This is a genomic window from Scytonema hankhaensis NUACC26, assembly GCF_045865695.1.
Lineage (GTDB): Bacteria > Cyanobacteriota > Cyanobacteriia > Cyanobacteriales > Nostocaceae > Scytonema.
Map to the genome: position 1 here is coordinate 57672 of NZ_BAACAP010000229.1, position 48124 is coordinate 105795.

Here is a 48124-nt window from a genome sequence, read left to right on the forward strand (position 1 = left end):
AGAGCAAGATTATTTTTGACTTTAATATTTTACCAGTATCTATTAGTACTCAATTGCTTGTAACCTTTGGAAATGCGCTTTTTGGTTTAATAGTCGCCTTAAGAGGAGGTGAGATTGTTAGTTTAATTGTGGCTTTTTATGCTGCTTATGTAGGTGCAGTTATTGTTCCTTTTGCTGCTTATTTAATTTCCCGAGGAAAACGCTATACCTTTTCTAGAGCGAGTGTTAAGTTATCTTTAATTGCAAGTAGTTGTTCATCGATATCTCTATTGATCGTAACTCGTTTTAATTTCCATCTAGAACTCTTGGGAAGTACGGAATTAAATATTATGGGAGCAGGGATTTTCTCTGGAATCTTATTTTTATCTGCGGGTGAAGTCATAGAAAAGTACTTCCCCGCATCAGGAACAGTGAACAGTAACCAGTGACCAGTGATATGAAATGAGATGGAGCTAAAATTGGTCTCATAGCCAGCTTCCCCTAATTCAACCTCTGAAATGGGAATATTTTGTTACTATATATTAGTACGTAAGTTTAATCTTTTACTGCTAATCCCAAATGCTGAGAATGCAGTAGTGGACATTCGTAAACTACGTGAGTATTGCTTGAATTCAGAACATGACGAAGGTAAGCACACTCGATTGTTTGCAGCAGCATTAGGGATGACTGCTGAAAATGCATAGGAGTTACGCAGCGTACTGGTAGAAGTCGTCAAAAATCATGAGGCTCAATTGGGACGACGTGATGAATATGGGCAACGTTATACGCTCGATTTCTTGCTAGAATGGCAAGGGAAAAGTGCAACCATTCGCAGTGGTTGGATTGTTGAACATGGTTCTGACATCCCAAAATTAACAACCTGCTATCCTCTATAACTATTGAAGGTGAGATCGGATGACTACGACGAGAGTCAAATTATTTGATATTGTTGCATTAACAATTGACCTTCCCGATGACAACCTGTTACGCGGACAGGTAGGGACGGTGGTGGAAGTCTTGGCTGGTGGTGCTGCGTTTGAAGTTGAGTTTAGCGATCGCAATGGGCGTACTTATGAGTCGATTGGTTTACGTCCAGACCAATTTATGATATTGCATTTTGAGCCAGCTTCCCCTGATTCAACCTCTGAAATGGCAGTAATGTAAACTGCTACACAAGTGAGTTAGCTATTTTTTATTAAGTCCTTTACATGAGTCTCTATGTAGATCCCCATGATTCAGTACTAAGTCCAAAAATGGTACATGGAGAGTCAAACCTAAATTATTTTTCTTTTTAGTGTACGCAAAGCTTTGCCTTTTAGACATTTTTACTATGCTTATACTCTTCTAGCATTTTGTTCATCTTATGAGCAGCTTCATAAGAATCATAAGGTGAATCCATCGTGTCATTTACATAAGATTGGAACTTATATAAAGAGCTTTCAGTTTCTTCCTCTCTAGAAAGTTCCAGTATCAGAAATTGCATGACCTTTAACTTGTCAGCACGAGATAGCTTTTGCAGATTTGGTAGCAGTTCAGTAACAGGCATAAATATAAATTTATACAATCCTAATTATAGATATGACCAAAATCAGTTGCTCAAAGAATTCGGGTATCTAAGTCAACTTGATTCCTCAGTACCTTGTTCTACAGCTTCCCAAAATGCATCAGCAGATAATCCTTTTCCAGATTGTATACTTTGCCGCGATTGATTCAAAATTGTTTGAAACCGAGGCGATCGCGATAGCAAAAGGTTTTCTAAATCCTCATCATCAGTTGGAGCAATTAAAACTGCTACTGCTTTGCCATTGCGAGTAATCACAATCGGTCCTTCACTTTGAGCCTGTTCTACATACGCACTGAGTTGTGCTTTCACATCTGCAATTGGTGCAATTTTCATAGCTCTACTTCCTCTCCGCCAATGAGTAATATTTCTCTATCTTTGACACCAATGGCTAAAATCAGAACCGTTTGCTCTTCTGCTGTATTCACCTCATAAAACACGCGAAAGCGATTTTGAGAGCCAAACCGAAGCTCCCAGGTTGCACTAAATGGGGCTGGTTGTTCCAGTGGCTTGCGGTTTCGAGTGATTTCAAGAGGCGTGTAAGATAATTGTTCGGCGATCGTTTCTCGAATCAAACTGTGATACTTTTTATCGATCGCTCTAAGGTGAGCGATGATTTCAGGAGCAAAGATTAGAGTGAAATTAGGCTTTTGTGTTATTGACTATTATTATAGTCATCATTATAGTCATATGTAAATGACTCGATCTCAATTTTTTGTGCTTTCCTAGATAGTGGGGGTATCTAAGGTTTAATCAGAACTTCCATCATCTAATACCCTTCTGGAACAACTTGTGCTCAACACCTTGCGGTATCTAAGGTTTAATCACGGGGGAATTTTATTTTTACTGAATACTCCAACGCAATAGTGCTCAACACCTTGCGGTATCTGAGGTTTAATCAGACAGCTTCTGATAACTTGATAACTTCATAGGTTCTTGCTCAACACCTTGCGGTATCTGAGGTTTAATCAGTTTTACCCTGTACCATGTCAGCTTTAAAACTGTACGTGCTCAACACCTTGCGGTATCTGAGGTTTAATCAGCTAAGACGGAGCAAAATCCGTTTAATAAACCTGAGTGCTCAACACCTTACGGTATCAGAGGTTTAATCAGGAGTTATCAAGATTCTAAAACAATTGAAAGTTTATTGTGCTCAACACCTTACGGTATCAGAGGTTTAATCAGTATTTCATATTCACTAGCAAATTGGTCGTAAATAATTCGTGCTCAACACCTTACGGTATCAGAGGTTTAATCAGACGGTCAGTTAACGCGATCGCGATCGCACAGTCAAGTGCTCAACACCTTACGGTATCAGAGGTTTAATCAGTTCTTTTTGAATTTCTGAAGTAATCAGTGCTAATTGTGCTCAACACCTTACGGTATCAGAGGTTTAATCAGACATACGCATCTACAAAACTTGCATTTGAAGGAATAAAGTGCTCAACACCTTACGGTATCAGAGGTTTAATCAGACTGGTCTGGCTTTGGATGTAAATGCGTCCTCTAGGGGTGCTCAACACCTTACGGTATCAGAGGTTTAATCAGGCATGATAGATGCCAATCTTAGCAGCTGCTGGTGGTTGTGCTCAACACCTTACGGTATCAGAGGTTTAATCAGGTTACAAAAATAGACGATGTTATTTCTGTCAATAGAGGTGCTCAACACCTTACGGTATCAGAGGTTTAATCAGGGAGCGATCTTGGACACTTTGAAGCGGGGGGAGTAGTGCTCAACACCTTACGGTATCAGAGGTTTAATCAGTATTTTGATATGGTGGCAGACTTTGCATAATGCTTAGTGCTCAACACCTTACGGTATCAGAGGTTTAATCAGCCAGGTAACGGTAGTAAAGCTTTACAGGTTACTGCTGTGCTCAACACCTTACGGTATCAGAGGTTTAATCAGAAAAAGGAGGGTTAGATGGATTCTTTCACAATTCTGTGCTCAACACCTTACGGTATCAGAGGTTTAATCAGAACTTATAGTAATACCCCATACGTCTGCAAAACCTCGTGCTCAACACCTTACGGTATCAGAGGTTTAATCAGCCTGCACCGCGCAAGAGTTGCACAATTCTTCGTACTGTGCTCAACACCTTACGGTATCAGAGGTTTAATCAGGTACAAAGGGGGAGTGAAAGCGCCTTCCTTCTTAGGTGCTCAACACCTTACGGTATCAGAGGTTTAATCAGACCAGTAACTACCAAATTATTTACAGTAAGAGTATGTGCTCAACACCTTACGGTATCAGAGGTTTAATCAGCGTTGATAGATTTAGCAAGACAATGATTCTTTACGTGCTCAACACCTTACGGTATCAGAGGTTTAATCAGTGCGAAGGCTGAAAGGCTTAACAAGCAAGCGCTCCAATTCAAGTTTACAAGCACCTTGCAAAAAAACCAAGAAAAAACTGAAGTTTCGCAATTCTTCCTCAAATCCAACCTGACTTCACCAGTCAAAACCCTTGATAGAAGCCAGTTTGAAAATTTTGCAAGCACCTATAGAGCCTCAAAAATCTCTCAAACATTGTACTAGTGAGGATTCTAGTGAAAACGTCTACTTTCATTACCCCAACAAACACAGATGCTTGTATTTTTCAGACAATCAAAAAAGGCTTACCTGTATTTTCCCATATGCCCGGTCGATTATACTTGGGTATATCCTGCACGCAGCGATCGCTCAAACGCACAAACAAAATACTGTCTTCCTTTGCCAAAATCGTCTCCAACTCCCAACGTAGTTTTTCACGATCGCGTTGATTCATGACGCAGCGAAAAATTGAATATTGTATCCGTTCCCCATACCCCTCCAACAATTTGTAAGCTTTACGCCAACGTTTTGGACAGCGAATGTCGTAGCAAATGATGTAACAATTTCTGATTTCTCCCATGTCATCACCTCAACGGACAATTAACTGACCGAACAAACCACCCTCACCCATCCATTCCTTTTCCAAAAGTCGCACTTCTAACTCCAGTAAACGCCGATAAGTAAGGGAATAACCCGTTGCTGGATGCTTCCAAGTTTCCTGCTTGCGATTTTCGTAGAGTTCTACAAACTTACGTTTACCAGTTTCGCTCAACCAAACCTGTTGCCCGCGAATATTAAAATCAGTTTTTATATCCCATTGATTGCGATTGACGGAAGAAGTGATAATCATATCCACTAAAGGAACTCGGAAAATTTCCATCAAATCTAAAGCTAAGGGTGCAGCTTGCGATCGCGGTTGGTGGTAAAACCCTAGTGCAGGTTCTAACCCTACTATCAAAATGGCATTCATTATATCTTTAAGTAACAAAGCGTACCCAAACCCTAAAAGACAATTAAATCTATCTTTGGGAGGACGACGGTTTCTGATGTCGAAACCCATTTCTGCTGGTGCATCTGGTGAAATCAAATCGGGTAAAGCATCAAAATAGAGTGCTGCTAAATTTCCTTCATACCCCAAAAGCGATTCCAAAGATTTTGCGAGAGGAACGAGTTTTAGTACGGTTTTCATTTGGGCGATCGCTTTTGTCAATTTCTCGCTAGCTTTGTTTTTGCCCTTCCCACGCATGAGAAATTTTCGCTGTCCTTGAGCGCGACAAATTACGAGTTTACGCGCTAACTCCAGGCAAATATCGGGGGAACTAAGGGCAGTGTACTGACGAACGCGACGTTGAATGCTGCCATTACGAGTATCAAAACTACCCAGGTAACGACCACCACCAGAAATAAAATGTACGCCAATTCCCTGTTCGCCACAAAAATGTAGTGCTTGGGTGGAAATCTGCGAATAGCTGTGCAGTACCAATTGAGCTACCTGTCGAGCAGGAACGGTTTCTAATGGTTGGTTGCGACGGGCTATTTTAATTTGCTCCCCAGTTCTACCTACACTAGTACCTGGTTCGAGAACGTGAATGATTTGCCTATCATCATCTTCAGGAAACAAGCGTATTGGTTGCCATTCGCGATCGTGTGCTAGACGTGCTTCTTCAGGTAGACATACGGGAGCAAGAGAACAACGAGCACACAAGCGTTCGTTGTCGGTTATTGGTGGTCGATGGGTAGACTGTCTGAGGTTGCGTGCTTTTTCAATAGCTTCCCGAACTGCTACCCGTCCTAAATCATCTAGTGGGATGTGAACTAATACATCATCAGCATGGTAGCGAATACGACCTTCTTTAATATGAATACCAAGAGATGATTCAAGTAAACAACAGTAGGCAAGGATTTGTAATTTATCACTTTCCCACGCTTGGGGTTGTTTGTTTTCATCCCGATGGCATCTTCCCCGCTTGTGTTCGTAGGGAATTGTTTCTCCGTCGCGAGTCCGCAATGCATCAACCCGTCCCCGTATACCTAATTCTTCGCTAGTGAGGAATAATTCCTCCCAGTCTTCATCTTCTTGCTTTTCAAGTTCGGCGTGTAACCTACGTCCAGCAAATACGGCGGCATCCTGGGTGTAGAGTTCTTCGACTTCTTCAAGGTAAAATAGGCGGGGACAATAGGCTAAAGCGTGGAGAGCAGAAACGCGGATGGTTTCCAGTTTGGTAGAGAGTTCGATATGTTCGAGAATTTGCATATATGTCTGTAAGGTAATTGTGTTTCAGCGCCTTACGACATCTGAGGTTAATGATGATTAGGTTGGCTGAATTACCGTCCAAGCAGACTCAGGAGGAAGATAATTTTCGGATGGCTCAAGTATTAAATACCTTTTCCATCGCGTCCCCTTGGAACCAACATGATCTACCCAATAAGGCAAAGTGAATAATCCATCCTCATCTTGTACTAACCATTGCAAAGACTGACTGCGATCGCTTTCTGACCACACTGTTACAGAGTTGACTAAATCCCGACTTTCTCCTAAGCATAAACCACCAAAACGTTCGATTGAGGCTGGGTTTGCAAATGCTTGTTCTAACCTTTCGGATAATGTTGTTTGGGATTTATCAGTTTGAGAATTAATCCAAGCGATCAATCTAATATCGGTTAGTAATTCTTGGTAATCTGGTCTAGAGTTTGTTGGATCGTGAATGTCTTTTTTCTTGAATCGGCGAAAAGTCCGGATGATAGTTGATTTTTGGGGTTGAGAAAGAACAGCGTTACCGGAGGTCAGCATAGCGATCGCTAATTTCACACCACAATGTTTATATCTGTTAGTTTCTCCCACGATTGACAATAGCATCCCATAAACTGTCGATGGTGGGGGGAATGGGTAGGTTTCAGCATACTCCCTAGCGCGAGATTGACGAAAGCAAGCGATGGGAACTTCAATTTCTAATGCCAAATTTTGATTGGTTGCTGTTATCATCGGATTAACTCTAATTGGGGTAATTTTAAATCTCTAGCAATAACTTGCTTCATACTTTGCACTGCTAACTTAACTCCAGGGAAAATATGTACGCCTAAGTCTACTAACTCTTTTATTTCCTCCGATTCAGTAACAGCACCTCCTATCCATAATTCTTCTGGTTCGATATCTTGATTTCTCACTTTCCTGATTAATTCTCGAATAGATATTTCTCCCCCATCCTCTTCAAAAGAATACAAAATCCGAGGGGAAAAATCATGAGTCCATCGTAAAATCAAACTTTCAGGAGAAAAATCATAGAGAAATCGCGAATGATTACCCGCAACTTCTCCTAAAGAACTTAAACCATCCAAAATTGCAATTATGCGAGATTTATCTTTTAATCTTTCTGGAGTTAAGGCAAATCCATATTGATAGCAAGTTGCGTGAACTTCTGTTCCGTAAAGTGAAGTTCTACCTTTTTTACCACTCAAAGAATTAAAGGTTATATCGCCACTAAATGGTGTTATAGAAACAGCACGAGTCACTTCTAAAACACCTCGTTTTGCCGTTGTTGTACCTTTAGCCGCCGCTTTTTTACCTTTAGCTTTTGGTTCGTCGGATGCTTCAACTTTTGCACCTTCAGCACGCATAAAACCTAAAACATCATCATCAATAAAAGCTGTATCATCAAAATTTTCATTTTGCCAAATATTGTCGTTAGCATCATCATTCCAACGACGATTAACTTGATAATCGTCACCACAGGTTTGCCAATAATAACGTAAAGCCCAACGAATCGCTTCGGCGGAAACTGTTGTATGTACATTATTTTTCCACAGAATTTTTTGGAGAGTAGTAATATTTCCTTCATTTTCTCCACGATTATTTGCAGCAGTTCCGTATCCAGTTAAGATATTTCCAAATAAATGAAATGTCACTTGTCAATCTCCTTAAATAAATAAAAATGTCCTTGAAACTAGTTAAAGTTTCAATTCTTGGGATGAAAAAACTAGTGAATTAAAGAATATCGGGAGCATTTTCTTCATCAAAAGCATTGTCATCAACAGGATCGCCTTCATCAGAATCACCTCGATCCCGATCGACAATTCCTGTCCCTTTATAACTAGCTAATGCCAGTAAGGCTAAATCTCTTGATTTCTTCCAATTTTTCTCTAACATCACAAATTCTATTAATTCTTCCCAATGCTTCTGCAAAGTAGGTATTTTTCCGGCTCTTGACCAAAAATCTGTAATAAATTCTCGAAAGATTTCAGAATTTTTGCATCGACTTAAGCCAGTTCTAATACGTACAACTTCACGCTCAAAATTAGGTAATTCTCCTCTTTTTTTTGCTTCTCTTGAGATTTTTCCAAAAGTATAACTAATTGCTTCATGGCAAGCTTTTACAAAGAGTTTTTCCCGCTCATCTGACTGCACTTTATGAATCACTTGAAACAATCCTCCTCTTTCATAAACTAATTTTTGAAAAAGCTCATTACTATTTACTTTTTCTGAGATTCCAGAATACCAAGGTAGATTTTTGGCTAAATTTTCAGCAATTAATTCCTTGGCAAAGCTTGTAGCAACAAATCCACCTTCTTTACCTGCGATCGCTCTATCTGGTAGCCAAGCATCACAAACTTGATAGTTATGGCAATTCTCATCAGTTGCTTCCACTACATACATATCTGTACGAGTTTTTTGTTGAGTAGCCCATGCAACAGTTCCTAATGTCAAAACTTGACAACGCTGTATACCAAAAGTTTGAGTAATATTAACAGTTGTGTCCTTTGTTAAAAATCTCAAACCAGCATCACCTAAACCAGAAGCATGAAAATCTTTATAAATAGCATTTCGTAATTGCTGATTTTGACGATACCGAGCATATTTTTCTAAATCGGTAATTTCTGGAATGACTAAAGCGTATTGAGCGCGTTTATTTCTCAATTTAGAACGAAGGATATAGTAATAACAAGCAACAGGTGCAAATAATAAAATAAAAGCATTTTCTGGGTTTTCCTCAAAACTTGTATCAGAACTAAAAGCAATATGTCTGACAGATGCACCAGGATTTAACCATCCAGCAACACTAATTGGGTGAGTTAAGAATTGTCCATTTTTATCGCATAAATTACCAGCAAATTCTTGATATGCATAACTTGTCAAACTTTTGTATTTGACTGGAATTTCTGGCTCATTCTCTCCTAAAGATAAAGGTTTTGTCACAACTCCATCGGATTTGTGAGTACTAGTATGCTGTAAAAGAGTCCCTAAAATTCCTTGATGGACTATTACCTGTGCATCTTCGCGCATGGATTGAGTATCTAACCCACGTAATGCGATAATGCCATCATTTAATTGAAAAGACTGTTTAAGAAACCATTCTAAAATATCTCGATCGCTTCCATTCCAATTTAAATTGACTTTGCGTTTGCTAAGTTGCCAATTGAATTCAGATGGTACTTTAACTTTTTCTTTTTCTAATTGCTTTAAAGTCATCCATAATCCAGCTAAACCAGCACGATGTAACAAGGTAAAACAAGGATTACCTAAATCAAATTCTAAATTCACTGTTCTGCTCCTACCTCTTCACTGTAGGGAATTCTGCCTACTGGTGTTACAGGATAAAATCCTCTCCGTTTCCAGGTATAATAATCTGATTCAATACGGATGGGTACTGTCCATTTCTGTGCTTCTTGTTTAAATAACTTTATCCGCGACAGTTTCTGATGTTTTTTTAATAATTCCTGCTCTTTTTGTGTAGCAATTTTCCAAATTTCTGGTTCATCTTCACCCAAAATCACAGTAATCGTGTATCCTGCTTCTCGCAAAGAATTTGGATACGTACACCAATTATCTTCTAGCCAATTTGATTTAACTTCTTGAATTTCTTCGGAATTAAGACTTGCTGAAAATTCTGCTAAATCTCGTTGAGAAATACCTGTCTTTCCTGAAAATTCCTGAATCAACTGCTTTCCTGTAGAGATTTCTACTTTATCGTATGGTCTTGAATCATCATCCCAAGGATAAATAATTGCTAGTTTTGCTCCTTCTTCTACTTTACTCATCCTGCGGTTGAGACGTCCTAATCGTTGAATTAAAGCTGCTGCGGGAGCGATCGCAGAAATTAATAAATCAGCACTCAAATCTAAAGACATTTCACAGACTTGGGTAGTAATAGCCAAAACAGGTTCATCTTGTTTGAATGCTTCAATGACAGCTTGATGTTTTTTCACCCTGTCTTTATAACGGAATCGACTGTGATAAATTAATGGAGCGATAAGCCGGGTACGGCTTGCGCCAAAGGCGAGCGCAAATTCTGGTAGTTGTTCGGCAAGTTTTACTTGTGCAGTGCGATAAATTGCAATACAGGTTTTTACTGAGTTAGTTACCCATAAAACTTTTTGTTTGTTTCGTAAGGCTTCAATAACAGGTTCCCAAACTTCCGTTAATTCCTCAAAGTTACTAATTTCAGGAATATAAGCAATATCATAACGTGGTAATCCTTCTAATTCTTTTGGTCCTTCAATTGGTTCTCCTAAATCTTCTCCCTGTTCTGCCAATACTTGGCGAATTGCTGACAACTGTTGAGGACTAAAACTTGCACTCATTAATAAAATCGGCGCACCTCTAAAAGCTTTAATAAACTTTAATAAAGCTCCAAATAGACGCAAATCATAAGCATGAACTTCATCAAATACAAAAGCAGATTGTGCCAATGCAGACCATGAATAAAGCGGTTTGCGATTATTTTGAATTAAACCTAAGACTGAATCGACTGTACAAACAATTAATTTTTTGCGCCATGCTTGAAAAGCCATTAGTTTAGAATCGATGCTTTCACAATCATCTTCATCTCCAGAAAATAGTAATTCCCTGTCTAAATCAGCACGAGAATGCATTAAAGCTGCTTCAATTTCCGTCCCGTCTGCATAGTCGATATAACCTTGAGATGCTGTACCTGTTGTTGGATAGGAGAAAAATAATTTACGCCCGACAGCCCATTTTTCCCCCCAAGCATATGCTGCAACTGTTTTACCTGTTCCGCAACCAGCCTTCACCAACGTCACCCGATGCTTAGATTCAGCAATCAACTCTTGAAATGGTCGTAATTTTTTACCATTCAAACGTTGTTTGACTAGTTTATTTAACTCCTGCTTTGAGAGTTGTAGTGATAAGACTTCTTCAATCCATCCTTGAAAATCTTCCTCTAGATCGGGAAGTGCAGAACCAGCTAAATCTGCTACGATTACTGTTGCTTTGACTGCTGCAATAAATTTTTGTTGCTCCCAATCCGGTTCAAAATCAATAAATTCATTACGTAAATTTGTTAAAGCTGTTAATAATTGCTTTCTAGTCCAAGCTTTAGTTGGAAATTCTGGTAGTTGTTTGGGCAATCCCAAAGATTGACTTCCCATTTTTAGAACTGTGAGAAAATCAGAATGAGAGGTGTAGATTTTTAATTCATTTCCCGTACCAGAAGGAATTTCCGCAATACAACCTGATGGCGTCCCATCTTTGCTCGAGCCAATTTTTAAATGATGTCCCATTGCAGCCCAAACTGCGATCGTTAAATTTGTATTAGGGCATTTTTCTAGCCATTCTCGAAAGCAGGGAACTTGTAGTGCTAAAATGCCGCTAATCACTTCATGACGCAACATTTGTCTATCTGAACGTTCTTTTAAAGAGTCTCCAATCTTCTTTCTATAATTTTGAATGTTTGGGTCTAGCGATTTTGGGTCGATGGTTTTGAAGTAAACCATTTCTTGGAAGTGTTGGTTAGCTTTACCCCAATCGTGTAAATATGCACCCAATTTGACTGTAGCTGCCAAGGAATCTAAACCAATATGCTGTATTCCCAATTGTTGGAGAATAGTTGTACCTAATTTATCTACCAAAATATCAGCAGCTTGCATGACAAAACTGATATGTCCAGTGTATGTTGCAGCACCTTTTTTTTTCGTATTATTTTCGTCTTTTTGATAAGATTTAGCTAGCAATTTTCTAAACATTTCTACCTCCCCTACAAGGTAAGAAATATCCACAACCCATGTGTCTTTTACCGCCAATTCCCCATTGTTGTAACTTGATAGAATCGTCGTCACTTAAACCGGAAACTTCCGTTGTAAAACCCACTATCGTATAACGTTTAACTTTAATAGTTTTGCGACAGAATTCACCCTGTCTATCTTTAGGGATAGAAATTTGAGCAGAAATTCCCAAATCATCAAGTTGACGTTGTGCTGCTACTAGAAACGATTGAGGTTCGCTATGTCCCTTAATAACAACAATTCTAGACTTGAGTGTGCTAGCAGGTTTCAATGTAAATATTTTGGGAATACCGATTTGAATTTCATGTATTCCCAAACGAATAGATTTTCCAGCCAACTTATAAGCCAAGGGAATTAACGGGATTGGTACGCGAACACGCAAACAAGAATATTCGTTCAGAATTATTTTCCCTTGTTTGTCGGGAAAGCCAGGAATAGTCAAAATACTGACAGTTTTTTGCTTGCGTATTTCTGAATCGAGATTAACCCAACCACAAAAGAGTGCATAGCCATGATCCGCAGGTAAATATTTTCCTCGCACTGGAAAACATAACTCAACGAATGGCTCAAGTCCTAAATCTACATTCTGAGACGCCGAAAAACCCACAGATGCAATCATTTTAGGATTCCCCCATATTCAATTATTCAGACAGCGATCGAAATTCCAAGTAATGTTTAAAACCTAAAAAGGCATCTGAGGGAAGAAGGAAGACATAAGTTTGAAATTCACTCTTGGGGTTGTCGCAGTTAATAACGCTACCCTCTGAGCTAAAACCTAAATTTATATTTAAATTTCGACAAGAGTTGATTTTACCTGTAAAACCCGAAACATCGATAAATTATTATCTGCATAAAAGTTTTGTATTGTCAAGAACTATATTAAACTTGTTTATCGCCTAACGGCATCATAGGTTAGAAGCAAGAAGGGTAATGTTAAGCCCATCCGCCCTGTATCGCTTAGAGGTTCTACACCTGGCAAACACGAAAGTGCTCAACGCCTGATGATTGCTCAGTATTCAACGGCATCAAAGTCTTTAATACCCAAAACTATAATAACTTAGAAACTTGGAGGTCTATTTAATTTTCTTCATTACTGAAAACTGCAAGCATCTCTTTTTGTGAAACCTGATTTGCAAATAAAACTAGTCGTAAGTCTTATTTGGTAAGTGTTTGAACTGAGAAAAATTACGATAAGGTGCTTGCAAAATGGCTGGATTATTTATATCATAAGAATTATAGCGATTACTTGACTCGTTCAAAAATGCTGTTTCAGCCGTTTTTTCGGTACGTGATTGTGTCTTTGTTAGAGGTGCCTGTAAAATTTAAGAGAGAAGCACTCGGAGTCAATATTCCCAAGCTCGCTGTGTTTTTCCTCTGATAGCCGATAGGCGTTGAGCACGAGAAATAGAGGATATCCAAATAGGGGAGCGTTCTTGTGTTTTTCCTCTGATAGCCGATAGGCGTTGAGCACAAAAACGAGCTAGGACACAAGAGACAGAATGATTTGTGTTTTTCCTCTGATAGCCGATAGGCGTTGAGCACTTTTACTCGCTGATGCACACTAGTTAAGTTTCGAGTGTTTTTCCTCTGATAGCCGATAGGCGTTGAGCACATTTTGCTTGCAAAGTCCATATTCACCTTCAAATAAGTGTTTTTCCTCTGATAGCCGATAGGCGTTGAGCACTGCGGCGTTTGCCCCAGTGTTTACAGCGTCTAAAAGTGTTTTTCCTCTGATAGCCGATAGGCGTTGAGCACCTTTAACCCGCGCTTCATCCGACCAAAAACTCATCCGTGTTTTTCCTCTGATAGCCGATAGGCGTTGAGCACGTCTACTGATTTACCAGCTTGAGACTAGTTACTTGCCCGTGTTTTTCCTCTGATAGCCGATAGGCGTTGAGCACAAGTAATTTTCAAATTAGAGACGATGAATATTGAAGTAGGTGTTTTTCCTCTGATAGCCGATAGGCGTTGAGCACAAGATGGAAAAGGAAATATTAATATTAGAGCGTTTGATGTGTTTTTCCTCTGATAGCCGATAGGCGTTGAGCACGCATGGTTAAAGAACTCGATGCAGCTATTAAACCCGGTGTTTTTCCTCTGATAGCCGATAGGCGTTGAGCACCAACCAAATCAGTAATGATATTTTCTGGCTCACCAGGTGTTTTTCCTCTGATAGCCGATAGGCGTTGAGCACGCTACTTCTCCATTAGGGCATCCATAGCAATCAACGTGTTTTTCCTCTGATAGCCGATAGGCGTTGAGCACTAAAGCACCGGAAGAGAACTCTAGGATATCTTGTAAATGTGTTTTTCCTCTGATAGCCGATAGGCGTTGAGCACTATGGTATCTTTTTGGATGGCGTTGGGAACTTTTATGGTGTTTTTCCTCTGATAGCCGATAGGCGTTGAGCACAAAGATGCACTGAATGGCTTGTAGAAATTCCTGTGACGTGTTTTTCCTCTGATAGCCGATAGGCGTTGAGCACGACGATGTTTATGCCCATATAAACGGCATCCATGAGTGTTTTTCCTCTGATAGCCGATAGGCGTTGAGCACGAGTCTTTGCATTATCCCGATACGGACTGAGGATTGTGTTTTTCCTCTGATAGCCGATAGGCGTTGAGCACCTTAGGGTTAAGGTTTTCACAGCCCTGCCCCCCTTAGTGTTTTTCCTCTGATAGCCGATAGGCGTTGAGCACGACTTACTGGCATAGTTTCACCTTCGATTGATAAGTGTTTTTCCTCTGATAGCCGATAGGCGTTGAGCACACCACAGAAGGTAAATTTGAGGCTAAAGATTGTAAAGTGTTTTTCCTCTGATAGCCGATAGGCGTTGAGCACTTTCTTGAACGGATTTTAGAGATTCAAAGAGAAGTTAATAGTGTTTTTCCTCTGATAGCCGATAGGCGTTGAGCACCAGCCAAAACTGCGTTGGGTGAGCAAACGTGGGGAGGTGTTTTTCCTCTGATAGCCGATAGGCGTTGAGCACTCAGTACTCGACAGCACACCTAACCCAAAAAAATCGTGTTTTTCCTCTGATAGCCGATAGGCGTTGAGCACAAATCGCGGCACACCTTTACGGCTCCCGCTGTTTGAGTGTTTTTCCTCTGATAGCCGATAGGCGTTGAGCACATTTTCCTTATCCAGAAATTTTAGATTTGAGAAAGGTGTTTTTCCTCTGATAGCCGATAGGCGTTGAGCACTCAATGTTTGGCGGTCGATCACTTGCAAATTTAGCGTGTTTTTCCTCTGATAGCCGATAGGCGTTGAGCACAATTCGCGGACTACGTAGAGGGAGACAGTAAACTATGTGTTTTTCCTCTGATAGCCGATAGGCGTTGAGCACTTTCTTGGGCTATTTCTAATGAGGAAACTGGGATGTGTGTTTTTCCTTTGATAACCGACAGGCGTTGAGCACTAGTCGGGCTGAGTGTTCTCTCTTATACAAGTAAGTGTTTTACCTTTGATAGCCGATAGGCGTTGAGCACACGACCTCGTTGTTAGGAGTTTTAAAATTGGCAGTTCATATTTTACCTTCGATAGCCAACAGGCGTTGATCGCCCGATTTGGGATTCACAAGCGATCGTAGAAATATTAGTGTTTTACCTTTGATAGTCAACAGGCGTTGAGCAGATGTACAGACAGCATTTCATTTATCGAGTGTACGCTCGTAAAAGTGTTTTATAGCAGCAATTTTCACCCGAATGAAGTATGCCTTCATCTGCGTGTATCTGCGTTCATCTGCGGTTCCATAACTTTTCTATGTATTGTACCCAAGTGGTTTGACACATAATAATTTGTGAAATGTTGGGTTTCGTTCCTCAACCCAATATTGAATCAAAAACCAACATTACATCGAATACAACATTTCATCGAATGATTGGGATTACTTTGTTCTACCCAACCTGCACAATACATTTGGTGATTTAAAACTTACTTTATAAATGACCTCTTAGAGGATGTTTGAAAAGTGGTTGGTTGTGATTTTAGGTACTTATTGAGCCCCCCTAGCCCCCCTTAAAAAGGGGGGAAGAATACTTTTGAAGTCCCCCTTTTTAAGGGGAAGAATACTCTTGAAGTCCCCCTTTTTAAGGGGAAGAATACTCTTGAAGTCCCCCTTTTTAAGGGGGATTTAGGGGGATCTTGAATGTTTTGCTACTGATGACAAGACTTTTAAAACAACCTCTTCTAGTATATTGAACGCTTGATGTAAATGATTGAGTTAAATTCAGGACATTGAGAATTCAGGTAAATTCAGGTAAATTCGAGAGAGCAACAAAACAGAAACAGGAGCTATAGCAGGATGAGGGTGCGCCCTTGGCTAGAGGTTCTCAAGTCATAGTTCCTTCTAAACTTAGGTGAGATCGAGAATAAATTCCCCGTTCATTTAGGAATTGTAACCATGAGTAATGGCAACGGCTCGACAAAGTACGATGGCAAACACGCTCCTCATTGGAAAAAGCACATCTGTCGTACAGAACATGTTCCCGTTCAAGTGCAGGACGATCGCACTGGAATGGATATTGAAACGCTCAAACGTGCTTTTTTAGACAACCTGTACTACATCCAAGCAAAAGACAAAGGTTGGGCGACAGCACATGACTTTTTCATGGCGCTATCTTATACTGTTCGCGATCGCTTGCTGCATCGTTGGCTGAAAACTGTTGAGCAAACCTACTTTCAAAAAGATGTCAAAGTCGTATGCTACCTATCGGCTGAATATCTCATCGGACCGCAACTCAGTAAAAACCTAACAAATGTTGGGATGTACGAGCAAGCCCGTCAGGTGGTGCGGGAGTCAGCAGGCTTAGACTTATACGATTTGCTCGAACAGGAAGACGAACCGGGATTGGGTAACGGTGGTTTGGGAAGACTTGCTGCTTGTTTTTTGGATTCTCTCTCAACTTTAGAAATTCCCGCTATTGGCTACGGTATCCGCTACGAATATGGCATTTTTCAACAAACCATTCGCAATGGTACGCAAGTAGAAGTACCGGATCGCTGGTTGCGCTTTGGGAATCCTTGGGAAATTCCACGTCCCGATTACACTGTAGAAGTCAAATTTGGCGGACACACGGAAGCACACACTGATGAACGAGGACGCTACCAAGTGCGTTGGATTCCCCAAAAAACTATTCTGGGGACACCTTATGATATTCCAATGGTGGGCTACAACACAAACACAGTCAATACTTTGCGTTTGTGGAGTGCCAAAGCAAGTGAAGACTTTAACTTACAGATTTTCAACAGTGGTGACTTTGCCAATGCTGTTGCTGATAAAGTCTACTCAGAAAACATTACCAAAGTTCTTTACCCCAACGACAATAACTATCAAGGTAGAGAACTCCGCTTAATGCAGGAGTATTTTTTTGTTTCCTGCTCTCTTCAAGATATTATCCGCATTTATTTGCGAAGTCACAACAATTTTGACCAATTCCCCAATAAATGTGCTATCCAAATCAATGATACCCATCCTGCTATTGGTATTGCCGAACTGATGCGGCTACTGATAGATGTACATCAGTTAGGATGGGATGAAGCTTGGGACATTACACAAAAATCTTTTGGTTTTACCAATCATACCTTATTACCCGAAGCATTAGAACGTTGGGCCATTAGTGTATTTGGCAGGCTCTTACCCCGACACTTGGAAATTATTTTTGAGATTAACCAACGGTTTCTAGATCGAGTTCGCTCTCAATATCCTGGAGACGATGGAAAACTTTCCCGATTGTCACTGATTGAAGAAGGTGCAGAAAAACAGGTAAGAATGGCACACCTTGCTTGTGTTGGAAGTCATGCAATCAACGGTGTAGCAGAACTGCACACGGAACTGGTGAAGAACAATCTGTTCCCAGATTTCTATCAAGTGTTTCCAGAAAAGTTTAGCAATAAAACCAATGGAGTGACTCCCCGCCGTTGGATGTTGATTGCTAATCCCAAACTCGCCCTGCTAATTACAGAAAAAATTGGCAAGGGTTGGATTAAAAATTTAGAAGAACTCAAGCAGTTAGAAGCATTTGTGGAAGATGGAGAGTTTCGCCATCGTTGGGAGCAAATTAAGCAAGAAAACAAGCAGGATTTAGCCGAATATATTTTGCAAACAACTGGTATTCATGTTGATGCTAATTCCCTGTTTGATATCCAGGTGAAGCGACTCCACGAGTACAAGCGCCAGCATTTGAATTTACTGAGGGTCATTACTTTTTATAACTATATTAAGCAGAACCCAAATGCAGATGTTGTACCGCGAACTGCAATTTTCGCAGGTAAGGCTGCTCCTGGCTATGCAATGGCGAAGCTTATCATTCAACTGATTAATTCAGTGGCAAATGTAGTGAATAACGATCCAGATATTGGCGATCGCCTCAAGGTGGTGTTTTTAGAGAATTATAACGTGTCAGTAGCACAGCGAATTTATCCATCTGCTGACCTTTCCGAGCAAATTTCAACAGCAGGTAAGGAAGCCTCTGGAACGAGTAACATGAAATTTGCTATGAATGGCGCACTGACAATCGGAACTCTCGATGGAGCAAACGTTGAAATTCGCGACCGCGTGGGACACGAGAACTTCTTTCTTTTCGGGCTGGATGCAGCAGAAGTTTTACAGAGGAAAGCTCAAGGCTACCATCCTTGGGACTACTACAACAGCAATCCCCAACTCAAACAAGCGATCGACCAAATTGCATCGGGTTACTTCTCTAAAGGTGACAGCAATTTGTTTAAACCGCTTGTGGAATCTTTAAAAAACCGGGATGACTATATGCTGTTTGCTGATTACCAATCCTATATTGAGTGTCAGCAACGAGTCGATGAAGCTTATCGCGATCGCGATACTTGGTGGAGAAAGTCAATTCTCAACTCAGCTCGCACCGGATACTTTTCTTCTGACCGTACAATTCGCGAGTATGCGCGGGATATTTGGCACGTTCAGTCAGTTCCTGTAACTTTAGAAGACGAGCAAGAAGAGAATGCAGCAATACAACTCAATGTACCACTAGCAAGAGTATAAATTTGGGTGGGCAATGCCCACCAATTAATATAAATAATGTGAGGGAAAGAATGATGTCAAATAATTTAAATTCATACCTACCTGCACCAACTAAACAAAAATTTGCAGCTACTTTTCACGTAGTTAGACCGATTAGCTTCTGGATACAGTTAGCACTAGGCGGAGTTTCTAGCTTAGCTTTATTCTTAGCAATATTGAGCCGTAGTTCTACTGTCCAAACAACGACGAATTCGGTCATGTGGGTTGGAGTCTTTTTTGGTGTTCTGGGAATTGTAGTGCTGTGTTTCAGGCTCTATTGGGTGAACCGCTACAGACATTTAGACAGACTTTTACAATCCCCTAACCGCGAACTCCATCCAAGGAAAGAAGATGTAATTCAAGTATTAAGTACTGGATTAATCATCAGTTTGATAGGGATATTGTTAGCTTTTTTCGCATCTGAAGTGACCGTTTTTGCTGTACTATCGAAATCTCTAGCTTTGCCTCAAGGGATAGCAGTTTATAAACCTGAAAATGTCATTCGCTCCCTAGATCTTTTTGTAGTTTTAGCAAACGTCAATCTCATTGGTGCTCACCTTGTAGGAGGTGCTACTTCACTTGGGTTACTTAGCTGGCTAGATCGATAGTCGATAACTGAAATTAAAACGGGCGTCTCGCCCGTTCCACAAAAACTGTATTGAATTCAAATTAAATCTAGAGGGAATTTACTCTCGTTTAAGAAAAAATAGAGAAAAATTTGCCTAACTTTTTCTTCTAGTCTTCCATCAAGAATAATTTCCCTTCCCCTCATTAAACATTTTGTATACAGCAGATTTCAACTTGGTGAGGTACAAAAATTACCCCCCTCTGTCCCCCCTTGCCAAGGGGGAATGAAAGGGGGGTGTACCTCATTCAGATGCAAAGCGCTGTATAGCGGTTCTTAGTTGGATGCAATACACAAAAAGTTATGGAACCGCACCCTTCACGCACCCTCAACGCAGATAAATCTGTACTTCATTCAAGTGAGAACCGCTATATTGAGTTTTTTAGATATTAAGGCAGATATAACAACTCTTGATAAAGGAAACATTGAAATTCGCGAGCGCATGAGAGTATAAACACTTAGTTTTTACAATATTTCACACAAATTTTACATAAAAATTACAGAGATGCTGTATGCGGTGGGGTTCTTTTTATGCATCTTCATATAAAAACGGTATAAGTTACAGCCAATATGTAGTGACAGTATTTCATAATGTTTGTACTTAAAAATAGCTAATGTTTAAGTATAAACTCTGTAGTTCTTATTAGTATTTTACATAGTAATTAAATAGAAGTTATTTGAATACTATAATTATCTCAAACTTCTCTTCTAAAGTTAAGATAAGCATTTAATACAACGCTAATATGCTTTTTCAATACAATGTCTACTTTGTTCTTCTAAGTATTACTGCGGTCGTCTCAGCTACTGTTGCCTTTGCGACTTGGCAGTGCCGTTCAAATTCTTCAGCTAACAAGCCTTTCATTGCGATGATGTTGGCTATTACAGGATATGCTACAGTAGCAGCGATGGAAGCATTTGCAACAGCACTTAGCGAAAAAATATTTTGGTCAAAGTTGGAGTATGTCGGTTCGGGGAGTGTAATTACATTTTTCCTGATATTTGCAATGCATTTCACTAACAAAAATCGTTGGCTAACACCCAGAAATACTGCATTGCTATGGATTGTCCCTACCTTTAATGTAATTTTGGTCGCAACAAATGAATGGCATGGTTTAGTTTGGTCAGGTTTTTCGCCACTTTCCAACGAAGCTAATGTTGTGGTTTACGAACATAATCTAGGTTTTTTCTGGGTCATGGGCTGTGTTTATACCTACACCTTTACAGGAATAGTCTTGCTGATTCAAAAATCCTTATCGCGATCGGTAATGTATTATAAGCAATCTAGAATCACATTAGCAGCTGTAGCCGTACCACTATTGGGCGCTACTTTGTATATGTTACGCCTCACTCCTGTGGGTTTAAATATCACGCCAATGTGCTTTATGGCGACTGGACTATTATTGTTCGTTAGCATTTTTCGCTTCCGAATGTTTGACTTAATTCCTATAGCTAGAGAAATCTTGATTGAAAGTATGAGTGATGGTGTGCTGGTATTGGATGTTAAAAACCGCATTATTGACATTAATCCAGCAGCAAAACGTCTGATTGGCACGAAATATCAGCATATTGGACAACCTGTTGCTCAAGTCTTACCAGAATGGCAAAAAATGGTCAACCTCTACTATTCTTCTGAAAGCTTCAAAACAGAAATGTTTATTGATTTAGAAACTTCAAATTACGTGGAGTTAGTCATCACGGTATTATACAGCGATCGCAAACAGTTAACGGGACACCTGATTGTTTTGCGTGACATTACACAACGCTACCTTGTTGAATCGGAACTTCGACAGGCTAATCATCGCTTGCAAAACCAAGTACTCGAAATTGAATTGTTGCAGACTAAGATGCGAGAACAAGCTGTCAGGGATGGGCTGACAAACTTATTCAATCGGCGTTATTTTGATGAGATATTCCCAAAAGAATTATCACTAGCAGAGCAAAATTCTGCCCCAGTTGCTTTAATTATCTTGGACATTGATTATTTTAAGAGAATTAATGATACATTTGGTCATCAAGCTGGAGATTTTGTCATTCAATCATTTACAAACCTTCTACGTAACTATAATGACTTTCAGGGCATTATATGTCGATATGGTGGTGAGGAGTTTGTATTAGTTTTCCCAGGGCTAACATTGGAGAAAGCCTTTAGTCATGCAGAACGGATTCGGTTAGCCTTTCAAGAAACGCGGTTAGAATTTGTAGGTAAAGAAATATATGCAACAGTTTCGGGTGGAGTGGGGGTGTTTCCCATTCATGGAAAAACAAAAGATGAGCTATTGCAAGCAGTAGATGGAGCTTTATATACTGCTAAATTAGATGGACGAAACTGCATCAAGTGCGTTGCTCATTCTTAATGCTCACTGATTACTGGTCACTGCTCACTGAGTTACTGTCACTATATAAAATGGGGCTCTGTTTCTCAGGAACAATTTAGCTAGTCATAGTACTTTTGTCTTGATTAGCATTATGACTAAAGTCAGATGTCAAGTTTTCTTAAATTATATATACTATATATGGTACTAATTATTCCAATAAAAATTGGGGCAATCTCGTGTTTTGAGAGAGATAATGTATTATTCAAATCTCTGAGTGAGAAGAAACTAAATTTTTTATTTAGATCTAGTGCTTTAAGTACCGTTGCAAGTTTCCTTAAAGCCTAGTAGAAAATTTAGAAATGTTATGCGTGATTTTAAATATTAGAAATCATGCTTCGGTTCTGTGCGTTTCAACTATGTCTTTTTTTAACTTCAGCAGTCACGTATTCAACCCAAGGAGATAAATAAATGCGTGTTTTTGTTACAGGTGGATCGGGGTTTGTGGGTCGTAACTTGATAACGGCTCTCGTACAACGGGGAATTGAAGTGCGATCGCTTGTAAAATGGGAGGCTGAAATTGAGACAATCGAGTCTTACGGAGCTATCCCAATCTTTGGGGATATTAACGATCGGCAAGTTTTAAAGTCCGGGATGACGGGCTGTACAGTTGTCTTTCACCTAGCTGCAAAAGTAGATGATTGGGGAAACTTCGAGGACTTTCAAGAAGTTAATGTTTGTGGAACAGAACAAATTATCGCCGTTGCAAAAGAAACAGGTGTATCGCGTCTTGTATACGTGAGTACGGATGCGGTACTGATAACAGGAAAAGCGATCGTAAATGCTGATGAAACTCAACGTCTTCCAAAAAAGCCATTAGGTTTTTACGCACTAACAAAAGCAAAAGCAGAAACAAAAGTTATTGCAGCCAACTCAGACAAACTCACAACAGTCGTAGTACGTCCGCGTTTTGTTTGGGGAAAAGGAGACACTACCCTGTTAGCGCGGTTTATCCGAGCCATCGGTAATCAAGAGTTTGCTTGGATTTCTGGCGGTCGATATTTGACTTCCACCTGTCATGTCAAAAATTTGTGTGAAGGTTTGATTCTGGCGTCAGAAAGAGGAAGGGGAGGTGAAATTTATTTCATCACTGATGGTGCGCCTGTAGAGTTCCGAAGCTTTATTACAGAGTTATTACAGACTCAAGGAGTTGAACCGGGTACAAATAGTTTACCGCGTTGGTTAGTTTGGTCGTGGGCTTGGATTTTAGAGAAAGTATGGACTTTGTTAAAACTTAAGAGTTTACCTCCTATCACCCGAACAGCTTTGTCTCTGATAGGCTCTGAAGTCACGGTAAATGATACTAAAGCCCGACGCGAACTTAGTTACATACCAGTCATTTCACGGCAAGAAGGATTGTTCGAGATGGGAAATAATAGTCCTCAGTTAGCTGCAATACGTTGAATAAGTAAGTCCGCTTAATTGTCTTGTGGTGCGGGTTTCTAGCCCGCCACTAAATATGGGATGGGCGAGGACACCTATCCTACAAAATATTCTCTCCCAGCACTTTGCAGGTAAATGAAGTACCAATGCTTAAGATGTCTGATAATATCAATTACAAATTATTTTAATAGTGTTTGTCTTAGCAAGCAACTCCTCAATAAAATTGTCGATCGCGAGCGCAATTCGTTCTCTCTTTTCAGGACCGCGAGCCACTCTGCTTTTTATAAGCAGCGAACTTTCGCATTAGATAGAACAGTAGACTACTAGGAATAAAAGGAACGGAACGTAACAAAAAATCAAAATCAAGTGATGGTACTAATAGATGAATTAGATTACTGATAAAAATTACCGTTGTTACCCACAATAATCCTCTCTGCCACCAAGTATTGCCTAACAGACTTACAACCTCAGCACTGCTATAACTTAGACCACCGATGATAGCTCCAATCACTGAAATTTGTAGACTATGAGAGTTTAGTGCAGCGTAAGTAAATCCACCAAAAGCCCCAGCAACAACTGAAACAAAATAATGCTTGCGGAGCTTAACCAAGAGTGAATCAGATTGATTGATAACAAAACAATACTTACGGAGCTTAGCTAAGAGTGAATCAGATTGACTCATAACAAATTACCTTTTAGAGAAATCCTGAAAAGAGCTTTGAAAATCTGCTCTATCTTTGCTCCGTTTAATAAGATTGATTTTACGAAAAAGATGTTAATTCTATACAAAACTTTACATCCATTTCTTGTGTATGTAATACCGCATTACTTGATTTTCTCACAATACGGTCTATTTATTTAGGCCGTCGCGTACTAGCGATCGCCGCAAACAAGTAGGACAAGCTGTTGCTTATCAAGAGCGTTTTGTGACATACTTTACAATGTCAGCTGGGTTACCCTTGACCCTCAGAAGCAATCCAGTAGGGAAGCTACAGAGAATTTATCATCAAGAATGATTAATAACCGAGTGAGCCAGAAAGTTTCGGAATTGGGACAGACTACTGAGATAGTGGAAGCGACAAGTTGGGAGATGGACAAATCAGGTGAGGTTGTGCTGACGGCTTCTAGTTTTCAATTGGGTGCAATACATAAAAAAGTTATGGAACCGCAACCTGTAGCGGATAAACGCAGATCGATCTGTACTTTATTCAAGTGAAAATCGCTATAAGTATTGTAGGTAGGGTATTGCCCACCAATTTATACTGTAGGTGGGCAATGCCCTACCTACAGTCATTAAAATTTTTCATGAATGATGCGCGGATTGCTATATGCCTAAAGTTTTTTGAATCTCTGAATTCACCATTAGCAACAGCGATCGCGTCAAAATAGATAAAGAGAAACGCTGTGTAGAGGATACTTTTCCATGTCTGTGGAAGCTTACGCTATTTTAGATGGTGGTGGAGTCAAGGGTGCTGCATTAGTCGGATGTTTAAAAGCAGCAGCAGAACAGGGTATAAGATTTATAGGTTACGGCGGAACATCAGCAGGAAGTATCGTCGCTTTACTTGCAAATGTGGGTTATTCTCCAGAAGAAATTAGAAAGATTATGGTGGAGGAAATTAATTTTCATGACTTTTTAGATGATGCGGAAAGAAAATTACAGCGTTTTAAACAACTACCCCAAAATCTTTCTAAAAGTCTTTCTAAAGATTTCGTTTTATTAAAAAATTTAGATTTAATTAATGAGATTAGACAAAATTTTGGTTTTTGTAATGGTAATAAACTCACTCATTTTCTTTTAAAGAAGATCCAAAATAGTCAGAAAGTCGCAAACAGTGAATCCTCTTTAAAGGAAAAACTTAAAAACGCAACAGATATTACTTTTCAAAATCTCCAAGATATAGGATGTTCTCCTCTAAAAATTGTAGCTTCAGATATCAAAAGTCACCAAGCTGTTGTTTATCCTCAAGGAGAAGGAGAGGAAGCTTTAAATTATTCTGTGATTAAAGCTGTCAGAGCATCTATGAGCTATCCCTTTGTGTTTACTCCCGTCATAGAAAGCGATCGCATTTTGGTAGATGGAGGTTTAAGTAGTAATTTACCAGTGTTTCTCTTTAAACAAGAGCAAAGGAAAAACTCCAAACCAGTTATTGCTTTTGATTTATACAGTCAAGAATATCCTAAGTCTCCTGACGCAAAACCTAAATATGAATTGGGTCAGTTTTGCGCGGATATGTTATCGACTATAATAGATTCAAGTGACGATTTACTCAGAGCGGTTACAGATAAAGTTTACCACGTCCGCGTTCCCATACCAGCAAACATTAAAACTCTTGATTTTTCTATTGATGCGGAATTAAGAGAAAATCTTTTCTATCGAGGTTATAGTGCAACGGCTAGCTTTCTAACATTGAATTTACCCCAATGGAAAAAAGTAACAAATACTATCGAGCAATTACAAGCTTTACACGCTCCACCTTATTTAGTTAAACCGACTCTCAAAACAATTGTGAGAGATATAGAAGAAACCACAAATCTCAGAGAATGCCGTTCGTATATCATGCTACCAAAAGACGAAAATCGGTTTGCGATCGCATACCAATATAATATGGATGAAGATCCAGATGTAGATTGGCAGATAGACATAAATAACAAAGGTACTTGGGGAGAATCCTGGAGAGAACGAAAGTTTTTTTTACTCAATGTTCGGGTCTTAAAACAAGAACCTCACGCATGGAACATGACAAAACCTCAAGTCAATAAAATTCCGAAAGATAGAAAAACAATAGCGACTGTACCGCTCTTCAATTGGAAAACTATTACAGAAATTACAGAAGAAGATTTTGAAAAGTTTCTTCAATTAGAAACCACGAACTTCCAGAAGATAATTGACAGTTACGAATTAATTGGGATTCTCGCTCTTGATACCACTACTGAAATTGAAGAAGCGCTTAATTCACAAGGTATGCTAACTCAGATTTATCGAACTATGATGGTAGGAGCGAGTATACTCTCAGGAACGTTAAAGTAGGAGACAAAATGATCGAGCCAAGTGGAATTCAACCGTTACCAAACCAGAAATTGAAGGTAAGAGAAGTCACTTCAGGTTTATATACTCTAGAAAATACCTATGAAGGGGTTTATGAGTATTTTACAGAACCTTCCGTTGTTAAAGTAGAACCCAATGCTTCCCTAGAATCCCTTGAAGATTGGCGAAAAGAATTTGGAACAGAAACAAAATTAGTACAAGAAGAGAGAGAACAAAAGACAGAGGGCGTAAAAATAGAAGTACGAACTATGAATCGCGAAGGAGGTAGGGATGCTACAAGTTCTACTTGATGCAGACATTGCCTTAGAGTGGATACTTAATCGCAGCCCTATTGTTGAAGAAGTCGAAATTATCTGGTATTTAATCAACAGTCATGTTATCGAATGCTACATGACAAAAATCGGTATGGGTAAAATTCGTCTTGTTCTAAGTGAATTTAACGGAGTTAAAGCCAATGATTTTGTCGCTTATTTAGAAGGAGTTGTCAAAATCAGTCCCGTCGATTCCAGTATTTTGCAAGCATCCCGCAAATCCCCACTAGATTTTGAAACCGCAGTAGAAATAGAGTGTGCCAAGCAAAAGCAGTGTTATTATATAACTCAGCAATCTCGCGATGCGATCGCTAAGTATTACGATAAAGTCCCCCAGTTAGGAGAACTATGGCATTTGCTAGGACGCGAGTTTGCAAGCAAGATGAATGAAGTTCTGCTACAGAAAAAAATCAATTCAATCTCCATATGGGCTGCTAAGCAAGGCTTGGGAGAACTTATTAAATGGAAGCTTAACAGTGACCAGTGACCAGTGACCAGTGACCAGTGACCAGTGACCAGTGACCAGCTAAAACACATACTGTTTGTAAGAACAATAGTTTTTAACTCTTGTGGGATGGGCGTCCCGCCCGTCCGAAGTTCAAAACTTTTATGGAATGAGCATCAAAATTTAATTACTCTCCGCTTTGCGCTGATTCAGTTCTTTGCACTTCGCTTCGGCTGCTTGATATGCTGTTAAGTACTCTTTACCACCTAGCATCACATCTCCGTAATAGTCGTAAGGAGGATCGCCATAGATAGGTAAGGGGTCGTCCTCCGGATAATCTTCTTTCGATTCTTCTATAATCGCTTTCAGTTTTTTTACGCTGATTCGCTGTGCTGGATAATACAAAAGCCCTTGCGGGTCTTGCTTGAGATGGGGTAATGTAGGGTCAATAATGCGATCGCCCAATTCAATCCAAGCGTGTTCGATAGGTTTGTAAGGTCTGCCTGCAAAAGCCAAAAAGCCCTGGACGTAAGTTGCTCCCTCAGTCGCCAAGGCTGCTTTATAAGCATTATCAAACGGAGTCTTCGCCTTGCTTTTTATGCTTTGGGCTATTTCTTTGGAAAGCTCTTCATCAAGTGGTAAGATCATTTACAGCAAGGAAATGAGCAGCAACTTTAATATACTAGCAGTTTTGAGTTTGTTGTGGGGGACTTTTAAGAGTACTTTCCCCTCTTTTAAGCTGGGCTAGGGGGGATCGCGATCCCAACGGTGTACTTTACAAACATCCCTTTAATCACTTTTATTTATCAAATCAAAAAATAATAATATTTGCTTTTATCATTTAGATAACATAAAAAGGAATTAGGGAAATAAAACTCTTTGTTCAAGAGGTGAAATATGGAACAGCAGATTTGCCGGCTAAGTTTTCTCAATAGTATCGTTTATTTAAGAGGTGGGTTATGTTAGAACCCGTAAATAAGGATGATTTTCTTTATCAGAAACGTACATATCGCGGTCAGTTTCATCCAGCAGCTTTATTATTCAACGCCAACTTACAAGAATTTGCCACGAGAGTGAGTTACATCTCCAACCTACAAACTCGTGGAAAGCTTTCTTCAGAGGAATCTTACGAACAAATTAACGCTCTTTGGAATGAGTTAAAAAGCAGCTATTCATCACTGGGATTGGATTCAAACAAATTGAATTAGGGTAAGCATTCATAAATAATTTGTAAAAAATTTAAGTATTGTAGGTAGGGTTATGCCGTACAAAAGCTTTGTGTGTGCGGTATAGCCCTACCTACGTGTATTTCAAAAATCAAATAGGAGTCCTATAGTTTCTCTCAAATAAAAAGTATGTTTGTATTATCTAGCTTAGCCAAATTGCTTGCGATCGCGCAATTGCTCTACAATATAGTCTTCTAGTTCTTGCCTTTCTCGGCTGCTAGCATGTCTGTGATAAGTTCTGCCAGTTTCTTGAATAAACTTGCGTTTCTCACTTTGAGAACCACCGAGTTTACCTCCTGGTTTCTTAAGAGTTTTCTGTAAATCCTCCCAGGTTTTTTCACCAACAATTTCACCTAATTGGACGAGTGCTTTCGGTAACAATCTTTTGGCTTCTTGACGAAATTCGTCGTCTGTATCGAGAGAAGCTATATCTGTACTACTAAAGTCAATACTAATTTGCTGAAATTTACTCATTTAAAACTCCTCTATACCAAGTACACAGTTTAACTTAAGTAGGGGGTAGGGAAGAGGTTGGGCAGTGAAATTTTTTCTTTGAGACTCCTTCATGGTAGAGTTGAGGCGGAGCCTCAGTCTATGCATTCCCAGGCTGAGCCTGGGAACGAGAAAACGAGAAATCCCCAATCCCCATTGCCCCTTATCCCCAGAGGGGGCCCCGAGTTCCCCAATCCCCTAAATAAAGGAGTTAGAAGTTAAAGTGGATGCTTGAACTCCTGTTAAGACTGCTAGATGTTTTTGATTAACATTGTCAAAGATAAAGGTGTTATTCAGAACTTGAGTGAAGGATAAAGCAGAGTAGGTTAAGCCACCTGACAGACGAATGACATCTTCTCCTACACGGAAATCGTTGATGGTATCAATACCTTCATTCCTTGCCAGAACAACAATATCATTGCCTTGTCCGCCTGTGAGGTAGTCGTTACCTAATCCTCCCCAGAGTTCATCGTCACCATCGTTACCCCACAGCAAATCGTCTCCGGCTTCACCATAAACCCAATCCTTGCCTTCTCCGCCATAAATACGATCGCTTCCATTACCGCCTTTAATTAAGTCGCTGTTGTTAGAGGTTGTATTTGCTACACCAACCACAAGGTCGCCAAATACGGTGTCGTTACCATCACCAGCATCTATCTCATCGGCACTTAATCCAGCAATAATGAGATCGTCACCTTCAAGTCCGAGGATGCGATCGCTATTTGCCGTCCCCATTATATTATCAGCACCTGACGTACCAGAGATCGTCTTTAGAGGAGCGATCGTAGCAATTCCCAGTGCGTCTTTAATTCCAGCGTTGGTAGAGTTAGCTAGTTTAACACTAAAGGTTTCTGGGTCTTCAAATTGGCTATCAAATAATGCGGTAACGTCAATGGTTTTACTAATATCTCCAGGATTAAAGGTGAGAGTTCCTGTATATGCTGTAGCCGTGTAATCGGAGTTGACTTTAGCAGTGCCATCAACGATGCTGTAGTTTACAGTAATCTTTTGGTAGCTAGAGTTGGAGAGAGTCACATTAAATGCTCCCGTATTTCCTTCACTGACAGTTATGTCATCTACAGAAATAGTAGGTACGCTGTCATCATTGACGATTTTTACAGCAGCGAGATTGGTGACAATCTTAGCATTAGCAGGTGCTTCTTGAGGACGTGGGTTGGTGAGAGTCACAGAAAAAATTTCATCGACTTCAAATGTTTTGTCCCCAATAACGTCTACTGTAATGGTTTTGCTTGCTTCACCAACTGCAAAGTTGAGAGTTCCTGCTGGAACGGAAGTGCCATCCGTAACTTGGATGTTGTTGTAATCGCTACCAAACGCTGCTGTTCCACCAAAAGCATAGTCTACCTGACTTGCTATCCCAATGCCACCACCTCTTGTTACAGTGAAGGTCAATGTTTTTACCTCTGTGTCGCCTTCATTGATACTGTTATTAGCTGAGAGATTTGACGCAACAATATTGTATGTAATGGCATCGTTTGGAACAATTGTGACCTTAGCAGTGCTTTTATCTGTGTTGAGAACGTAACCGCTACCTGCAACGAGAGAGAGTTGCAAGCTTTCTTCTCCCTCTGGCAAAGTATCATCAGTCGGTGTGAGAATAACGTCTACAAAACTTTGTCCGTCAGGAATCTCTACAGCCAGTTGATTTTGGTCTTTTAAACTGAGAGTGTAATCGTTAATACCTGCCGTACTTGTATTAGCGATCGCAAAATTCACTGTGACATTACCAACAGTACCAGTCCGACTGACACGGAAAGTCCCGGTATCATTGCCTAATTCATTTGCTGTGGGATCTATAGCTGCAATACTGACAATTGGGATAACAGTGATATCAATAGAATCGCTATCTGTTAAAGCCCCGGATTCTCCTGTTTTGCCAGTATAACCCCTGTCATTCGTTAAAATTTCGACTTTGCCAACACCAGAGAAATTAGCACTCGGATTAAACGCCATGCCATCAAGTGCGGCGTTGATATCCTCAATCGTACCCGTAAAGGTCATGGTCGCATCATTAGTACCATCACCTACGCCTTGTGAGAAGTTCAATTTTCCAATGCTATTGGCATTTAAACTGAGACTTCCATGAGTTGCAGTCAGCGTTACCTTAACGGGATTGTTGAGTGCGTCAATATCGCTAATTGAAATGGAATTGTTAGTGGCTTTACTGAAAACAAGGGGCGTATTTGTAATGGTAGATTGGTCAGTTATGGGTACTGAGTTGACGGGAGGTTCGTTGATTGGCTCAATAATGACTTTGACGGTGTTACTCACTGTTACAGCAGCACCACCTGTATTTCCTAAGTCATTGGTAGTAATTGTGACGCTACCTTCTCCAAAAACATTGGCATCGGGATTAAACGTCATCCCTGTAAGGGCGGCATTAATCTTGTCTAAACCCCCTCTGAAACTGATTTCCTTGTCGTCAATTCCATCGCCTGTTGTGACGAACAATCCTAGCGTACCGTTTAAACTGAGAGTTCCGTTTGTAGCAGTTAGCGTCACCTCGACTTCATTTGAACCTGCATCTGCATCGCTAACGGAGATGAGTTGTTCGCCACTGAAGATGAAGGGAGTATCTTCTTGGGTGGTGACTTCTTTAGGCAAAGTATGAACGGGAGGATCGTTAGAGGTGGTTACAGAAATCTCAATTATGTCCTTGTCAGGGGTACTCGTCCCGCCACTATTTCCCAAATCGTCGGTTGTAATTTCTATGGTTGCTGGAATAGAGGAATTAGGTGTTGGTTTAAAGGTCATACCAGCAAGTGCAGTGTTAATATCTGCCACAGTGCCATTAAAAGTCATGGTGGCATTATTAAGACCGTCACCATTGCCGTTTGAAAAGTTTAATCCATTAACACCACTTAAACTCAGCGTACCATTTGTTACAATCAAAGTGACTTGGACGGGTTTGGAACCAGCATCAGCATCGTTGATAGAGATGAGATTGCCATTTGCTTGACTGAAGACGATTGGTTTGTCTTCCTCTGTAGTCAAATTTCCCGGAACTTGATTGACGGGAGGGTCGTTAACAGATTGGATGGTGATGTTAATCGTGTTTGTGGCAGTTAAAACTTCATCATCATTTGGATTGTTCGGATTACCAGTGTTCCCCAAGTCGCTAGTTGTTATTTTTACACTAGCTGTACCAGAAGTTTCTGGTGTTGGGTTAAAGGTCATGCCTGCAAGTGCGGCGTTGATGTCGGCGATAGTGCCTTCAAAAACCATAGCCGTATCGTTGATACCATCGCTGCCATATAAAAATGTTAATTGGTTCGTGCTACTTAAAGTGAGAGTGCCATTGGTAGCAGTCAACGTGACTTGAACGGGTTTATTTTCTGCATCTACATCGCTAATGGAGATGAGGTTATTGCCATTAAAGACAATGGGTGTGTCTTCAAGGGTTGTGATTTCTTGATTGAGTACGGTATTGAAAGGTGCATCGTTAACGGGTTGGATGTCAATGCTAAGGGTGTTTGTAGTTGTCTTGACTCCACCACTCCCAATATTGCCTTTGTCATTGACGGTAATTTCTATAGTTTCAGTACCGAAGAAGTTGGCTTTGGGAAGAAACTGCATACTTGCTAATGCAGTGTTGATGTTGGCTATAGTACCAGTTAAGCTTAGATTTGCCGTACCATTGCCAGTTATAACCCCAGTTTCATTTATGTTAATAGTTCCATTGCCGTTGACGACTTTTAGAGTGACTTCAACTTCAAGCGCACTATTATTACCTAAATCGACATCGCTAATTGAGATGACGCCACCTGTTTGTGCAAAGACGAGTGTTGTGTCTTCTCTGGTTGTTTTGTTTGCAGGAACATTAATAATGGGTGTGTCGTTCACTGCCATGACATTGATTGCAGCATGAGCAATGTCAGCACTGAAGGCAGTCGAACCGCCGTTGTTGTTTGTATCGCCGATTCCACCGTTGACACCGTTGGTTCGATCCCAAATTCGGAAAGAAAGCCCTTGTGCGATCGCACCTGTAAAATTACTGTTGGGTACAAAGCGAACTTTTGTTTGCCCGTCAGCCGCTAACAATTGAGCCGTACTTGCTGATACATTCCCAAAATCAAGCCAAGTCCCATCTATAGAATATTGCCACTTGCCGTTTGTATTATCCTTGGCAAAAACTGCTATTCCTTGCACTGCTTCAGGATCGGTGTCGAGTACTCGACCTGCAATCATTGTAGAGACGAGCGTACCTTCGTTGTCTACACTATCCTCATTAATTGGTGCAACAACGATAGGATTGAGAGCAAGAATTAATTGTGGAACACCAGTTTGATTTTCTCTAGATTGGTAATTGTAAACAAGCCCTGGTTTGTTGAAGTCAACGTGATTGACAACTAACGATAGCTTGTGGTCGCCTGACAGTTCTGTGAGAAACTGGGACTTCACATCAAGAGTGTGTTGACCATTGGATGGAATTGTCCACATCCCCAACACTTGAGTTTCGTAAGTTGGCTTATTTTGCCAAGTGATGGTATTTTCTTGCCAAGCATCATTAGAAACAAAGTAAATTGAGTGAGAGTCTTCCCCGGACTGGGTGCTACTACCATTCATTTGGAAAGTCGCAGTCTTGAGAATACTTGCAAGGTCTTTTGGTAAAGAAGCTAAGTTAAACCGGAGGTAAGTTTGTTGGGAACCATTTTGAACGCCTCTCACATTTAAGATTGTGTCGCTACCGTAGTTCTTAGAAGGAGAAGACGAATTCACCCATGCATCAGCTTCTGCAAAGACACTGAAAGCATCGCCGACTAAAACGGGGGCATCATTGAACGGATTAACAGCAATATTGATAGTATTTTCAGCAATTTTTGCTCCGCCTGCACCTGTATTGCCTTGGTCATTGGTGGTAACTTTAATTTCAGCAACGCCATTGTAGTTCTGTGAAGGAGTGAAACTCAACCCATTTAGAGAAGCATTAATATTGGCAACTCTACCTGTGAGAGTTACGCTACCCGTGCTATCTCCCGTAACAGTAACACTATCAGAATTTACTACCTTCAGAATCCCATTGGTTGCAACCAAAGTGACTCGAACATCTTTGTTCGCTAGGTTATCTTCTGCATCTAAATCGGCAATGAGAATTTGATTGCCCTTTTGAGTGCTAAAGACAAGAGGTATATCTTCATCTGTTGTCTGTATTTCAGTGGGAACTGTGTTAACAGGGGCATCGTTAACAGGATTAATCTTGACTTTAACGCTACCCGTGGCAGTTTTTGCACCTCCACTGCCTGTATTTGCCATGTCATCAACGGCAATATCTATCTTACCTTCAACGACAGAGTTAAGAGCGGGATGGAATTTCATCCCTAGAAGTGCGTTGTTGATATTCGCAAGAGTACCAGTAAAGGTCATGGTAACATCTTCAGTACCATCGCTACCGTTGCTTGTGAAGCTCAAGCCTTGGCTAGTACTTAAACTGATAGTGCCATTGGTGGCAGTAAGTGTGACGCTGACTGAATTCTCACCTGCATCTACATCAGCAATAGAGATAACACCGTTAGTTGCATCAATCACTAAAGGAGTATCTTCGTCTGCAGTCAATTCTATTGGTGCGTTAATAACAGGTGCATCATTGACAGGACTAACTGTGAAGGCAGCAATGGCTGTGTTAGTGCTGTAGGGATTTGTCAAACCGTTGGTTGAAACATCAAATTTTCCACCGTTGACACCGTTGGTTCGATCCCAAGCGTGGAAGGTAATACCATCACTAATATCGCCTGTAAAGTTTGGTTTTGGTATAAAGCGAATCTTAGTATTTTGGTCTGATGCTAGTAATAATGCTGATGTTGTAGAGACAGTTCCAACTTGATTCCAAGCAGTACCTCCATCAGTTGAGTATTGCCACTGACCGTTGGTAGTATTGGTTTGAACGATCGCAATTCCTTGTAACGCTCCTGCATCGACATCAGTTATATGACCAGTTACGATTTCAGAGATGAGAACACCGTTGTTATTGGTGTCATCTTCTACGATCGCGGTCTGAACTGTAATAGATTCGGAGAGGATAACAGGCGCATCGTTGACAGGAGAGACGAAGATATTAATAGTATCCGCATCAATTTTTTCTCCTCCCGAACCCGTATTTCCCTTATCGTTTGTGGAGATTTGAACTGTCGTCTCACCATTAAAGTTTAGTTTTGGGGTAAAGCTGAGACTGTTTAGGGCTGTGTTAATTTGAGACACCTTGCCACTAACTATCACTTTTCCTGTGGAGTTGTCTGTAACGTTAACCTCATTTGTATTTGTTAAAGTCAGAGTTCCATCAGCAGCAGTTAATTGAACTTCAACTATGCTGTCTACAGCATCAGCATCGCTAATTTGAATTTTCTTTTCGCCAAAGACGAGTGCGGTTTCTTCGGCTGTGGTTTGTAACGTGGTGGGAACTGTGTTGACAGGAGCATCGTTGACAGGGTTAATCTTGATGTTGACAGTGCGATCGCTTGTTTTGGCTCCTCCCGAACCTGTCTTTCCTAAGTCATCCACACTGATGTCAATCTTACCATCACTCGTGTTCGGCGTTGCAAGAAACTTCATGCCTGAAAGAGCGGTATTGATATTGGCAAGAGTGCCAGTAAAGGACATAGTGGTATCTTGAGTGCCATCACCACTCGCGAAAGCAAAAGGCAATCCCCCACTGTTGTTTAAACTTATAGTCCCATTGGTGGCGGTGAGAGTCACCTTGACTGATTGATTACCCGCATCCACATCACTGATAGAGATAGCACCATTACTGATAACCAAAGGCTGGTCTTCTTCTGCTGTTAATTCTGTCAGTGCGGTAATAACAGGAGCATCATTGACAGCGTTGACTCTAATATCTGCGGTTGCTGTATTTGTGCTAAAAGCAGTCGTACTGCCGTTAGTGGAAGTATCCGCCGTACCGCCGTTAGTACCAGTTGTTCGATCCCAAGCACGGAAAGTAATAGCGCTTGCGATCGTACCATTAAAGTTTTCTGTAGGAACAAAACGTACCCTGGTACTACCATCTGCTGCTAGTAATAAAGCCGAATTAGAAGATAACGACGTGCCAAAATCAGTCCAACTAACCCCATCTAGTGAATATTGCCACTTACCGTTACTATTATTACTTCCGATAACAGCTATTCCTCTCGGCGATCCTGTATCTGCATCAGAAACGCGACCATCAATAATCTCAGAAACCGAAGTGCCGTTATTTTGGGTACTGTCTTCATCTATTGCAGCTAGAGAGATGGGAGAGAAAGAAAGTTCTAATTTTGGAACTGAGCTCGAACCGATTTCTCTAGAGTAATATTCAACAGGATTACCCAAAGTGCTAGAACTGTCGATAACAAATGACAATCTTTTGTTGCCCGTTGACACTTCAGTTGATACTGGGGTTATTGCATCTACCGAATGTGATTTAATTCCACCATTAGACTGTAACGACCACGACTGTATTTGTTGATAAACAGGTTTGTTTGTCCAAGTAATAGACTTTTCTTGCCAAGTATCGTTGTTTATATAAAAAAGATTGTGAGTATAGCCACCGTTAGAAGCCGAACCCGTGACTTGGAAAGTGGCAGCAGTTATGACTCTATTTACGTTAACAGGTAAAGAATTTAAATTAAATCTGATATAAGCTTCAGATCGACTATCGCTTTGATTGTCTACTCTCAAAGTCGTACTGTTACCATAGTTGGCTTGAACGTCAGATGAATCTATCCATGCATCAGCTTCTGCATCCAATGTCACAGAGTTGGAAAATAAGACAGGGGCATCATTAACAGGTGTAAAGTTAATCTTAAAGTTATTTGTAGCGGTTTTAGCGCCGTCAGTCCCCGTATTGCCTTTGTCATTAGTTTTGATCTCAATTGTAGCAGTACCAGTGAAATTTTGATTTGGGGTAAAACTCAGACCGTTTAAAGCGGCATTGATGTTAGTTACCGTGCCTACCAGAACAATATTACCTGTTTTATCGCCTTGAACATTAAGCCCTGTCGTCGTTGCTAAAGAAAGAGTACCAGTGCTAGCTGTTAAGTTAACTTCAACCGGATTATTCAGCGCATCTTCATCACTAATAGAAATATTATTAAAAGTCAGTACCGTGTCTTCTGGAGTGGTTTGATTGCCAGGAACTGTGTTAACGGGTGCAATATTAATAGATTCGTTCAGCAGTATCGAAAAATTATCGGAATTGGCAACAACTAAGTCAGATTTTCCATCCTTGTTAAAGTCACTCGCAACAACAGACACGGAATTAGATCCGCCAGATATGCTGTTGGTACTGCTAAAACTACCTTGACCATTACCTACCAGTATAGAGATGTTTCCAGAACTCGTTGCAATAGCTAAATCAGATTTCCCATCTTTGTTGAAATCACCAACAGTTATAGATGAAGGGCTTGTGTCCGCGATTCCATAATTGGTAACAGCCCCAAAACCAGTGTTGTTACCCAACAGCACAGAAACGTTATTAGAACCGGAGTTTGCCACTGCTAGATCGAGTTTATCATCTCCGTTGAAATTACCAGCGATCGTAGACTTAGGATTTGAAGCCTCCGAACCCAATCCATAAAAAGTAGCGTTACTAAAAGCACCAGCCCCAAGACCCTGTAACAAAGCAATATTGTTGGAACCAGAGTTTGTAACGACTAAATCGAGTTTAGTATCGTTATTAAAGTCACCCACAACAATAGAACTAGGCGTTGTGCCTACATCGTACAGTGTAGGATTGCTGAAAGTCCCGTCACTCTTTCTCAAAATAACAGAAACTTTATTTGTGTTTGTCGTTACAGCTAAGTCAGAAAGCCCATCTCCATTAAAGTCACCTGTCACTATAGAAGTGGGGTTTGTTCCTATGTCCCCGATTGCAACATTGGTAGCAGTGCCAAAACTGCCATTACCAAGACCTAACAACACTGACACAGTATTAGTACCAGAGTTAGCTGTGACTAAATCCAAGCGACCATCCTTGTTAACATCACCTGTTGTCACGAAAACAGGAGATAGTCCTACTGTATACTCATTAACAGTCGAAAAGTTACCGCTATCATCACCCACCAGCACGAAAACACTATTGTTAGATTGTTGTGCAACTGCTAGATCCGAACTACCATCATTATTGAAGTCACCCACTATGACAGAAGAAGGTGACGAGCTTGATATATCAAACTTGTTGAAAGAAATAGGTAAAATAGACTTGTAAGTCTTTGTGACCTCTGGTGTAAAAGCACTATTAGACTCAATTTCCCCTGTTTTAACTTCTAAATCCCAATCTCCCCCCAGTTCGGAATTTCCCGTAACATCTTCCGAAGCAGTGACATCAGCCCCTGTAATTTCTGCTAATTGTTGTATGAAAGCCTGACCAACTTCACCAGATGCAACATTACAGCCGTAAAGCAAAATATCGGCATCATCAGTTAAAGCATTTGCCCATTGCTGCAACTGTGCTTGGTAAAGCCCCAGAGTTCCATTGTTGAGTTGGGTAGACCCCAGTTGTAAGTTTGCTTCTGCACCATGGGAAACGATGTGAACGGACTGGTATTTCCCTCCCTGCAAGGATTCTGTAATTTGAGTGATTCCATCCTTGGTAGGGTCTAGGAGAACAATTTGATAACCGGGTTTTACACCAGATATTAAGCTTTCGTAATCCGGTACAGATGTGTCTATGAAGATAATATTGGAATTCTCTGTGTTATCTTTTGTAAAAACTGATTCTTGTGTATAGTTTTTCTTGTAAGTTTGGGTAGTATGCTCTGTCAAATTCGTCATAGTAGTTGTTATTCCAATAGAAATTTGAGTCAACATAGGTATCTGCTGACTCTGAAAGTTAGTGTTATCAATTTCTTTACGTAACATAAATTCCAAAAGCCAAGCGCAAGGCAACGTCACTGCCTGTTAGCAGTTATGACTTTCAGTCTCTATCACAATTTATGCTCTACTCGAACGATCGACTACCGTAGTTTTACTGGAATAGCGGTAAAATAGGGAAAAGAAGGTTTTTAGGTGATATAATACATAACAAAAATGCGGCTAAATGTAGGATTATGACTCCTTTGACATTAAGTTTGGACACAGTTCATCTGAGCGACGAGCAGTTCTATCAGTTGTGTCAAGATAACCGCGAGTTACAGTTTGAACGAACGGCCAAGGGAGAATTAATTATTATGGCACCTGTTGGAGGCGAGAGCGGCAATCGAGAAGCTGACTTTATTATCGATTTAGGAACTTGGAATCGGCAAACTGCTCTCGGTTATACCTTTAGTTCCTCCACTGTATTTAAGTTACCCAATGGTGCAAACCGTTCTCCTGATGCCGCTTGGATTCAAAAGGAACGTTGGCAAGTACTCACTCCCGAACAAAGACGCAAATTTCCCCCTATTGCACCAGATTTTACGATTGAATTAAGGTCAGCAACAGATGATTTGGAAATGCTGCGTGACAAAATGCGAGAATATATGGACGCAGGAGTACAGTTGGGATGGTTAATTAATCCTCAACAGCAGCAAGTCGAAATTTATCGCCAAGGGCAAGATGTAGAAGTGCGAAACCTGCCAACACAATTATCTGGTGAAAATGTATTGCCCGGATTTAGCTTGAGTTTATCCCCCTACTTGTAGAGAGCTGCTACGGCAGTTATTTCAGCGTAGCCAATAAAATCTCTGAAGGCAAATCAATCGCGCCCGTCGTTGATATGCAATTGCGATTGGATAATAACACGTAACAAAGTCATCAATATTTAACGTATAACACTGATTTGAGCCTTAGAACGAGATTCTGGCTTGGGTTTAATTGAAATTTCCACATCATTACCCAACGCAATTAAAAAGTTTAACAATCTTTCAGTGGAAAAACCTGCTAGCTTTCCTCTGATTAAAGCTGAAACTTTCGGTCGATCGATTCCTAACAATTGTGCTGTTTCATCTTGAGTTAAACTACAGTTCTCAATAGCTTCACTTATTTTGCGTGCAAGCTCTGCTTTTACCAATCTTTCTTCTGGGTTACTCATTTCCAAATCAGCAAAGACATTACCACTGCTAATTTCAATATCACTTTCTTGAGTCATTTTGTATCTCCATTAGTTTTGCTCATTTGGTGGTGCCCAGAGCAGCGCCGTGCGGTGAGTAAGCGTCCTGAAGGCGGGTTTCCCACGACCCACCGGAACTAGCGAACCCGGAGGGGGGTTCTCACAGCTCACAAGGGTAGGTTTTTAATATTATCCATGAAGCGCCTTACACGGAAGACTTGGAGGGAAAGTAGACCTGGAAGATTTTTTACGCATGCATGGTGTTTTCAGGGTCTGTTGAGGTTCCCCACCGTATAAAATTTTATACGGTTATCCTCCCTTGTCATCTTGTCCGCCTTGTCTATCAGGTCTTGCCCTCACGAGAAAGTAAAATACCTACCCTTGTGAGGGGGGTAAGTCGATGTGGGGAAAAAACATCTAAAACAAAGAGAATTTCAGACTAATTTATGAGATGTAGGAATCCTACAAGTATTAATATTCAAATTAGAAAATGACCAGTTAGCTGTATTTGCAGCGTATTATACACAATTTACTTATAATTGCAACTAAATATATGGGACTAGGACTTTTACAGATAGGAGTAACACTGTGTATTATAATAGCGATCGCGCCGCTATTCGGTAGATACATAGCCCGTGTCTTTATGGGAGAAAAAACGCTACTCGATCTTGTCATGAATCGTGTAGAACGATTTATATATTTATTAGCAGGAATTTCCAGACAAGACACTATGACGGGTTGGCAGTATATTAAAGCGTTGCTCTACAGTAACCTTGTTATGGGATTTATAGTGTGTGCGTTCCTCGCTCTTCAAAAATTTTTACCTTGGAATCCAACGAGATTAGCAGCTCCTAGATGGGATATTGTACTCCACACAACAATTTCATTTTTAACCAATACAGACCAGCAACATTACTCAGGAGAAACCTCTCTCAGTTATTTCAGTCAAACAGCAGCTTTAGGTTTTTTGATGTTTACCTCAGCAGCAACTGGATTAGCAGTAGGGATTGCTTTTATACGAGGCTTAACAGGGAAACCACTGGGAAATTTTTACGTTGATATAACACGTTCTATCACTCGTATATTGCTACCAATATCAATAGTAGGAGCGATCGGATTACTAGCATTAGGTGTACCGCAAACCATGAATGGACCGTTACAAGTAACAACTTTAGACGGAGGGATACAGTATCTTGCCAGAGGTCCAGTTGCTTCTTTTGAGATAATCAAACAGTTGGGAGAGAACGGTGGTGGTTTTTTTAGTGCGAACTCAGCACATCCGTTTGAGAATCCTAGTAGTGTTACCAATCTCATAGAAACTCTTGCCATGCTGAGCATTCCAACAGCACTTATATTCACTTATGGATTGTTCGCCAAGAATACCAAACAAGCATGGCAGTTATTCTGGATGGTCTTTATCATTTATGTTGTTTTGATTGGAATAACAGCAGTAGGCGAGTATCAAGGCAATCCCGCCGTCAACCAAGCATTAGGATTGGAAGCACAGCCCAATTTAGAAGGAAAAGAACTCAGATTTGGGTGGGCGCAAACAGCACTGTGGGCAATTACGACAACAGGAACTATGTGTGGCGCAGTTAACGGGATGCACGATTCCCTAATGCCACCGGGAATTTTTTCTACAATGCTCGGCTTATTTTTACAAATCGTCTGGGGCGGTCAGGGAACCGGAACAGCATACCTATTCATTTTCATGATACTTGCCGTGTTCCTAACTGGGCTAATGGTGGGACGGACACCAGAATTTTTAGGACGCAAAATAGAAAAGCGAGAAATCGTCCTCAGTAGCGTGGTGCTGCTGATTCACCCAATTGCCGTCTTGATCCCCAGTGCCATTGCTTTGGGATTTCCTACATCCTTGGCGTTTCAAGTTCCACCACCAGGATATACAGGTATTCCTGAATTTCACAACATTTCACGAGTGGTTTATGAATATGCTTCAGCTAGTGCCAATAACGGTTCGGGTTTAGAGGGGTTGGGCGATAGCACTTTATGGTGGAACTTAAGCACTTGCTTGAGCTTGTTAATGGGACGTTATATCCCGATTATTGCCATTTTACTGCTAGCCGATAGTATGACACGCAAACAAGCACTGCCAGAAACACCAGGAACTCTCAGAACAGATACCACCCTATTTACAACAGTGACCGCAGGAGTCATTTTAATTTTGGGAGTACTGACATTTTTCCCCGTTTTAGCTTTAGGACCCATCGCTGAAGGGTTTAATCTTAGATGAGGGACTAGGGATTAGGGGGTAGGGGTTAGGGAATAGAAAAGTATCCCTACACCTACCCTCTACCCCCTACCCTCTACCCCCTACCCTCTACCCCCTATGGAAAGACCACCATATTCCCGTAAAAGCGAACGTCGCCAAGCACGTAAAAAATCGAAGGTTCGCACAAAAGGGATTTACACTAGAGCAATAAAAGACGCTTTTGTCAAGCTAAATCCCAAATATGCTGTTAAAAACCCAGTGATGTTTTTGGTTTGGGTGGGGACTCTCATCACTTTATTAGTGACTGTCAACCCATACCTGTTTGGTCCAGTGACAGGAAATAACTTGCGTCTTTTTAACGGATTGGTGACGGGTATTTTATTCTTCACCGTTTTATTTGCTAACTTTGCTGAAGCAGTTGCTGAAGGACGGGGTAAGGCACAAGCTGATGCTTTACGTTCAACGAAGTCAGAAACAGTTGCTAAAAAACTGGGAGATGATGGAGCGATCGCAGAAGTTTCTTCGACTACCCTAAAAACTGGAGATACAGTCTATGTGGTAGCAGGGGATATCATTCCGACTGATGGGGAAGTCATTATGGGTGTTGCTAGTGTTGATGAATCGGCAATTACCGGCGAGTCCGCGCCTGTCCTTAAGGAAACGGGGTCGGATGTAGCGAGTTCTGTCACGGGTGGTACGCGGATTATTTCTGATGAACTAATTATCCGAATTACAGCAGACCCAGGTAAAGGGTTTATTGACCGTATGATTGCCTTGGTCGAAGGGGCTGAAAGAACCAAAACACCTAATGAAATTGCTCTCACAGTACTATTAGCTGTATTAACGCTAGTCTTTTTGTTCGTTGTGATGACAATTCCCGCGATCGCAGGATATGTGAGAAACTCCATCAATATTGCCATATTAGTCGCGCTATTGGTAGCCTTGATCCCCACCACTATTGGAGGATTGCTCAGTGCCATAGGGATTGCGGGAATGGATAGAGTTGCCCAGTTTAACGTCATTGCGACTTCAGGAAGGGCAGTAGAAGCGTGTGGTGATGTTAGTACCCTAATCCTTGATAAAACAGGTACTATTACTTTAGGTAACCGATTAGCTGAAGAATTTATTCCTATTAACGACCATTCTATGGAAGAAATCGCCCATGTTGCTTTGGCCGCCAGTATATTTGACGATACACCCGAAGGCAAATCTATTTTCAGGCTAGCAGAAAGATTGGGAGCAACGATTCACTTTCAACGAGACCAAGCAGAAGCCGTAGAGTTTTCAGCAAAAACGCGCATGAGTGGTACAAACTTACCTGATGGTAGCCAAGCCCGTAAAGGTGCAGTTTCAGCTATCAAAGGATTTGTACGTTCCCGAAACGGGAATAGTACCACAGAACTTGATATAGCCTACGAAAGAGTTTCACAACTAGGAGGAACACCGTTAGCCGTCGCGTTGAATAGCGAGATATACGGTGTCATTTACTTAAAAGATATTATCAAACCCGGTATTCGCGAACGTTTTGAGCAATTGAGGCGGATGGGAGTCCGAACTGTCATGCTAACTGGTGACAACCGTATCACTGCATCTGTGATTGCCAAAGAAGCAGGAGTCGATGACTTTATCGCTGAAGCCACTCCCGAAGACAAAATTGTTGTCATTCAAAGAGAACAAGAAGAGGGGAAATTAGTAGCGATGACAGGGGACGGAACCAATGATGCACCCGCACTTGCTCAAGCCAATGTTGGTGTAGCAATGAATACAGGAACTCAAGCAGCAAAAGAAGCTGCCAACATGGTAGATTTAGACTCCGATCCCACAAAGCTCATTGACATTGTTGCTATTGGCAAACAACTCCTCATGACACGAGGGGCTTTAACTACATTTTCCATTGCCAATGATATTGCTAAATATTTTGCGATTATCCCAGTCTTATTTAGTGCGGCTAATCTTCAAAGTTTAAATATTATGAGGTTAACCAGTACGAATTCAGCCGTACTAGCAGCATTAATTTACAATGCTTTGATTATTCCCGCATTGATTCCTTTAGCTCTTACAGGCGTAAAGTTTAGACCATTAACAGCCGATCAATTATTACAACGAAACATTTTTGTTTACGGTTTGGGAGGTGTCATCGCACCATTTATTGCAATTAAGTTAATTGATATATTACTTACTGTAGTAGGAGTGGTATAACAGTGACCAGTGACCAGTGACCAGTGACCAAGTGATTTCTAATCCAAAATCCAAAATCCAAAATCCAAAATCCAAAATCCGAAATCTCCCTCATGTTTCAAGCAATTCGTCTGACTTTAATTCTCTGGTTGTTGACAGCGATTATCTATCCATTAGTCATACTAACAGTAGGTCAATTTGTATTTCCTAATGAAGCTAATGGAAGTATTATGCAAAACGTTCAGGGAGAACAAATTGGTTCGGCTTTAATTGGTCAACAATTTACCTCTGACCGATATTTTCGTTCTCGTCCCAGTACAATTGAATACAGCCAAGGCAAAGATGCACAAAAAACTGGTATATCTGGAGCTAGCAATTTAGCTCCAGGAAACCCCGCTCTAATTAAGCGAATTTCAGAGGAGATAACTCGGCTAAAAGATGAAGGTATTCAACCATCTGCCGATTTGGTTTATGCCTCTGGTTCGGGGTTAGATCCTCATATTTCAGTCAAAGCCGCACGCGAACAGTTGGAAAGAGTTGCTCGCGCCCGCGATCTTCGAGCGGATGAAGTTTTACCTTTTATAAATAGATTTACAGAAGGGAAATTTTTAGGTATTTTTGGTGAGCCTGGAGTGAATGTTTTAAAGTTGAATTATGCTTTAGATTTAGATGAGTTTAACCGTCAGCAAACTAGGTAAGTAAGTCAGCACAATTGTTAACTAGTGAAGAGCGTCATTTGTCATTCGTCATTGATAAGGTTTTTAAATACTAATTGCTTCATCAATATTTAACGTACAACAGTGATTTGAGCCTTAGAACGAGATGCTGGCTTGGGTTTAATTGAAATTTCCACATCATTACCCAAAGCAATTAAAAAGTTTAACAATCTTTCAGTAGAAAAACCTGCTAGCTTTCCTCTGATTAAAGCTGAAACTTTTGGTTGATCGATTCCTAACAATTGTGCTGTTTGAGTTTGAGTTAAGCCACGTTTTTCAATCGCTTCACTTATTTTGCGTGCCAGTTCTGCTTTTACCAATCTTTCTTCTGGGTTGCTCATTTCCAAATCGGCAAAGACATTACCACTGCTGATTTCAATATCATTTGTTTCAGTCATTTTGTATCTCCATTCATTTTGCTCATCTGGTCTAAATACTCTCTTGCTGCTTTTAACCTTTGATGGATTAATTCCATTTCTTGTTTTGGAGTAGCAATACCATGTTTAGATTTTTTTTGAAATGCGTGCAAGACAAAAACAGTATCTGAAAATTTGATGGTGTAAACAGCACGATATGTGTCACCATCATAATCTTCTACAATCTCTAAGAGGATGTTTGAAAAGTCCTTTCATCAGTAGCAAAACGTTCACGATCCCCCTAAATCTCCCTTAAAAAGGGGGACTTTAAGAGTATTTTCCCCCCTTTTTAAGGGGGGCTAGGGGGGATCGATAAGTGCCTAAAATCACAGCCAACCACTTTTCAAACAACCTCTAAGACTCCAGCTCCGCTAAAACCTTTTAAAGGTTTGGCGTCTTGATGCTTACTCCCTATTTGTGCCAAATAAAGAGCATAGCCCATTACATCTTTTACTTCATCCGGAAAATTTTTGAGGTCTTTTTTAGAGCTTCCTATCCATACAAGAAATTTTAACGGTTTTACATCCATTTTAATTAATTCCAATATGCTAATTTTAGCATAAAATGTCAACCACTAAATTTAGTCGTCTTAAAAAATTGTTACTTAAAGTAAAAAGTGACCGTGTTTAAACTATAAAGTGGTGGCGGTGGCACGGGGAGGGGTAAGCTGCTGTTCCAATAAATTTGGTCAGATCTAAGCATTCCTAGATATTTTCGTGAATAAAGCTGAATCAGTAATTGATTTTAATTACGCGCATCCAGTAAAATCTACAATAGACAAACAATCTAATTGTTTCCGAGTCCGCCTAGCCTGAAAAGGAAAGCACGTTCGGTTTCACATAATTAGATTCATATTTTCAGCCCGTCTTAACAGGACGCTTGAGGTTACGTTTTTAAGTCAGTTTTATAATTCGTTAGAAAACATAGACTTCTAAACAACTTAATTAGGGCTTCTTGAGGTTGGTGGAAATCCAACGGGAAATAGTACAGTAACCGTTGCTGTGCTTGTCTAAATACCTAGGAATACCTAGACTTGCTTAGATTTTAATTAACGGTTGAGCCGCAGGCGTTATCAGCGCAGCCAGTAACATCAGCAAGAGCTGACGAGACTCCCGTACTCCCGTGTTATTTTAGGTGGTGGGCAATGCCCACCAACGCACAAGTGCGATTTAAACCTTAACCCATTGCCTTTCTGCCCTCAGTTTTGCCAAACAATAAGAAGTGTTCAAAACCAGTTTTGAAGCTTCCATTGGCTACCGCAGCAGCTACGTCTAGATTGCTATCTAGATAGAAATTTTCGTTGTATAACTTGCTAGGAGAGCGTTTTTCCTTTTGACCAAACTGGATAAAGTGGTCGAAAGCGCTGCGGAAGTAACCTGCTTTTACAGCTGCTGCTACATCCTGGTTTTGGCTTAGGTAAAATTCGGAGTCAAACAGATCGATGTCAAATTGTTCGGTTCTCAAAGCGTATTCAAAACCACTGCGATAACTACCAAGTTCAATAGTCTTAGCAATGTCTGGGTTTTGTTGCAGGTAGAGTTTGGTATTAAAGTTGGCATTGGGATCGCGACCCTCAAACATACCATAGCGAACAAAGTGGTCAAAAGCACTCTTGATACTGCCTTTAGCAACTGCATCAGCAACATCTTGGTTGTGTGCTAAGTAATAAGCACTGTCAAACAGACTGCTGGGGTTGCGTCCTTCAGATTGACCGAACATCAAGAAGTGATGGTATCCACTTTTGAAATCACCTTTGGATACTGCAGCTTTGACATCAAGGTTAGATGCTAAATAAGTGGCTTCGTCAAACAGCAGCATACTTAAATCGCGCTGTTCCAGAAAGCCGTACTTGATGAAGTGTTCAAAACCACTACGAAAATCTTGTTTGGCAACTGCTGCCGCTACGTCTAAATTTCTGCTGAGGTAGAAATTGTTGTCAAACAGTACGCTAGGGTTGCGTCCTTCAAATTGACCAAACTGCAAAAAGTGTTCTAAACCACTGCTGAAGTCACCTTTGGCTACCCCTGCTTTGACATCAAGGTTGTTCTCAAGATAATAGTTGTTGTCAAACAACATCTCAATCAAGTTTTGTCCTTGTGCAATCATTGTCTGCATTCTGTAGGCTTGATTGAATAAGCGACCAAAAGTTTCAACACTAGGAATTTGAGTAGCGAATTTCCAAGTGGTGTTATTGCTAATTCCGGAGAAGTCGTTTCCAGCTAAGTCTTTGATAGCACCGGGCTGTATTTGTACGTAATACTCACTCAGCGCTGTGAGATTGGAACTGGGGTTGATAGTGAGTTTGCTGCCCTCAATGGTGAGTTTAGCAGTATCAGTACTAGCAATAATCTCAACGATTGTGCCATCGGCTTTGTAAATGGTGATGTTTCCCTTACCCAAAGCAATCTTTTCGCTGAAGTTGATGACTAAATTGTCTGCAACAGCAACATTGATGGCGTTATTGTTTGGTGTAGTGTTACTGAGAGTGGGGGTGGTGATATCGGCAGTAGTGAATTTCCAAGTTGTGGCATCGCTGATTCCGTTGTAGCTGTTGCCTGCTAAATCTTTGATAGCACCATTGCCAATTTGCACGTAATACTGAGTTTCAGCAGCGAAGTTTTGAGTGGGGTTGATAATGAGTTTATTGTCCTCAATGGTAAGTTTGCCAGTCTCAGTGTTGGAGATAGTTTCAACAGTTGTGCCATCGGCTTTGTAAATGGTGATGTTTCCCGTACCCAAAGCAATCTTTTCGCTGAAGT

General features: G+C 40.6%; 34 protein-coding genes, 1 pseudogene and 2 CRISPR repeat arrays (1 of these 37 running past the window's edge). Of the genes and pseudogenes, 16 read left to right on the forward strand and 19 right to left on the reverse strand.

Going from position 1 to position 48124, the window contains the following annotated elements:
• From ACKTT2_RS34465 to ACKTT2_RS34475, 3 genes and pseudogenes are all read left to right on the forward strand, one after another.
• Positions 1 to 428: the final stretch of an SLC5/6 family protein gene (locus ACKTT2_RS34465; RefSeq protein ID WP_407895286.1), read on the forward strand. It extends 871 nt beyond the left edge of the window; the window shows 428 of its 1299 coding nt (coding positions 872-1299); its start codon lies beyond the left edge, outside the window; its stop codon occupies positions 426 to 428.
• A 69-nt stretch (positions 429 to 497) separates the two neighbouring features.
• Positions 498 to 875, forward strand: a pseudogene (locus ACKTT2_RS34470) (DUF6883 domain-containing protein).
• A gap of 19 nt (positions 876 to 894) precedes the next feature.
• A complete protein-coding gene (locus ACKTT2_RS34475) occupies positions 895 to 1143 on the forward strand; it encodes a DUF4926 domain-containing protein (RefSeq protein WP_407895288.1) in 249 nt (82 codons plus the stop codon).
• A gap of 151 nt (positions 1144 to 1294) precedes the next feature.
• On the opposite strand, the gene ACKTT2_RS34480 is transcribed toward ACKTT2_RS34475, so the two are convergent.
• From ACKTT2_RS34480 to cas6, 10 genes are all read right to left on the reverse strand, one after another.
• Entirely contained in the window at positions 1295 to 1525 is a 231-nt protein-coding gene (locus tag ACKTT2_RS34480; protein WP_407895291.1) for a hypothetical protein, read from the reverse strand.
• A 72-nt stretch (positions 1526 to 1597) separates the two neighbouring features.
• Positions 1598 to 1876 carry a type II toxin-antitoxin system Phd/YefM family antitoxin gene (locus tag ACKTT2_RS34485; protein ID WP_407895294.1) on the reverse strand — a complete coding sequence of 93 codons (279 nt, stop codon included), beginning with the start codon at positions 1874 to 1876 and terminating at the stop codon, positions 1598 to 1600.
• Entirely contained in the window at positions 1873 to 2199 is a 327-nt protein-coding gene (locus ACKTT2_RS34490) for a type II toxin-antitoxin system RelE family toxin (protein WP_407895359.1), read from the reverse strand. Before ACKTT2_RS34490 ends, ACKTT2_RS34485 begins: the two co-directional genes overlap by 4 nt.
• A 133-nt stretch (positions 2200 to 2332) precedes the next feature.
• Positions 2333 to 3876: direct repeats of the CRISPR family, unit length 36 nt; unit sequence GTGCTCAACACCTTACGGTATCAGAGGTTTAATCAG.
• 263 nt (positions 3877 to 4139) lie between these two features.
• On the reverse strand, positions 4140 to 4433 hold the full coding sequence (gene cas2 / locus ACKTT2_RS34495; protein WP_407895296.1) for a CRISPR-associated endonuclease Cas2: 294 nt from the start codon (positions 4431 to 4433) through the stop codon (positions 4140 to 4142).
• 9 nt (positions 4434 to 4442) lie between these two features.
• Complete coding sequence (gene cas1, locus ACKTT2_RS34500; RefSeq protein ID WP_407895298.1) at positions 4443 to 6107, reverse strand: type I-MYXAN CRISPR-associated endonuclease Cas1; 1665 nt, start codon at positions 6105 to 6107, stop codon at positions 4443 to 4445.
• Between the two features lie 57 nt (positions 6108 to 6164).
• Positions 6165 to 6836 carry a type I-MYXAN CRISPR-associated protein Cas5/Cmx5/DevS gene (cas5, locus tag ACKTT2_RS34505; protein ID WP_407895300.1) on the reverse strand — a complete coding sequence of 224 codons (672 nt, stop codon included), beginning with the start codon at positions 6834 to 6836 and terminating at the stop codon, positions 6165 to 6167.
• Positions 6833 to 7756 (reverse strand): type I-B CRISPR-associated protein Cas7/Cst2/DevR, encoded by a 924-nt coding sequence (gene cas7i / locus ACKTT2_RS34510; protein ID WP_407895302.1) that lies wholly within the window; start codon positions 7754 to 7756, stop codon positions 6833 to 6835. The genes cas5 and cas7i overlap by 4 nt, the downstream gene beginning before the upstream one ends.
• 79 nt (positions 7757 to 7835) lie before the next feature.
• On the reverse strand, positions 7836 to 9389 hold the full coding sequence (gene cas8a1, locus ACKTT2_RS34515; RefSeq protein ID WP_407895304.1) for a type I-MYXAN CRISPR-associated Cas8a1/Cmx1: 1554 nt from the start codon (positions 9387 to 9389) through the stop codon (positions 7836 to 7838).
• The gene (gene cas3, locus ACKTT2_RS34520) at positions 9386 to 11830 is read right to left on the reverse strand and encodes a CRISPR-associated helicase Cas3' (RefSeq protein ID WP_407895306.1); all 2445 of its coding nucleotides are present in this window, start codon (positions 11828 to 11830) and stop codon (positions 9386 to 9388) included. Before cas3 ends, cas8a1 begins: the two co-directional genes overlap by 4 nt.
• Positions 11823 to 12488 carry a type I-MYXAN CRISPR-associated protein Cas6/Cmx6 gene (gene cas6, locus ACKTT2_RS34525; RefSeq protein ID WP_407895308.1) on the reverse strand — a complete coding sequence of 222 codons (666 nt, stop codon included), beginning with the start codon at positions 12486 to 12488 and terminating at the stop codon, positions 11823 to 11825. Before cas6 ends, cas3 begins: the two co-directional genes overlap by 8 nt.
• 744 nt (positions 12489 to 13232) lie before the next feature.
• A CRISPR array of direct repeats spans positions 13233 to 15357; the repeat unit is 36 nt; unit sequence GTGTTTTTCCTCTGATAGCCGATAGGCGTTGAGCAC.
• Positions 15358 to 16271: 914 nt separating this feature from the next.
• Here cas6 and ACKTT2_RS34530 point away from each other — a divergent pair.
• From ACKTT2_RS34530 to ACKTT2_RS34545, 4 genes are all read left to right on the forward strand, one after another.
• A complete protein-coding gene (locus tag ACKTT2_RS34530) occupies positions 16272 to 18881 on the forward strand; it encodes a glycogen/starch/alpha-glucan phosphorylase (protein WP_407895310.1) in 2610 nt (869 codons plus the stop codon).
• A gap of 53 nt (positions 18882 to 18934) precedes the next feature.
• Positions 18935 to 19507: a DUF3611 family protein gene (locus tag ACKTT2_RS34535; RefSeq protein ID WP_407895361.1), complete on the forward strand. Its 573-nt coding sequence runs from the start codon at positions 18935 to 18937 to the stop codon at positions 19505 to 19507.
• 760 nt (positions 19508 to 20267) lie between these two features.
• Entirely contained in the window at positions 20268 to 21878 is a 1611-nt protein-coding gene (locus ACKTT2_RS34540) for a histidine kinase N-terminal 7TM domain-containing diguanylate cyclase (RefSeq protein WP_407895312.1), read from the forward strand.
• 429 nt (positions 21879 to 22307) lie between these two features.
• Positions 22308 to 23300 carry an NAD-dependent epimerase/dehydratase family protein gene (locus ACKTT2_RS34545; protein WP_407895314.1) on the forward strand — a complete coding sequence of 331 codons (993 nt, stop codon included), beginning with the start codon at positions 22308 to 22310 and terminating at the stop codon, positions 23298 to 23300.
• Between the two features lie 235 nt (positions 23301 to 23535).
• Here ACKTT2_RS34545 and ACKTT2_RS34550 read toward each other — a convergent pair whose 3' ends face one another.
• Positions 23536 to 23961, reverse strand: a complete 426-nt coding sequence (locus ACKTT2_RS34550) for a hypothetical protein (protein WP_407895316.1) — start codon at positions 23959 to 23961, stop codon at positions 23536 to 23538.
• Between the two features lie 330 nt (positions 23962 to 24291).
• Between ACKTT2_RS34550 and ACKTT2_RS34555 the strand changes: the two genes are divergently transcribed.
• The 4 genes from ACKTT2_RS34555 (at position 24292) to ACKTT2_RS34570 (ending at position 27126) form a co-directional block, all read left to right on the forward strand.
• Positions 24292 to 24495: a hypothetical protein gene (locus ACKTT2_RS34555; protein WP_407895318.1), complete on the forward strand. Its 204-nt coding sequence runs from the start codon at positions 24292 to 24294 to the stop codon at positions 24493 to 24495.
• Between the two features lie 207 nt (positions 24496 to 24702).
• A complete protein-coding gene (locus ACKTT2_RS34560) occupies positions 24703 to 26310 on the forward strand; it encodes a patatin-like phospholipase family protein (RefSeq protein WP_407895320.1) in 1608 nt (535 codons plus the stop codon).
• A gap of 8 nt (positions 26311 to 26318) precedes the next feature.
• On the forward strand, positions 26319 to 26618 hold the full coding sequence (locus ACKTT2_RS34565) for a hypothetical protein (protein ID WP_407895322.1): 300 nt from the start codon (positions 26319 to 26321) through the stop codon (positions 26616 to 26618).
• Entirely contained in the window at positions 26599 to 27126 is a 528-nt protein-coding gene (locus tag ACKTT2_RS34570; protein ID WP_407895324.1) for a PIN domain-containing protein, read from the forward strand. The genes ACKTT2_RS34565 and ACKTT2_RS34570 overlap by 20 nt, the downstream gene beginning before the upstream one ends.
• Before the next feature lie 141 nt (positions 27127 to 27267).
• Here ACKTT2_RS34570 and ACKTT2_RS34575 read toward each other — a convergent pair whose 3' ends face one another.
• Entirely contained in the window at positions 27268 to 27732 is a 465-nt protein-coding gene (locus tag ACKTT2_RS34575) for a hypothetical protein (protein WP_407895326.1), read from the reverse strand.
• Positions 27733 to 28043: 311 nt separating this feature from the next.
• Here ACKTT2_RS34575 and ACKTT2_RS34580 point away from each other — a divergent pair, with 311 nt between their 5' ends.
• A complete protein-coding gene (locus tag ACKTT2_RS34580; RefSeq protein ID WP_407895328.1) occupies positions 28044 to 28292 on the forward strand; it encodes a DUF7219 family protein in 249 nt (82 codons plus the stop codon).
• Between the two features lie 165 nt (positions 28293 to 28457).
• On the opposite strand, the gene ACKTT2_RS34585 is transcribed toward ACKTT2_RS34580, so the two are convergent.
• A complete protein-coding gene (locus ACKTT2_RS34585) occupies positions 28458 to 28784 on the reverse strand; it encodes a hypothetical protein (protein ID WP_407895330.1) in 327 nt (108 codons plus the stop codon).
• A gap of 216 nt (positions 28785 to 29000) precedes the next feature.
• A complete protein-coding gene (locus ACKTT2_RS34590) occupies positions 29001 to 38654 on the reverse strand; it encodes a DUF4347 domain-containing protein (RefSeq protein ID WP_407895332.1) in 9654 nt (3217 codons plus the stop codon).
• Positions 38655 to 38842: 188 nt separating this feature from the next.
• Here ACKTT2_RS34590 and ACKTT2_RS34595 point away from each other — a divergent pair, with 188 nt between their 5' ends.
• Complete coding sequence (locus ACKTT2_RS34595; protein WP_407895334.1) at positions 38843 to 39415, forward strand: Uma2 family endonuclease; 573 nt, start codon at positions 38843 to 38845, stop codon at positions 39413 to 39415.
• 119 nt (positions 39416 to 39534) lie between these two features.
• Here ACKTT2_RS34595 and ACKTT2_RS34600 read toward each other — a convergent pair whose 3' ends face one another.
• Complete coding sequence (locus ACKTT2_RS34600) at positions 39535 to 39861, reverse strand: helix-turn-helix domain-containing protein (RefSeq protein WP_407895336.1); 327 nt, start codon at positions 39859 to 39861, stop codon at positions 39535 to 39537.
• Between the two features lie 514 nt (positions 39862 to 40375).
• Between ACKTT2_RS34600 and kdpA the strand changes: the two genes are divergently transcribed.
• The 3 genes from kdpA (at position 40376) to kdpC (ending at position 44931) form a co-directional block, all read left to right on the forward strand.
• The gene (kdpA, locus tag ACKTT2_RS34605) at positions 40376 to 42076 is read left to right on the forward strand and encodes a potassium-transporting ATPase subunit KdpA (RefSeq protein WP_407895338.1); all 1701 of its coding nucleotides are present in this window, start codon (positions 40376 to 40378) and stop codon (positions 42074 to 42076) included.
• 96 nt (positions 42077 to 42172) lie between these two features.
• Positions 42173 to 44254 carry a potassium-transporting ATPase subunit KdpB gene (gene kdpB, locus ACKTT2_RS34610; RefSeq protein WP_407895341.1) on the forward strand — a complete coding sequence of 694 codons (2082 nt, stop codon included), beginning with the start codon at positions 42173 to 42175 and terminating at the stop codon, positions 44252 to 44254.
• Positions 44255 to 44346: 92 nt separating this feature from the next.
• Complete coding sequence (gene kdpC / locus ACKTT2_RS34615) at positions 44347 to 44931, forward strand: K(+)-transporting ATPase subunit C (protein WP_407895343.1); 585 nt, start codon at positions 44347 to 44349, stop codon at positions 44929 to 44931.
• Positions 44932 to 45020: 89 nt separating this feature from the next.
• Here kdpC and ACKTT2_RS34620 read toward each other — a convergent pair whose 3' ends face one another.
• The 4 genes from ACKTT2_RS34620 to ACKTT2_RS34635 all read right to left on the reverse strand — a co-directional run.
• Entirely contained in the window at positions 45021 to 45347 is a 327-nt protein-coding gene (locus ACKTT2_RS34620; protein WP_407895345.1) for a helix-turn-helix domain-containing protein, read from the reverse strand.
• The gene (locus ACKTT2_RS34625; protein WP_500691411.1) at positions 45344 to 45562 is read right to left on the reverse strand and encodes a type II toxin-antitoxin system RelE/ParE family toxin; all 219 of its coding nucleotides are present in this window, start codon (positions 45560 to 45562) and stop codon (positions 45344 to 45346) included. The genes ACKTT2_RS34620 and ACKTT2_RS34625 overlap by 4 nt, the downstream gene beginning before the upstream one ends.
• A 146-nt stretch (positions 45563 to 45708) precedes the next feature.
• Entirely contained in the window at positions 45709 to 45894 is a 186-nt protein-coding gene (locus ACKTT2_RS34630) for a hypothetical protein (RefSeq protein ID WP_407895347.1), read from the reverse strand.
• Positions 45895 to 46541: 647 nt separating this feature from the next.
• Positions 46542 to 48124 (reverse strand): Ig-like domain-containing domain (locus ACKTT2_RS34635; protein ID WP_407895349.1); only part of this gene is annotated, 1583 nt, incomplete at its 5' end.

Coding starts and splice junctions, on each gene's coding strand:
- ACKTT2_RS34475 (WP_407895288.1), top strand. CDS start 895: ATGACTACGACGAGAGTCAAATTATTTGATATTGTTGCATTAACAATT.
- ACKTT2_RS34480 (WP_407895291.1), bottom strand. CDS start 1,525: ATGCCTGTTACTGAACTGCTACCAAATCTGCAAAAGCTATCTCGTGCT.
- ACKTT2_RS34485 (WP_407895294.1), bottom strand. CDS start 1,876: ATGAAAATTGCACCAATTGCAGATGTGAAAGCACAACTCAGTGCGTAT.
- cas2 (WP_407895296.1), bottom strand. CDS start 4,433: ATGGGAGAAATCAGAAATTGTTACATCATTTGCTACGACATTCGCTGT.
- cas1 (WP_407895298.1), bottom strand. CDS start 6,107: ATGCAAATTCTCGAACATATCGAACTCTCTACCAAACTGGAAACCATC.
- cas5 (WP_407895300.1), bottom strand. CDS start 6,836: ATGATAACAGCAACCAATCAAAATTTGGCATTAGAAATTGAAGTTCCC.
- cas3 (WP_407895306.1), bottom strand. CDS start 11,830: ATGTTTAGAAAATTGCTAGCTAAATCTTATCAAAAAGACGAAAATAAT.
- cas6 (WP_407895308.1), bottom strand. CDS start 12,488: ATGATTGCATCTGTGGGTTTTTCGGCGTCTCAGAATGTAGATTTAGGA.
- ACKTT2_RS34530 (WP_407895310.1), top strand. CDS start 16,272: ATGAGTAATGGCAACGGCTCGACAAAGTACGATGGCAAACACGCTCCT.
- ACKTT2_RS34535 (WP_407895361.1), top strand. CDS start 18,935: ATGTCAAATAATTTAAATTCATACCTACCTGCACCAACTAAACAAAAA.
- ACKTT2_RS34540 (WP_407895312.1), top strand. CDS start 20,268: ATGCTTTTTCAATACAATGTCTACTTTGTTCTTCTAAGTATTACTGCG.
- ACKTT2_RS34545 (WP_407895314.1), top strand. CDS start 22,308: ATGCGTGTTTTTGTTACAGGTGGATCGGGGTTTGTGGGTCGTAACTTG.
- ACKTT2_RS34550 (WP_407895316.1), bottom strand. CDS start 23,961: ATGAGTCAATCTGATTCACTCTTAGCTAAGCTCCGTAAGTATTGTTTT.
- ACKTT2_RS34555 (WP_407895318.1), top strand. CDS start 24,292: ATGATTAATAACCGAGTGAGCCAGAAAGTTTCGGAATTGGGACAGACT.
- ACKTT2_RS34560 (WP_407895320.1), top strand. CDS start 24,703: ATGTCTGTGGAAGCTTACGCTATTTTAGATGGTGGTGGAGTCAAGGGT.
- ACKTT2_RS34565 (WP_407895322.1), top strand. CDS start 26,319: ATGATCGAGCCAAGTGGAATTCAACCGTTACCAAACCAGAAATTGAAG.
- ACKTT2_RS34570 (WP_407895324.1), top strand. CDS start 26,599: ATGCTACAAGTTCTACTTGATGCAGACATTGCCTTAGAGTGGATACTT.
- ACKTT2_RS34575 (WP_407895326.1), bottom strand. CDS start 27,732: ATGATCTTACCACTTGATGAAGAGCTTTCCAAAGAAATAGCCCAAAGC.
- ACKTT2_RS34580 (WP_407895328.1), top strand. CDS start 28,044: ATGTTAGAACCCGTAAATAAGGATGATTTTCTTTATCAGAAACGTACA.
- ACKTT2_RS34585 (WP_407895330.1), bottom strand. CDS start 28,784: ATGAGTAAATTTCAGCAAATTAGTATTGACTTTAGTAGTACAGATATA.
- ACKTT2_RS34590 (WP_407895332.1), bottom strand. CDS start 38,654: ATGTTACGTAAAGAAATTGATAACACTAACTTTCAGAGTCAGCAGATA.
- ACKTT2_RS34595 (WP_407895334.1), top strand. CDS start 38,843: ATGACTCCTTTGACATTAAGTTTGGACACAGTTCATCTGAGCGACGAG.
- ACKTT2_RS34600 (WP_407895336.1), bottom strand. CDS start 39,861: ATGACTCAAGAAAGTGATATTGAAATTAGCAGTGGTAATGTCTTTGCT.
- kdpA (WP_407895338.1), top strand. CDS start 40,376: ATGGGACTAGGACTTTTACAGATAGGAGTAACACTGTGTATTATAATA.
- kdpB (WP_407895341.1), top strand. CDS start 42,173: ATGGAAAGACCACCATATTCCCGTAAAAGCGAACGTCGCCAAGCACGT.
- kdpC (WP_407895343.1), top strand. CDS start 44,347: ATGTTTCAAGCAATTCGTCTGACTTTAATTCTCTGGTTGTTGACAGCG.
- ACKTT2_RS34620 (WP_407895345.1), bottom strand. CDS start 45,347: ATGACTGAAACAAATGATATTGAAATCAGCAGTGGTAATGTCTTTGCC.
- ACKTT2_RS34630 (WP_407895347.1), bottom strand. CDS start 45,894: ATGGATGTAAAACCGTTAAAATTTCTTGTATGGATAGGAAGCTCTAAA.